Raw genomic sequence first — 50434 nt, 5'->3', positions numbered from 1 at the left:
GTTCCATATTTATAATACCTATTGGGTATCGTGAATTGATAAAATTGATATTTTTCAAATATGATAAAAGGAGTTAGGTTTGACAAATGAAAAATTTAAAATATGAAAACAGAATATTTAAAAAAGGCCACTAACGACGAAATTAAGGCAAGGTTCGATAATGATGTTGAACGCTTTTCAAATCTTGAAGTGGGTCAGCAAACAACCATTGACGCCCCACTTACCATGGAGTTATGTACAGAGGCAGCAAAATACATTAATCCACATGCAAAAGAATTACTGGATATAGGTTGCGGTGCGGGTAATTATACCTTAAAAATGCTAAGCAAAATTCCTGAATTGAATTGTACACTGAATGATTTGAGCATGCCAATGTTAGAACGGGCAAAAGAAAGGGTATCTGCAAAAACTAATGGTAAGGTAAATGTGATACAAGATGATATGCGTAATCTTGATTTACCAGATAATCACTTTGATGTGGTGTTGGCTGCCGCCACATTCCATCATTTACGTACTGATGCCGACTGGGAACTTGTTTTTACTAAATTATACATTGCATTGAAACCAGGTGGTAGTATTTGGATTTCTGACTTAATTACCCATGACTGTGAATTGATAAATAAGCTTTTTCAGGATAAGTACAGGGCATACCTTGAAACTTTGGGCGGACCTGAATATGCACAAAAAGTATTTGATTATATTGCTTACGAGGATACACCGCGTTCCTTAAGCTATCAGCTCGCTTTGTTAAGTAAAGTTGGGTTCAAAGAGATTGAAATACTGCATAAGAATTCTTATTTCGCAGCATTTGGAGCAATAAAGTAAGGTCAGTTGAACAATAAATTTCTGGAATTCATTATTTTTATATCACTCCCGAAAGAAAATAATAATTAAAACGTTTGTTATTTTATGACAACCCAGACGAAAATCCCTATTGATGTAGTTCATTTGCTACCTGTTCTTGATAAGAAACTGCTTGATTTACTGAAATCACTTAAACCCGGAGATTGGCAAAAACAGACTATTGCAAAACTTTGGACAGTTAAGGATGTAGCTGCACATTTGCTAGACGGTAATATTCGCGTGCTTTCCATTCTTCGTGATCATCACTTCGGTGAACATCCAGAAGGAAATTCTTATCAGGACTTGGTTGATTTCCTGAACAGACTTAATGCTGACTGGGTAAAGGCTATGAAAAGAGTAAGTCCGGAAATGCTTATTTTTCTTCTTGAAATAACCGGTCAGCAATTTTGTGACTATCTTAAATCTTTGAATCCTTTGGATAAATCTGTCTTAGCAGTTGGCTGGACTGGTGAATCAGAAAGTAAAAACTGGACAGAAATATCGCGTCAGTATACAGAAAAGTGGCTACATCAACAGCAAATAAGAGCTGCTGTAAATAAACCAGATCTAATGACGCCTGAGCTTTATTATCCCTTTATTGATATTTTTATGCTTGCTCTTCCACACACATACAGATCAATAACCGCAGATGACGGGTCAATTGTAAAGGTTACTGTTACAACGGACGTTGGTGGTTCGTGGTATTTGCTTCGTACTGAGAATAAATGGATATTGACAAAAAAACAAACAGAAACACCAACAACTGAAATTATTATTGATCCTGAAACCTCATGGAAGCTATTTTCAAAAAGCTTGCGACCAGAACAAGTAAAAGACAAAGTGAAAATTAGTGGTAATCAGGAGCTTGGGCTAATTGCGCTGACAATGCTTTCTGTTATGGCTTAAGAATTTATTTTAAGTATCAGATATTAAGGCAATTATTTTGTCTGTAAAAAACAGAAGTACACTTAGATATGATTACTCCGGGTGCAATTCCCGAAAACGGAATATGCTTAAATCCATTTTCAATTAAAAAGGAAACCCCCTCTGCATATTGATCTCTTTCTGAATCATCTAATACCACCACGCCTTCTTCTGTTAAAGATTCGAGAGCCTGTTTACAGCAGTTTACCCTATCTCTTCCATCCACAATGATTACGTCAAATTTCTTTCCGGTATTAGCTGCACTCCTGCAGTAATCTCCGTTGGGAACAAGCTCACAAAAAATCAGATGGACATTATTTAGGTTGGAGGCTTTATTTGTTTTAAACCATATTTTATCATGTTCAACAGAATAAACCTCTCCGGCTAAATTGGCGTAAAAGAATGTCGAATTACCAGAACCAAATTCAAATACGCGTTGCTGTTTATTCAGGCGTTCTTTAATAAAATCGATGAAAGAATAGGTTACCCAGGCAATAGGTTTTCCGGTCTCGTCGATAGCAGATTTTGTTTTATATGCATCAAACCATCCTCTATCAGCAAGATAGCCTTTGAAACCCAGGGACAATAATACCTTTAGTTTGTTAGGCTGGAATAGGGTTAACGGAGATATTTTATTTTTCATATGGGGATAATCGTAGTATATTAAATTGTATATGTGTAATATACATAAATTGTAACGACTTCAATTATCCTTTATTGCTATATCATATGTAGAGCGAGGTTCATGTGTGGATGTTTAAAATTACGCAGGCAGAAAGATTAAGGCACTTAACATAAGTATAGTGTATGAAATTATTCCTGCCAGCAAGAAATACTTGTTGGCGCGTAAAATTCCAATTATTAAGCTGATAATGCAAAGAGCTGTTGCCGATAAGGTGTGGCTGTAATCTCCTTTTGCCAGTAAATAAATGAGGTGGACAAGGGCTATATTTCCAGCTATTAACGCTGTGGGGATCAGTTTGTGCTGGATTAAAGAAAAAGCTTTCATGTTCATATGATGCTGGCTTTTGGTTTCATTTTTTTAAGGATATAATTTGTAATGGCATAAATGATGAATATGGCCAGTGTACCATTTACAATGATTGCAGCAATAAAGGAAGCCTGACGGTAACCGATAAACATGCTGATCATAGCAATGATAATAAGAATTAACAAAATCAGGATAGAATAAATGAAAGTAGTTTTTAAAGGACTAATGGCTCTTTTTTTCATCTTATCCGTGCGGTGTAAATACACTACAAAACCACTGATCGACAAAAAGGCACTTGTAAGGCCAAGAACGGCATATAATATTTTTAAACCTAAACCGCCAAAATCACCAAAATGAAGAGCCTCTTGTACCGAATAAAATTTATCTCTGAATGATGCTTTGCTGATGTCGCATTTGAATAAGGGTTTGTAAGTAGTCTTGGAAATAACAAGCGAGTTTATGTTTCTTTCGTATATCTGGCCGTCTATGCTGCCATGAATTTCGATAGTAGCTGTTCCGTCCTCAGAGGCACGCATATAACCTGGCTTAAGACCGGGAAATTCTTGTTTTGCTACTTTAAATACTTTATTCCAATGTACCGCAATGTTTGCATCCTCTTTCTTATCTATGATTACCTCAGCCTTAAAATCATTAGGGGCTTTAATGTCAAACCATTGCATCAGTTTAGGTTGCAAGCCTAACCAGGCACCGGAACACGCGATTACAAAATTGAAAGCCAGCGCGCTTATACCCAATATTTTATGCCAATCAGCCATTAAAATGCGCACATTCTTCTTGCGGATTTTTGGATAAGGCTGTTTTTTCATAAAGTTCCCATAGATCAGAAAACCGGTAATGGTTACTACTACAAAGGCCACTCCAGCTAAACCTACAAGCTGTCGACCCCAAAAACCTTCGTACAAACGTACGTGCATTTGCCTTAGGTAATTAGCCAGCGAGTTTTGTCGGTCGCGATTGCCCAGGATTTTATCATGCACCGGATCAACAAACAGAGAATAGGACTGATTTGACGCTTTGTCTTTGCCTTTTACAACAAAACTGAAGGTGGCTATGCCTTCCGGCCTGTCGGGCATATCGATCAGTAAACTAGCCATCTTGGGATACTGCTTTTTAGCTTCGGTAAACGCATTATCAATTTTGGGTAGTGCAGGCGCCGAAAGAGGGGTAGTATAAACCGAATAATAACGCCGTTGGATCCAGCCGTCGATCTCAGGGATGAAAACAGCGATTGCGCCAGTTAGGCAAAGAATACCAATCACAATGCCTGTGTACAAGCCCGCCCAATGATGAATTTTCCAGAGCAAATTATGCCCCTTTTTATCGTTATTATTCGGTTTCATTAGAATGTATAACCAATTCCAATCATGAAATTTCTTGGTGCACCCGGATACAATCTATTAAAATCATATCCACCAACCCAATGGGTTTTGTTGAATACGTTGTTCAGGTTACCCGAAATTTTGAACTTATCAATACTATAATATAGCGCTGCACTGAATAGTGTATATTCAGGAAGTTCCAATATCGTATTCAGAGTGTTTCTTTTGCCGGTGTAATTTACACCAGCACCTATACCAAGACCTTTTAGGTCAGGGTTCAGGAATGTGTATTTTGCCCATAAACCGCCTTGCGCTTTTGGAGCATTGGCATTCAACAGGCCTACATTTTCAGGTTTGTCGCTTTTTGTGGTTTCAGCCCTGCTGATTGCAAAGTTTGCTGTAACACTGAAATTTGGCATAATGGCACCATTGATGTCGATCTCAATACCCTTAGCGCGTTGCTGGCCTTCTTGTCTGAGTTCTTCGGTATTTCCAGGGTTGCCAGCGTTGATTAATACATTTTTCTGCTCTATTCGATAAAACGAAAGGTTGGCAGAAAGTCGTTTTTCAAAGAATTCAGTTTTTGCACCCACTTCATACATGTTACTGATTAGGGGATCAAATGGACCGCCGAATCGGACTGGATCTCCAATCTGAGCAACACTTTGTGGCTGATAACCTTCAGCATAAGTACCATAGAAGCTTACCTGATCTAAAGGCGTATAAACCAAACCAAGTCTAGGTATGAGTGCTTTTTGTTCTACCTTTTTCTCATCCGGTTTTTTATATCTGTTGATATCTGTATAGTATTCTTGTCTTAGGGCCAGTAAAGCCTGAAATTTGCCAAAGCTGATCTGATCCTGGATGTAAATCCCATGAACATAATATTTGGCAGGATCAGTTTGTGAAGAGGTATTGATGTAGCCGGAAATTTCAGAAATGGAATAATCAGGATTTACGAGGTCAAAATGAGGAACATTTGGCACCGGATTGCCGTCTTTCATCACAAAAAGTCCAGGTGTGTTTTTGTTATAATTACCCACTGTACCATCCAGTTTACGATATCCTGTTGCATTATAATTGGAATTACCTATAGGTGATTCATTTTGGATATAATCGTATCCTGTAACTACTTTATGTTTTAAAGGCCCTGTTTCGAAGTCTGTAACAAAATATGCGGTAATGTTATCGCTATAATTTTTTCCTTGTCTGCGGATGGTCTGCATTTCCATCTTTGTAGGAATTGAAACTCCGGCAGCATCTACTGCGTACCTGTTTGAAGTACGGTGCTCAAGTAAGTCCTCATCATACATAAACTTCATATAAGAGGCATTGAAAGTCACATTTTTGGTGATTTTTCTTTGTAGTGATGTGGTAACGTACAAATTTGTTTCATTCTCGAAATCATTTCTTTTTCCAAGAGCAAAAGAAATAGGGGTGGAGTTAAGGTCAGTTCCGGCAGTAGCGCCAAATATTGGCTGACCGCGGTCTAAGCGACTTTTGGTTTTAGAATATACAAAGTCAAAGTTCACTTGTGTTTTGTCATCAGGGATGAATGAAATGGACGGTGCAATAACAATATCCTCACCACCTTGTAGTACCCGGAATGACTCTGCATTTTGGTAAGCAAGGTTCAGGCGGTAAAGTAAAGTCTTGGTATCGTTCATAGGGCCCGTGAAATCTGCCATCAGCCTGTTGGTATTGTAACTTCCTGTAGAGAAATTGATTGATTTCCTGGCCTCGTCTAGCGGTTTCTTCGTCACGGTGTTCACTGTACCTCCCGGGTCTGTGTTTGCGAATAAGGCAGATGCCGGGCCTTTTATTACCTCTATACGCTCTACGTTTGGAAGCAAGGGTTGGCTCCAGCTGCTAGTAGGGGTTCTCAGACCGTTAATTAATGCATTGCTGGATCTGAATCCTCTCAGAGAGATGTCATTATTGTAGTAAGAAAAGTGAGTAGCACCGCTGATGTTTTTAATTACATCACTTGCTTTAAAAGCCTGCTGATCGTCTATAACCTCTTTGGTTACATAACTGATTGCCTGTGGTACATACCGCAGGGGAGTTTCCGTTTTTGTTCCGGAAAAGGATTTGGTATTCTTATATGCCTGTTCTTTCCTTCCGGTTATCTCTACACCTTGCAATTCGTTGTCTTTATTCTCCAATTGGATGGTTAATTGTGTTTTCCCATTTTGAACGTTAAACTTTGTGCTCTGTGTTTCATAACCAATATAAGAAGCAATAAAGCTATAAGAGCTGGGCGTAAGATCGGAAAACTCGAAAAGACCATCCTGATCAGTGATCTGAATCAAATTCTTTTCTACCAATTTGACGGTGGCTCCAGGAATGGGTTTGTTGGATTTGTCTGTTATTTTGCCATTTATGCTTAGCTGGGCTGATGCTACCTGAGCAACTAGAGACAAACAAATAAAAGAGAGCGCAGCGTAAAGTATCTTCATGTAAGGCTTATTTAGATTAATTAAAAATAATAGCCAAATATAAGAAGAGTTTTAATATTAGCAACATTGAATGTGTTACATTTTAAACAGTTTTAGAGTGGCTTAGTCCTTAAGGAATTATAGATTTATACTTGCCGTAATAGATTTTACCTATTGAATTATAGAATTAAATGATTGTGATTATTAGTCCTAATATCATAAATTTATAAATAGTCAGAACACGACTTGCAAACAGTTCAATACCATAAATTGATAAAAATGGAAAAAGAATCAAACGATATCAGTAAATGCCCATTTCATAATGGTAGCATGAAACACAATGTTGGCGGTGGCGGCACCAGAAACCGTGACTGGTGGCCCAACCAATTAAAGTTAAGCATCCTGCGTCAGCATTCCTCGTTGTCGAACCCACTGGGCGAAGATTTTAACTATACAGAGGCTTTTAAAAGCCTTGATCTGGAAGCCGTAAAAAAAGATCTTCATGCACTTATGACTGACTCCCAGGACTGGTGGCCGGCAGACTTTGGACATTATGGTGGTTTGTTTATCCGCATGGCATGGCATAGTGCCGGTACGTATCGTGTGGGTGATGGCCGAGGTGGAGCAGGCGCAGGGCAGCAACGTTTTGCCCCGCTTAATAGTTGGCCAGATAATGTGAGCCTTGATAAAGCCCGCAGGCTACTTTGGCCTATTAAACAAAAATACGGTAATAAGATTTCATGGGCCGATTTGATGATTCTTACCGGAAATATCGCACTCGAATCAATGGGCTTTAAAACTTTTGGTTTTGCCGGTGGGCGTCCAGACGTTTGGGAACCGGATGAGGATGTGTATTGGGGTTCTGAGACCACATGGCTTGGTGGTGACCTGCGTTATACGCACGGATCAGAAGGTGTTGAAGAGAACCACGGAGTAGTGGTGTCTGACGACAATGCAGACGGTAAAATCCACTCGCGCAATCTGGAGAAACCATTGGCTGCCGTACAGATGGGACTTATTTATGTAAATCCTGAAKGACCTGATGGTAATCCAGATCCTATTGCCGCAGCTAAAGACATCCGCGATACTTTTGGTCGTATGGCAATGAACGATGAAGAAACGGTTGCTTTAATTGCAGGAGGTCATAGTTTTGGTAAGACTCATGGAGCTGCACCAGCTACTAATGTAGGCAAAGAGCCTGAAGCCGTTGACCTGGATATGCAGGGTCTTGGCTGGAGCAACAGTTATGGCTCAGGTAAAGGTGCTGATGCTATTACAAGTGGGCTTGAAGTAATCTGGACAACAACACCAACCCAATGGAGCAATAATTTCTTTGAAAACCTGCTTGGTTTTGAATGGCAACTTACTAAAAGTCCGGCTGGTGCACACCAGTGGGTAGCTAAAGATGCAGGAGATATTATTCCGGATGCATTTGATAGTTCAAAAAAACATGCACCTAGTATGCTTACAACTGATCTTGCCTTGAGGTTTGATCCTGCCTACGAAAAAATATCGAGACGTTTTCTGGAAAACCCGGATGAATTTGCAGATGCTTTTGCCCGTGCTTGGTTCAAATTAACACACCGTGATATGGGACCACGTGCGCGGTACCTTGGGCCGGATGTGCCTACAGAAGAATTGATTTGGCAAGATCCGATTCCTGCAGTTGACCATAAGCTAATAGACGAGAATGATATTACCGCATTGAAGGCAAAAGTATTGGAATCGGGATTGAGTGTATCAGAACTGGTTTCTACAGCATGGGCATCAGCTTCCACTTTCCGTGGTTCAGACAAAAGGGGTGGGGCTAATGGTGCTCGTATTCGCCTGGCCCCTCAAAAATACTGGCAGGTGAATAATCCATCGCAGTTACAAAAGGTGCTCGATAAGTTAGAAAGTATTCAGAAAGATTTTAATAGTGTACAGTCTGACGGTAAAAAAGTTTCTTTAGCAGATTTGATCGTACTGGCAGGTGGTGCAGGTATTGAAAAAGCAGCGAAGGATGCAGGACATACCGTTACGGTGCCTTTTGCATCTGGCCGTGCAGATGCTTCGCAGGAACAAACCGATGTGGAATCTGTGGGTTATCTGGAGCCAATTGCTGATGGTTTCCGCAATTATCGTAAATCAAAAATTCCTGTATCTACTGAAGAGTTATTGATAGATAAAGCGCATTTGCTGACTCTTTCTGCGCCTGAGTTAACAGTCTTAGTAGGAGGGCTGCGTGCATTGAATACAAATTTTGATGGTTCAAAACATGGTATTTTCACTTCTCGTTCGGGACAGCTTACTAACGATTTCTTTGTAAATCTGCTGGATATGAGAACCTCATGGAAAGCCGTATCTCAAGATAGAGAACTATATGAAGGCAGTGATCGTACTACTGGTGAGATAAAGTGGACCGCAACTCGTGCAGATCTTGTGTTTGGCTCTAACTCAGAATTGAGAGCTATTGCGGAAGTATATGGAAGCGCCGATGCCCAAAGTAAGTTTGTGAAAGACTTTGTAGCGGCCTGGAGTAAAGTAATGAATTTAGATAGGTTTGATTTATTGTAATTAGATCACTCTTTCTAGATAAGATTTTGATGGGCACCACTTATAACAAGATTACTGTTATAAGTGGTGCTTTTCTTATAGTTGTTGAGGAAAAATGGTAATCAATAAAAAAAATATTTTTTGGATAGCTGAAAATTTGTGTATTATTGCAGCATGAAAACAACATCAATACAAAGCTTTATACCGCAGCCGATTTATCGGAGGGGATAGCTATGTATTGAATAAAAATATTTAAAACAAAGAGTCCTCTTAGGTAAGCCTGAGAGGACTCTTTGTTTTAGCAAGAAATTTTATACCATTTAATATGAAAACTACATCAATACAAAACTTTATACCACAACCGATTTATCGAAGGGGATAGCTATGTATTGAATGAAATATTTAAAACAAAAGAGTCCTCTTAGATAACCTAAGGGGACTCTTTTGTTTTAACAAGAATTTTTAGAGTAATATATCAATTGGTCAGATTACCTGCTTTGGGAGCAGGAGGTTCCCGGTTCGAATCCGGGTTACTCTACATAAAATGGAAATATAGCTCAATGGTTAGAGCAGTACTCTTATACGGTACCGGTTAAAGGTTCGAGTCCTTTTATTTCCACTTATTTTCCTGTGGTGCAATGGTAGCACGTCTGATTTTGGTTCAGAAGATTGTGGTTCGAGTCCATACAGGAAAACTTAAAGGAAATATTTATTGGCAGCCTTTGGATAAAAGGTCTACATTTAAATAATAATACGATTTTCTTATTTGTTACTTTTCAAGGAAGGCGAAACCTTTTTTTCTGGTGGTAAAGCCTTAAATTCTTTATATGCGGCCATTAGGTAAAACTTCATATCCTCCTCATTCATCCTGTCTAGTTTTTTTATTGTTGGCCTGTACAATACCATAAAATAATCCAGTTCAGCTCCAGTGAGCGGAGTGTATGTTTTAACTACCTTTTCATTAAATCGCTGATCGATCTTGCGCTCGGTTTTCTCACGTTCCAGTTTCCTTTTAAACCGTCTGGCAAACTTTCCCTCCCGACTAAAATACCTGGAAGGAGAGAAAATGAATGGTTGGTTCTTTGCCAGTTTAATTGCCTGTGCTTTTCGATATACATCTGCATATTGTATTTCAGGATTAAATGCCTCAGCTTTGATTTCTACAGTATTAAGAAATCTATTGTTTAGTGTCATATACTTGCGTATAGGCTTTGCATTTATCAAAAACAGGGTGTCGGAAAAGTAACCAGGCTGATTAAAAATTAATATTTGATTAGGAATAGCCCTAATATTAAACTCGCCTTTGGCATTAGTGATTGCCTTTTCTTTGGAAGTACCATTCGTTACTTCTACGTTTTCTAACTTGAGGCGTGAATCTCTGTCAACCACTGTACCAGTAACAACTTGAGATGAAACCTGTAGGACCAGAAAGAATTGTAAAACTAAAAGAAGAGCTGTTAAACGCATATCTAAAGTTATGTAATTATGATGGTTTACTTTTCGAATCCATTGAGCGCCAGGTGTTAAATAGTGTTAAAGTCGATTGATATAATCGGTAACTTCAAAAACTATTAACAACATTGTCTAAATCAACCCCTAAGAAAGTCTATTATACACCTCTTATCGATCTGTGTTTGTCTGTAATTTTGAATTAGAAAGCATCTGGCAAATGGATGCAGGAATATATTTTTTAAATAATAATTCTTACGACTATGAAAAATGAAGATTTCACAACAACGATTTTAGTTGATGCCACAGCATCGGATGTTTTTAGTGCTATTAATAATGTACGTGGCTGGTGGTCTGAAAATATTGACGGAGACACAGACAAACTTAATAGTGAGTTTTTATATCATTACCAGGATGTCCATCGCGCCAAAATGCGGATTACTGAGCTTGTGCCAAACAAAAAAGTGGCTTGGCATGTGCTTGATAACTATTTCAAATTTACTAAAGATGAGTCTGAGTGGAAAGATACTAATGTAGTCTTTGAGATCTCTGAAAAAGATGGTAAAACGCAATTGAAATTTACACACCAGGGGTTGGTGCCAGATTATGAGTGTTTTAATGTCTGCCACGATGCATGGACACATTATATACAAGATAGTTTGAAAGATCTTATTTTAACAGGTAAAGGTGATGCAACACCTAAGGATGTAGAAGAAGGGACTCTTAAAACGCAGTTGCCAGAGAATGAGCTTTCAAGAGAACAAACAAAAAGTATTTATCACAAACTACTTATTGAAGCACCGGTAGAAAAGGTTTATAGTGCCCTAACCACCCAAAAAGGCTTAGGGGGCTGGTGGACTCCTGATACAGTTGCAAAACCTGAAGTAGGGAGTATTGCCAGGTTTGCTTTTGGACCGAGCTACTTTAAAGAAATGGAGATAACCGAACTTAAACCATACAGTAGCGTAAAATGGCTTTGCCTTAAAGCATATGAAGAGTGGGTAGGCACTACGATTACTTTTGAATTGGAGCCACATCGCAAAGGATCTACGCTATCTTTTCATCATGATGGATGGGCAGCATATACATCAGAATTTGCAGGCTGTAGTTTTGACTGGGCGCTCTTTTTAAGGAGCTTGAAATTGCTTTGTGAAACAGGCAAAGGGATTCCGTATCCGGATTTTAATAAGTAAAAATCATAGAAAATCCTGTGCCAGTAATGACACAGGATTTCAACAAAAGCCGATTTATTTTCCTTTCAGTTTGTCTGAAAAAAGTTTCATATAGAATCCACCAACTACACTTCTTGCTTTAAAGTTGTCGCGGATACCGGTATTGGAATCATAAAAATCGTTCAAAGGAACGCGTGATTCCGTTTCGATGGCATGTCTGTAAACAGGTTTTACCAGCGCTTCAAATTCCTTTTCGGTTGGAGCAAAAGTCGCCGTCCACAAGATCCAGTCATTTTTAGTATATGCCTTTCTGCTGTCCAAAGGTAAACCGAATTTGTTTTGCTTCGTCAGGTAATACTTAATTTCGGTATCATAAATCTTCTGAGGAAATAAGCTCAGATCCAAAACTTTATCCCAAACCAGGTTATACTTCTGGCTCCAGGTATTTTTGTTGTCAAAAGTCAGCGCATAATGATCGCCTGCATCAGCCATTTCTATCCATTTAGGAACCATGCTTTCGGCAATGGCTCTGTATTTGGTAGCCGTTTCTGTATAGCCTAGTGTTTCAGCCATTTGTGCATAGCTGGCAATACCTACAATTGCTTTTACTGATAAGTTTGCATTTCTTGCCAGGTGGCCTGCAAAATCATCAGTGCACAACTGTGTTTTGGGGTCCAATCCTTCCTTGGTCAGGTAATCTGCCCAAGTGGTCAGGGTTTTCCAATGCTTTTTTGCATAATTTGCATTGCCCTGTGCCTTCGCAATCGCTGCTGTAAGGATAATCATATTGCCCGATTCTTCAACTGGCATCGGTTCTCCATAAGTCTGGCCGTTAGCCAATGGGTATGTACCCAAATCGTGTGCGGCCCATGGGTGGGGATATTTTCCGCTTTCGCTGAAATAAAATATACCGTTTAACATACCTTGCAACAAAGCAGGATTGTAAATCAGGTAGAGCGGGGCAGAAGGGTAAGTTACATCAACAGTATTGATGAATCCACCACTATTATTTTCTTTAGATAACCATAAGATTTCGCCCTCAGGACTTTTTACCAAGGTATGCGCTGCAATACTCTGACGATAGCCAAGAATGCACAAGTGTGCATATTCCTTACCACCAGATTTAAGTGCATCAGCATATACTTCTTTGTTAAAAGTCTTACATTTTTGCATTACCTCTTTGTACTGATTAGCTGCATCGGTCAGTTGACCTTCCATCGTTTCCTTTCCAGAAGTGTTCCACCAAGGTCTCAGGTTTCTCTTGAAATACTGAATTGCATAAACCTCGTCGTAACCCAGCTCAACAAAGCGCTCTACCTCTGTTTGGCCAACAGTTCCAAAAGGAACGACAGTGTTTAGGGCAAGAGATTTGCCACGGGATGCAGTAGAAGCTGAGGATCCGTTTCTGAATGCATCAGCTGCAGAACTACTGTTGGTGATAAACTGTACCGCATTGCTGGACTTAGGAGCAGCCACGTAGAAATAACCCCAGTCGATGCGCATATCATCAGCACCCTTTTGCAGAACTGGTTGTTCTACCGTACCCACTTTTAGGATTGATAATTTAGCTGTTGAGTATTTTTTAGCAGTTACTTCCTGTGAAGGTCTATATACCGCTATGTTTGAAGAAGCACTTAGCAAAACCTTTACCGTGTGAGTTTTTTTGTCGTTGGCCTGTACATTGTATGTGATGTAAGAAACCGGACGCGCCAGTAATCCCAAATCATTCATAAGTAGGGGCGAAGTAAAGGTAACTTTAAGATCAACTTTGCCACAAGTAAAATCATAGATCGTTTGCGTAGCAGTAACCTCTACATTTTTCTGTTTCGCCAGTTGAATCTTGGCCGCATTGTCCTTCAGTTTATCAGCCAAACCAAAGTCCAGATATCTGCCTCCGGCCGAGTTGGCCAGGTGGATGGCGATCACATTCTGGCCGGCCTTTAGGTCGCTTTTATCTAGTGGGAAATATTGGAACGTATTGGTCCATCCTTCTTTTTGATAAACCTTTTTACCGTTTAGATATACTTCAATGTTGTCATCATGGTTCATTTTTAACAACAGCTCATTGATGCTGGCAGGATTGGCAATATTAAACGACCTTCTTACCCAGATGTCATTAGATTTCCAAAGTGTTTTTACTTGTTTGGCGTCATCTCCAATAGGAGCCGAACCGGTTTTCCAATCAGCAGCAGCGTATGCAGCCGACTTCCAGTCGCCTTGCGGTGCCGTTTCCGTATACTTTACTGTATAAGGAGTTTCGTCAGAAGTACCGAGTATTGTTTTATAGTTTGTCTCTTCCTTACCAAGAAAGCGGTAGATATTACCGTCTACATTGATCAGACCCAGTAGTGAGTGATCTGCGCCTGTCCAGTGAGTTGTAGTAGATGCATTGAGTTGATCGGTATTTGACCAGATACTGAAATTGGGATTGTGCGTGATTAACGGGTAGGAAGGTGCCTTCCTATCCTGAGCTTGGGTTTGGCATATTGCGAAAAAGCAAGCCAGCAAGCCCAGGACCTTTAATTTGTTGGATTTGTTCATTTTTGTGTATATAGTTGATTTGTATTATTAGTTTGGATTGTAAAATTAAGTGATTGAAGTTTGTTAAGACCGCGCATCTGTATCAAGTTTTCGCGTATGCGTCTCAATCTTGGTAAAATAGAACATAATTGACTCCTAGCTGGTACATTGATAAATGTGGTTGCAAGGAATCACTATTTCCTGTAGCTTCGCCAATTATAATTTACTCTAAAATAAATGTCGGTATACAATTCATCGAGCGATCTTCAGCTGGTCGATCTTTTAAAAAAGGATGATGAAGCCGCTTTTACCGAAATTTATTACCGTTATGCGGACAAGTTAGCCGGGTTTGCCAGTTCTAAATTATATAGCCTTGAAGATTCACGCGACATCATTCACGACCTATTCGTGAAATTTTGGGAGGAAAGGAAATCCCTAAAAATAGATCGGAATTTAGAGGCTTATTTATTTACAATGGTTCGTTATCGCATCATTGATAAGATCAGAAAGAACATTACTCATGAAGATTACATGGGAATGGTGCTAACTTTACAGACAAGTTTAGGATCAGAAACTGAACAGCAAATAGCGTTAAAAGAATTAAAACAGACTATTGGTAAATCTTTGGAAAAATTATCTCCAAGAGTTCAAGAGATCTACCATTTAAGCCGAGAGGAAAACTTAAGCATTCCTGAAATAGCAAATAAATTACAGCTTTCTGAGCAAACCGTAAAAAATCAACTAACGTCTGCTTTGAAGCATTTGCGCCGGTCATTAACAATTAGTTCTGTTTCTGCACTAGTATTTTGGTATCTATATTAGCGGTTCTATAATACGCTAAAAAAAAAAATTTTATTTTCTCATAGTACCAAACGGGGGTTCATACGACTATTGTCAAAATCCGATAAAATGAACCGCGATAATATCGAAGCTTTATTAGACCGTTACCAAAAAAGAGAGACTTCTATTGAAGAAGATCACCTGATTGAAAAATGGCTGGCAGAAAATGGAAATGCTGATCCCGAGTGGCAACAATTAGATCGTTCTGGTAAAGATCAATGGCTTTCTGATGTGTTTATGGAGATTAAGGATACTATTAAGGCAAATGAGCCTAAAGTAGTGCTAATAGAATCAAGAAGATACTTATGGTACAAAATTGCAGGTGTGGCGGCCGTGTTAATTATGGTTTTTGGCCTCTACTTAAGCTGGCCACTATTAGAAAAGCGCATGCTGTCGCAAGATTTAACCTCACTGTCCATTCCTGATCATGAAAAAAAACAGATTACCCTTGCTGATGGTACCCAGGTTTGGTTAAATGCCGGTTCTGAATTAAAATATCCTAAAGAATTTAATGGAAAAACAAGAGAGATTTATCTTTCGGGTGAAGCCTATTTTGATGTTAAACATGATGCCGCGAAACCTTTTCTCATTCACACAGGAAAAGTACTTACCACAGTACTGGGAACTGCCTTTAATATTAAAGAAGATCAAAACAAGCATACGCTGGAAGTTACGGTAACCAGGGGTAAAGTGAGTGTAGCAGACGACGGTAAGGTTTTAAGCATTCTTACCAGCAATCAGCAGGTAAGCCTTGATATGATAAGCAGAAAACCAATCGAAAAAACAATAGATGCTCAAACGGTTATAGCCTGGAGGGATGAGAATATACTTTTTGATGATATTACGCTTGCAGATGCAGCAATACAGCTTGAACAGCATTTTCATGTGAAGATTACTTTTAATAATGACAAATTAAAAAGATGTCGATTTAGCGGCGCAACACTGAAAGGAGATCAACTGAACAAAATTTTAGACGTGATCACTGACTTTAATAACGCAACCTGGGAAACCAAATCAAGTGGACACATCGTCATCTATGGCGAAGGTTGTAATTAATATTATCTGCAAAATTTATTTAGATGAATAACGACTAAGCTTTATATACGCTGAATATGCCTCAAGGAAGTAGTGTCAGCAAAATAACCTGTAAACCGACGGCCATCGGTCTACAGGAATCCCGGAGTATCCGGGGCTTTAAATAATTGGAATCACTTAAAACATTTTAAAATTATGAAAAATTCTGCAACAATGTGGAATATGGGGATGGCATGTGCTTATCTCATTGGTATAATAATATTAAATAAACAATTTATAGTCTGGTTGATGCGTGTAAGTACTATCATATTTCTTTTCCTCTTAACTTCATTGCAGTTCCTCATGGCTGTACCGGTAAACGGTCAGAAAATGAGCGATTGCAAAGTTACTATTAAACTGGAAGATGAAAGTTTACTAGCTGGTTTAAAAAAAATTGAGGCACAAACGAATTTCCGATTCTATTATAGGAAATCGGAAATAAAGGAAATTACAGACCTCAATATCGCATTTAGTACAAGAACGGTAGAAAACACATTATATGAACTGTTAAAAAACACGGATTTTTCTTTCCGACAGGTCAACAATAATATTCTACTGGAAAGGCGCAGACAAGAAACCGGGTATACTGTAAGGGGGAGGGTAATAGGTTCTGACCACAAACCAGTTGAATTGGCTACTATCCAAATTATGAAGGTTACTAATCAAAGTATTGTTTCTACGGCACTAGCAGACACCGGTGGCCGATTTAGCCTAAAGGTTTATGAGCAGGGCGACTACTTGCTTAAGGTATCGTCAGTGGAAACAGACAGCTTAATACAGAAAGTTATCGTAGGGAATGCAGAGGTACTTGAAGTGCCTGATATTGTTCTTAATAAATCAGCTATACAATTAAAAGATGTTACTATTACTACTACAAGGCAGCTAATCAGTCGCTCTCTCGATAAATTGATCCTAAATATAGAGGGTAGTATCTATGAAAAAGGTGAAGATGCCCTAAAATTATTTAACGTAATACCTGGTGTTTATGTGAGTGGAAAAGAAATTGTGTTCAGGGGCTCTCAAGGTGTGACTGTATATATTGACAACAGGAAAGTCTTGCTGTCGGGAGATCAGTTGTTATCTTATCTGCGGTCTATTCCTTCTGAATCCATCAAATCTTACGAGCTGAAAGCAGTTCCTGGGGCCGAAAATGATGCGCAAAATGGCGGGGTAATTATAAATATTGTTTTAAAATCTGAGTACAAATACGGGCTTAGCGGTAATGTAAGCAGCGGATACTGGTATAATAAATACGACAACACAAAAGCTACAACGTTTTTGAATTACCGTGCAGGTAAATTTAATTTTCAGGGAAGTTTTAATTATTTCTGGACACCGGCTTTTTATGAAGATAACATTAGTCAGCAGTTCAAATCAACAGGCATTATTAGCAAGCAAACTGAAAAGTACGACGAACGTTACCACAGCATAGGCTATAATGCTAGTGTGGATTATAAACTGAATTCTCAACAAACGGTTGGCGTCAGTTACAATATGTTTACCAATCCTGGTAGTGTCAGTAGTACATATAAAACAGATATTGATTATCTGGCCAATATAAAGGCAAGTACTGTCGACTCTTCTTTGCACACAAAAAAAAGCACTACATTTCGTTATGTTAACCAAATGGCTAACGCATTTTACCGKAATAAACTTGATACAATTGGTAGTAAACTGGATATTGGGTATAGCTATATTTCCTATGGCTTGAGAGACCCTTCTGCTTTAGAAACTGAATTTTTAAACGGAAATGGGGCAGAATCCCATTCTCGTGATAGCTTATTCACCAAGACGATCGGCAAATCTATGGTGCATGTAGCCAATATAGATTTAGAAAAACATCTTTTTAAATCACTTGTATTTAATACAGGAAGTAAATTTACTGCATCCAATACGGATTATTCAATGGATTATCGAAATGGCCTGAATGAGCAGTCTCCATTAGATCCCTTAAAGTCCAACAGGTTTTTGTATAGTGAATATATTCTGGCCTTCTACGGCACGGTCGCCAAGTCTTTTAAACAATGGGATTTCAAAGTTGGAATAAGGGCTGAACAAACTAATTACCATGGTAAATCAGTTACTACAGAACAAACTATCGGACGTAACCAGTGGAACTTTTTTCCATCTGCTTTTTTAAATAGGAAATTTGGAGAAAATCATTCACTTACGCTCTCATATAACAGAACAATAGATCGCCCTGGATTCAGACAATTGAATCCTTTTGTTACCTATGTAAGTCTTAATAGCATCCAGGAAGGAAATCCTAACTTACGATCTTACTTCAGCAATAATTTGCAATTGGAATATTTGTTAAAAAGGAAATACAGTTTTACTGTTGGGTATCAAAATACCAATAATGCCATTACTGAGAATCTCACTAATATTGGGGATGTCATTATTTCAAGGGACGAAAATATCACTGACAATAATAATGTTTTCACCTCTTTGTACATTCCAATAAAGTTAACCAATTGGTGGGAAATTAATACGAGTGCCACACTGAGATATCGGACGATAGATATTCATGGCACTGAAGCCTTAAACAGGTCTAAATTTACACAATACCTTAGGACTGCCAGTAAGTTTAATTTGCGGAGAAAGTACTTTGTTGAGGTTTCAGGATTTTATAAAACCAGTGATTTCTATGGTATTTATGACCAACAAAGAGTTGRCAAACTGGACATAAACATAAAGAAGAGCTTTCTTAATGATCGACTAACTTCGAGTTTTGAATTGCAGGACCCTTTTCATTTATACAAACCTCGATATGAAATCAATACTGCGGAATTTACCAGAAACGTTTTAAGGAACAGACTTGATTTTGTGAGGTATATTGGCGTTTTCTTCACCTATAATTTCTCAAGTGGGAAAAAGCAAGACAATAAGGAAAACGTGGACGCTGCAGGAAATGAAGCGAGGGGACGTTTGTAGCCTCACCTGGTCATCCTCTCTTTACCTCGAGAGGATGACCTTACCTTTTAGAGGACACCCTCTTTATTGTGGATGCAATAGGTATTGCCCCATTCGTTTAGCAATTCAATAATCGGAACCAGGGTTAAGCCCAATTCAGTTAACTTATATTCTACTCTTGGTGGTGATTCTGCATAAACCGTTCGTAAAATAATACCATCACGCTCAAGCTCGCGCAATTGTGTAGTAAGCGTAGCCTGGGTAATATCAGGCATCTTCTTTTTAAGTGCCCCAAAACGCTTCGGACATTCCAATAAAATAGCATTCAGGATCAGCAGCTTCCATTTGCCACCAATAATACGAAGCACTTTTGTCATCGGGCAGTTATATTCTCCGGTTTCCTCTTTTACAAATGGCTGTAAATCAATATTCGTATCTTTTTTCATACCTGGTATCTTTTTTAAAACTACTTGTGCACCTGTCTCAAAGACTTCAATTTTGCTGGCTAATTTAACCAAAAATGAGCAGACAAATTTCAAAATGGTTTCTATTGACAATTATCTCATCTTCTATTTTTTTAGCAGTTATTGATATTTTTATTGTTAACGTAGCCTTACCCTCAATACGTAAAGGCATTAATGGTTCTGATGGTGATATCCAACTCGTTATTGCTTTATACCTGCTTGGTTATGCAGCCTTTCTGATTACCGGAGGGAGGGCTGGTGACCAGTTCGGGAAGAAAAGGGTTTTTCTGATTGGAATGATTGCTTTTACCGTTGCCTCTGCCTTTTGTGGCATTTCTCAAACTGCTTTTCAGTTAAATCTAGCCCGTTTGCTACAGGGCATCAGTGCAGGTTTTATGATTCCCCAAGGTATTTCCTATATCCAGGTGCTTTTTCCAAATCCTGTGGAACGTATAAAAGCTATTAGTATTTATGGAAGTATTGCCGGCTCAGCGTCTGTTATCGGACAATTTTTAGGTGGTCTATTGCCCGATCTGCATTTCATTGTGGCAGGCTGGCGCCTTATTTTCCTAATCAATGTTCCTTTGGGGCTAGCTTCAGTTTTCCTTGCAGTAAAATTCCTGCCCAGCCAGAGCAGTCAGGCCAAAGAGAAATTCGATTACTCAGGTGTGCTACTTCTTACATTAACTTTAATGGCTTTAATTTATCCCTTGATCCGCGGCAGGGAGTTAGGGTGGCCACTTTGGAGCCTGATTTGTGTCGGAGGATCTGTGCCGTTGCTACTTTGGTTTGTCTATGATCAGAAACAAAAACTCAACCGAGGAGGATACCCCCTCATCGACATGAAACTGTTCGCCTTCAAAGATTTTAACATAGCACTTTGGGCTGTATTGTTTTATTTTATGGTACAGGATTCTTATTTTCTGCTCAATGTGATCCTGTTACAAATAGGATTTGGAATTAGTTCTACAGAGGCAGGTTTGTTCTTTGTATTGCAGGGACTTGGTTTTGTGGTCGCATCGCTGGTCTCAATCCGTTTGGTACCCCGGTATGGGAAAAAAGTATTGCAGGGTGGAATACTGATCATGATTATTGCCAGCGCATTGCATATCGTTGTATTCAATTCAGTCGACATTAACCGGTTTATTGCTTATCCTGTTCTGTTTATATATGGATTTGGTTGTGGTTCGGTGCTTCCATCATTGATGACAATGGCATTAAAAAGCATACCAACAAAGTTTGCCGGCGCGGCTTCTGGCACTTACGCTACGTTTCAGCAAACTGCCATTGCTCTTGGTATTGGAATTATTGGCGGCCTGTTCTTTTCTCTGGCTGGCGAAAATCCTTCAACTATTACTTATTTAAAAGCTTACCAGACCGCCATGTCCGTTAATATGTTCTTGCTTGTTTTAGTAGGTTTGTTTTTAGTATTACTCCCCGAAAAGAAAGCCGTGGCTGCAAGTGCAAACTTCTCCCATTAATCGTTGATGATTAATTTATAACCCACTCCACGAATATTTACAATTTCAATATTTGTATCGTGCTTTAAATGTTTACGTAATTTGGTAATAAATACATCCATACTTCTGGCAGCAAAAAAATTGTCCTCTCCCCAAAGATAATCTAAAGCTAATTTTCTGGCTAGCACCTGATTCTTATTCTCAATCAGCATCTTTAATAAGGATGCTTCGCGAAAAGACAGCTTTACACTTTCGTTACCTAATGTTAATTCCTGTATGGTGTTGTTAAATTCATAATTGCCAATACTAAAGTTTTCAATTGACAGGTTTGTTTTGTGTTTCTCTGAACGACCTAATAGCGACTTAACCCTTACTATAAGTTCTTCCATGCTAAAAGGCTTTTTCAAATAATCATTGCACCCCATTTCAAATCCTTTGATTACATCCTCGGTTAACGACCTCGCCGTAAGAAAAAGAATTGGCACAGCGGTATCAATCTTTCGGATATCTTCCGTTACTGAAAAACCATCTTTTTCGGGCATCATCACATCCAGAATGCAGATGTCAGGCTGAAAACTTCTAAATACTGAATAGGCCTTAATTCCGTTTTGAACCCATGATACCTCAAAATCTCTTGTTTCGAAACTTTCTTTTATGATCTTTCCTAAAAAGGGTTCATCTTCTGCTAATAATATCTTCAATTTAACCATTTTGATGTTTCATTGTTATACAGGTACTGTAATGATGAAAAAAGTTCCTTTGCCTATACTACTTTTTAATTCAATGGTGCCATTATGTTTTTTTACAATGCCAGCAACGTAATTTAATCCAAGACCAAATCCCTTTACTTTATGGAGATTGCCTGTAGGAACGCGGAAAAAGCTATCAAATACCTTATCATGATAAGCCTCAGGTATGCCGATACCATTATCGCCGATAACTATCTCCAGTAGGTTTTCGCCAGCATTTATTCCATATGTGATCTCGATCTCAGGAGGTTCATCCGTATATTTTAGACTATTGTCGATTAGGTTATAKATTACGTTTGAAAAATGATCAGCATCTATCATGGCCTCAGTTTTTCCTGTAATGGGTTTAATCGATAAGCTTGCATTTCTTTGCTCAAGCTGGGGCCGCATATTGGTTGCTACATCATTTATGAGTTTACCTATGTTCTTTTTTTGCAGGGAAAGTTTAATCTCACTTCGTTCAAATGCTGCCATCCTCAACACTTTTTCTATCATAACCGAAATTCGCTTAAGTTCGTGTTCGCATATGTCCAGATACTCTTTCGCTTGTTCGGGCTTTTTCATCACATCAAAACTTTTCATTGCTTCTACCGCAAGCGATACCGTTGATATCGGAGTTTTAAATTCATGAGTCATGTTGTTGATGAAATCAGTTTTTATTTCCGATAGTTTCTTCTGCTGAAAAATGGTGCGTAGCATATATACAAACGCCAATATAGTTATGCCAATCATCAATACAGAAGCCAACAAAACCCATTGCATTTGTTTAAACACATACTGAAAATGGTTGCTCACGGTAATTTGCAACAAATACGGTTTTGATAAGCCTATAAATACTTGAAATTTCTTTTTAGTGCTGTTTGCAAATAAAGTGCTGTCGCTAATAAAATTATCGCCTTTAGCACTGGCGTTTGATAATTTAAAGGCAAAGGTCGAGTAGATTCCCTGATTCTTTAAAAGGGCATCTAATTCAGTTCTTAAATGCTGCTCCAGAGCTGCAAATTCATTTTTCTTATAATTGTAGCCGGTACTTATGGTTAGCTTCTTTCCTTTAAATTGAATTTTATTTCTTAGGCCAGCATTTGGTTTTTCTGGTAGTGTATCTACAAAAGAATAAAAGATTGAACGAGACCTGGAAGTAGCGCTATCAGTTGGAAATTGATCGGGCATGTATTGAAGGACCCTGGTAAGCATAGAAATTTTTGCTTTGCTTGATTCGGTATTTGATCCTGTAATGTTTCCCTCTGCTTTTAATTCTGATACTACATGTGCGGTCTGCAGTTTTTGTAATACCTCCTGAACATCATTTTCAAATTGCTTTGTCGAAAGAAGGTAGGAGTTGTATAACCAGTAACATTGGAATAGAAAGATTCCGGCAAGCGAGCAGGCAACAATGAGTACAATAAACCGAATTCTTTTTGATAACATTTCGAAATCTATAAGGTAGTAGCAAAGATATGATAATCATGCTTTTATAAGCGATCTGATAACACTCATTAACACTGGTTAACACTATTTAACACTACCGTCTTTAGTTAACGTTATTTAACACTCATTTTCCTGCTAAAGCTGTTGTCTCGCCATAGTTTTGATATACAGACCTTAAAAAAGAAGACAATGAAAACAAAAGAAATGTTAATTGCATTTGCGCTGCTTACGCCAATAATCTTTACAAATTCGAGTGCCTTTGCCCAAGTCAAAGATCCTGTTCTGGCCGAAATCAGATATGACTTTGCTCATGTAACAGACACTAATCATCGGGATAAACCCAAAAAAGAAGAAATGGTTCTTTATATCGCCAAAAACTCAAGCTTATATAAAAGCCAGAGTCTGGCTACTAAAACCGAAGAAGCTTTAAAACAAATGAAGGAGTTTAGCAGTGGAAATGAAGGAGGGCATCAGATGCTTGCTTTTAGTTCACCAAATCTTACAAACGAAGAGATTTATAATTTTCATCAGGACAAGAAAATGCTGCTGATAGATAAGGTTGGACTTACTGCATATAGTATACCTCAGCAATATCCCTCAATTGATTGGCAGATCAGCAATGAAACAAAAGAAATTGGAGGTTATAAATGTCAAAAAGCGATAGCCGCATTTCGGGGACGAAATTATACTGCATGGTTTACGGCAGAACTTCCATTTCCATATGGTCCCTGGAAATTGAATGGTTTGCCCGGGTTAATTCTGCAAGCAGAAGATGATAAGAAAGAAGTGGTATTTAATTACGCCGGATTTGATAAAAAAGAAGAAGGATTGGTAAATATTGAACTTCAGAAAGGGATAACTGAAACAACTTCAGCTGATCTTGCGAGAGCAAAAAAAGTTTTTGAGAAGAATCCAGGTGGTAATATGTTAAGGAATATGCCAATTCCGGCTGGTGCAAATGTGCAAACAAAAATGGTTTTTAAAGATGAAACAGGCAAGGAGATGACCAAAGAAGAGATGGATGCTAAAATGAGCATGTCAAATAAAATGAATGGAAAGCCTGTATTTAATAATCCATTAGAATTATCCAATAAATAATGAATAGTATCAGATTGCTAATTAGTGTTTTGTTGTGTTGCCTGACCTTTTCCGCATATTCACAGCAGCGCCAAATAAAAGGTATATTAAAAACAAATACAGGCAAACCTGTGGCTTATGCAACGGTGACAGTTAAGTCGCAGAATCAAAGTATTTTAACCTTTAAAGCTAGCGATGTTGAAGGGAACTTTTCACTGCTGCTACCTGATACAGTTAAAATAACGGAGTTGTTTATTGAAGTCAATTATCTTGGTTATAAAAAGTCCGTCACGCCAATAGCACAGGGAAAAGTAAGCTATGAAATATTGATGGAGGAACAAGTAATAGACCTATCAGAGATTGAAATAAAAAGCAGGCCCAGAACCCGTTCCAGTGGAGATACATTGAGTTATGATGTTGGATCTTTTGCCAAAGGAGAAGACCGTACTATTGGTGACGTGATAAAGCGAATGCCCGGTATGGAGGTAAACGAAAGCGGCCAGATAAAGTTTAATGGTAAGGACATATCTAACTTATATGTTGATGGAGATGACCTTCTGGATGATCGTTATGGAGTGGGTACCAAAACCATTCCGAATGGAATGGTTCAGGATGTAGAGGTAATGCAAAACCACCAACCTAACAAAGTGCTTAAGGGTAAGGCGCTGAGCGAGGATGTTGCCCTTAATCTTAAAATTAAAGATACTGCCAGACTAAAGCTGGCCGGACAAATAAAGGTAGGAGCCGGATTACCTGGGCAATACGACGAGGAAATCAACTCGATTTTATTTAACAAGAAATACAAGATGCTAAATGTGCTTAAGGGAAATAACACCGGAACTGATCTGGCTCCTGAACTTACCGCATTTAATCAGCCGGGTATGCGATCAAATCTGGGGAACTCCCGTCCATCACCTCTGCTGTCCACCGGAACAGTCGGGGTGCCGGAACTTCCTACAAATCGCTATTATTTCAACAATTCAGGGTCTTTAAATGCTAATAATCTATTTAATATCTGGAATGGCTGGCAATTGAAAACAAATGCGAGCTTACTAGTCGACAAAAATAAAATGGACTATTTAAGTGTCAATGAAACCTATATAGGTCAAGATACGATTAACTATACAGAACAACAGTATATTGAAAAAAGCCCCTTTATTGCTGATCTTTCCGTGCGACTTGAAGCGAATAAGGATAAGTATTATTTCAATAATTCACTAAAGCTTGGATACAATAAACAGATGGGAAGGGGAGCCCTGTTAAATAATAATTTGAACATGGGGCAATATTTTAAAAGCCAGGTTGCCGATTTTTCTAACCGCTTGCAGTATATACCAGCCATTAGTAAAAACAATGTAATTAGTTTGAACTGGTATTTGAATTACTTTAACAATCCACAAACATTAAATATAAACCCTGGAATTAATGCCGATGTTTTCAATGGCGGATTGGCTTACAAAGGAATCAATCAATATGTAGAGACACCTACATGGTTCAGTAATGCATCGATAGGTGTTCGGTTTTCAAAAGGATTAATTAAGCAAAATTATCAGTTTGCTGTCCAAAATGAATGGCAGGAACTTAACTCTGAACTCAGATTTAATCAAATAGATGGGCAGAAAACGCCATATATTGGAAATCCGGACAATCATGTAGAATGGACTCGTCATCAAACATATCTGAATAGCAATTATGAATTGAAAAAGGGGAAATGGGAAACCATATTATCATTGCCACTTTCTCTGCAGTACATTGCCTATCGGGATTCGGCCTTCGGCCTTAGTGAAAAAAAGAACCGCTTTTTGTTTAATCCCAGCTTCAGAACAAAATATTATATTCAGGCTGAAGATTATTTGTCAGCAAATTATGCTTACACTAACCAGACAGGTAATATAAATGGAATTTATCATGGAACCATTTTAACAAACTATCGCAGTTTGGAAGCCAACAATGCTATTTTACAAGAGCAGCACGCGCATAATTTTGGTATGAACTACAATTTTCAGCGAACTATTAGTATGCTTTATATTAATGCAGGTATCTCTTATACCAAAGCTACCTCAAACACCATTGCCTCAAGAGAGATAACCAATAATATATCAAGTACAGTATTGCTACCTTATACAAACGATGTAAGCGCATTTAGTGCAAGTGCGGGGTTTAGTAAATATGTCTTTGCACTAGGGGCAACAACAGGCGTTAAAGCATCATGGGGTACCACACGTTTTAATCAGTTTCTTAATGAAACCTTGTTACCTTACAAGAATATTTCCTTTACCATTCAGCCAAGTATAGAGGCTCGCTTATGGGATCAGATCAGCTTGAAATATGAAGGTTCAGGGTCGTGGATTACAAGCAACCCCTTAAACAGTACTTCTGAGGGTAATCAATATAGCCAGCGGATACGTCAATCTGATCAAACATTTAGCTTGGGTTATTCTCCTGTTAAAAATACATTTTTGCGCTTCAGCGGCAGACATCAGTATACCAGTCAGCAGCAAACGGAGGATATTCGCTACTTCTTTGCCGATGCTAACATTCGGCATAGGATTCTAAAATGGCGGACAGATATTGAATTGGATATCACAAATCTTGCAAATATTAAGGCATATGATACCTTTAGTTTATCAGCTAATCAGTTTGGGTATAACCATTATAATCTAAGAGGAAGGATGGCAGTACTGAAGTTTCTATTTAATCTTTAGATCGCTGGGAGACTCTGCCACTTTTTTAAGTTCCTGCAGAGCAGCCTCCCAGCCACTAACTGCATCACCAAACTCCGCATCTGTCAATTCCTCTAATAATTCCTCGGTAGCATGGAGTATAGTATGGTCATGTTTAAACATAGTGGTATAGCTGATCACAGAGGACAGTTCCTGCATATCCTTACCCGTAAATAATTCATGTTTAAGATATTCACCTGGCCTGTAGTCTAGCAGCCTGCCGTAAGTGATCTGGGTTCCGGAAAGATTTTGCCATCCAAAAAAAGAGCCCGGATTCCAGTCAGTTTTATATATCCCGCCCAGCTTTCGGGTAATTAATGGATTGGTAAATACCTTCCATACTTTATCAGGAGTAGTGTTGATCAGGACAGATTTTTCTATGCGCATCAGTTTTAAAATAAAGGTAAAATTCTAAATCAAGTTTAGTTATTTTTACAACAAATCAAAACCATGATCATTAGATTTTTTTTATAAAATGTCAAAAGCACCGCTCATTGAAGGAACATTTCTACTGGAGAAAATACCGGGCAAAGGTGGCTGGACTTATTTGAGGCTGCCTGGAGTTAGCTCAGATTATAGAGGTAAATTCGGAACTGTGAAGGTGAGTGGCACTATTGATGATTATGAATTGATCAATTATGGATTGATGCCCATCAGAGATGGCGGACTGTTCCTTCCAATAAAAGCAGAGATCAGGAAAAAGACAGGAAAAAAAGAAGGTGATAAAGTATCCGTGCTATTATACGCAGATGCTGAAGATATACCTATGGCAATGCCTGAAGATCTTTTAGTATGCTTACAGGATGAACCTGAAGCTTATCAAACTTACCAGAGCTACACTGAAACTGAACGCAAAGCTTTTCTGGATTGGATTGGGGAGGCAAACCAGGACGAAGTACGGGTACGGCGCATTGCTCAAACCATCGATTTGCTGCTAAGCAAACAAAAAAGGTAATTTAATAGAGATATGAAAGACTATATTTTTGAAATTCAACTGAAAGTAAGGGACTATGAATGTGATATACAAGGCGTAGTAAATAACGCAGTTTACCAGAATTATTTGGAGCATGCAAGGCATGAGTATCTTCATTCGAAGGCAATTTCGTTTAAGGAGCTTACAGAACAAGGCATTTTGCTAATGGTGTCCAGAATAGAAATGGATTTTAAGAATTCATTGACTTCAGGAGATGTTTTTTCTGTGAAGCTGTGGATTGAAAGACAAGGGGTAAAAATGGTGTTTTTTGAAGATATCTACCGGCTGTCAGACAATGCGCTTTGTCTTAAGGCTAGAGTAGAGGCAATAGCAAAAATAGATGGTAAGCTAACACGAGGTGAGGTCTTTGAAACTTTAAATCTATAAAAAACAGGGAATAATGAATAAACATCAGGCTTTGACCGCTTGGGCCGCTGCTTGTGCTGAACGTGTGCTATTTGTTTTTGAAGAGGCCAGTCCTTTTGACAAAAGACCACGTGAGGCAGTCGCTGCTGCCCGTTCATGGATTCGCGGAGAACTCAAAATGACTGAAGCAAGAAAATTCGCTTTTGCTGCACATGCGGCAGCGCGAGAGGTGATTGATATCCAGGCTATCGCTGCTGCCAGATCTGCTGGGCATGCAGCCGCTACCGCTCATGTGCCTGCTCATGCTAAATATGCTGCATCATATGCACTTAAGGCAGTAAAAGATATTGAGGATGAAAAGGAATGGCAACAGAAATATTTTCCTGATAACCATTAAATGATTTTCTTAACCCCTGGAATCAGTAAAATAAATGATCCAAGTACAAAGCTGCCTAAAACTACTAATGGTGCTACAACCAGCAGTTTTATTGCAGGTTCAATGGCCCAATTTCTTGCCGCCAGCGTAAAACCAACTACTACTAGCGGATGAAAAATATACACAGCAAAACTACTCCGTGATAGTTTAGCGAGCATTGCAGAAGAAGTGTTCCAACTCCTTTTCCCTTTAATTAATAATGCAGTTAGGATAGAAACACCAATCCATTGTTCCCACACAGCGTATAATAATGCCTGCCAATGAAGACCCCCGGAAAACCAGGGAGAAGGTGTATCTAGTTTAAATTTAATAATAAAAAACACTGGATAAAACAATAAACATAGCCAGGCAGATGTTTTGAGTTGTTTGCCTGTTTTATCAGAAARTCCATCAAGCCAGTTGTTTTTGGCCGCTAACAATCCAATAATAAATAATGCAATATATTGCGAAAAGTGCCCTAATTGAAATCCGATTGGTTCAAGAACCCATCCAACAGGAAATATGATTCTGACCAAAAAACTAATTATTCCTAATGTTGCAGCAAACAATAATATGCTACGTGAGTTTGGCGCTGCCAGGTTTTTTTTGAAACTAATTATAAATGCTTTTTTTGTCGCCACATAAATTAGGGTAAAAAGGAGTAATGCTGCCACAAACCATGTAACGCCTAATTCGATCCAGTGATCATATCCGCTCAGATATTCAAAATAGTTAATATGATGCTCGTTTGCAAAATAGTAGACAAGATAGCTGACGAATGGTGAAAGAATAAAGGAATAGAATAATATAGGGATTCCTAACCTGACCAGACGGTCTTTAATAAATTTTGCTGTCCCTTTTTTAGAATAAGAAKAGTAGGTAAAATAGGCTGCCAACATGAAGAAATAACCCATAAAAAAGGACTGATTTAAGCTTACGAACATTATCATAGGAATACGTGCTCCTATAACAGTAGTTTGTTCATTATAATACCAGCCATCAGAAGAACTATAAGCAATAAAAGTGTGATGAAGCACAACTAATATTGTTAATAGAACTTTAATATTCTCTATGTATAATAATTTGTTTGATGAACCAGAATCCTGATTCAAGGTGACAGGTACAGTTGACATAATAAATTGGCTTAATGTTATTGATGACAAACGTACAACAAGAAGAAACAGTTACATGTGGTTATGTTACAAGTAACTAGCTTTTGTGATGAACAACAAGCTTAAGCGATATATTTGTTGCGAAGCTGCTGATAATAGTTATTGAAACTTTCGATCTGTTTTCTGGAAACAGGAACCTTTATAGTAGTTTCATGAAAAGACAATAGGTAACCCTGTGAGTTTCCGGATACTTTTTCAACCTTAAACATGTTTACTAAATAGGTTCTGTGACACCTGAAAAAGTTCGGATAATCTGTTATTTGAGCTTCAAATTGAGTTAAAGAAATCCGCTTTACTTCTGTAGTAATTTGATTGCCGTTTGTTTTCGTCAATTCAATATAATTGCCATCTGCTTTCACAAATAGCAATTGGTCTATATCCAGGCTAAAGTTATCTTGTTTAACCTGAGTGTTCACATACAGTTTTGACGCAGCATCTGTTGTTTTTGATTTAATATTTAGCTGAATAAATTGCAACACAAACGGTGAGCCTTTTTTCGATTCAAAATAGAAGCTGGATAATCTTAGGAAGAAATAGAAAAAAATACCCGCAACAAAACAGTTTCTGATTTCTTCCCATAGATAATGCCACGACCAGTTGTTTGTATTGTTGTATATCAGGTCACGCATAAAGAAACTTGATAACCCTGCTAAAAGAAGGATGACTCCAATCTGTAAATATTCCTCAAACAAAGTCCAGTTTTCGGATTGATATTTTCTTTTTCTAATATAATTGAGCCCTCCAAAATAAACCAATAGGATTAATGCAGGTGATAATGCGTGGAGAAAACAAATAAAAAAATAATGCATTCTCAATTCCGGATCATAGACTCCAAAAGGTTTAAATAATAAAAGGAATATCAGAATAATAGCAAAAACAATACCTGCACTTTTAAGCAAATTTTCAGATTGATATCTGGTTGGATAATCAATATTATTAATCAAATGGGCTTTATTGATGTAAAATCTCATTCCTGAAAGTGCTTTAGCTTGGCACTAAAATTACGTAAAATCTGGTGTTTTAGGTTTTTTTGCTCATGTAACCTGAAATACAGATTTAATAGGTCTGGTATGTATAAAAAAAGACTGACTAAATAGAATGAAAAAGGCAAAAAAAAACCTCCAGGACCACTACATTAAAAGTGTAATGCTYTACCAGCTGAGCTACGGAATCATGCTCCTTTTGTTTGATGAGGGTGCAAAGATAGGATTATAAAATTATTCTGCTAAATAAATTGAGAAATATTTTTAATTATTTTGAAGTATTTAGCTAACTCTTTAATTCTCATTACAGTGCGTTTTCCTGCTTTCTGGAAATAACTTTATTTAATCCTTTTCATTACAATAGGATCGGGGATATCTACTATCAAAGGCACCTTTTCTACGGTAACAAAGCTAGAGTCTAATCCAAAGCCTCGCTTCTCAGAGATGCTCAAGAGTTTCAATATTCTATGGTACGACATTGTAACACGCTCAATAAACTTCAAGCTGTTTGAGTTTGAAATGATCTTCTCTAACACAACAAATCTAAAGTCGCCTGGAATCTTTTGGGCTTTTAACGATTCGTATTTACTGGTAATGTCAATTTCTCCGCTCTGCACTAATTCTTCCACCACTTTTCTGAACAATGCATTAACCCTTTGCTCAACCCTAAAACCTAGCCTAAAATCGATTCTAATTAATTTTCCCGGTATCATTTGGTCTACTTCATACTCCAAGGTGTATGGTTCGTCAGTAACGTCTACGTGCAACAACCAGTAAACATCTGCTCTTTTAGGATGTTTCTGGATAATAGAGTAAATAACTGACGATTCAATCTCGCTGTTAAAATTAGCGCTGGTAAGATATACCAGGTTAGACGAGTATTTGGCAATAGAAGCATCAGCACTTATGTTTTTAATCAGCTGATAGAAATCCTGAATGTCAACAAACTTCATGTATCTGTTTCTAATTCTACGCCCGTTGTGCCAAGTCCACATAACCGAGAACAATGTTATACCCAGAATTAATGTAAACCATCCGCCATGCAGAATTTTTGCTGCATTACCTGCCAAAAATGTCAATTCAATAACACCATAGATCAACAAAAATATTCCTATTAAATACCTTGGAACCTTTTTCCTTAAAAGGAATACAGAAACCAAAATAGTAGTCATTAGCATGGCAACTGTAATAGATAAACCATAAGCTGCTTCCATATTAACAGATTTCTGGAAAATCAGTACAACAATTATACAACCAACCATTAATATCCAGTTCATAGAAGGAACATACAACTGGCCTTTCTGCTCACTCGGATAATTAATTTTAACCTTTGGCCAAAGGTTAAGCCTAACAGCCTCAGCAATCAGTGTAAATGAGCCTGAAATAAGGGCCTGACTGGCAATAGCCGCCGCAACAGTTGCAATCGCAATACCGTATATCAGGAACCAATCCGGCATTAAATGGTAGAACGGATTTACGTCACCCAGATGTTGGCCTTGTAAATTCCATAACCAAACGCCTTGTCCCATATAATTTAATATCAAACATATTTTCACATAGATCCAGCTGATCCTGATGTTTGAGCGCCCACAGTGACCTAAATCTGAATACAGGGCCTCAGCTCCCGTAGTACATAAAAATACCGCTCCAATGATTAAAAAGGCCTCAGGATTGGTAGTAAGAATATGATACGCATAATAAGGATTAATTGCCTTTAATATCACAGGCAACTCCATAATATGTACAAAACCTAAAACAGCGATCATGGTAAACCAAAGCCACATAATAGGACCAAAAGCCTTACCAACAAGCGAGGTTCCGAATTGCTGCAAACCAAACAGAAAAATAATGATGGCCAGCACAATGGGAACAGTAGGCAAGTCATGATAGATAAGTCCCAACCCTTCAATGGCGGCCGAAACGGTAACCGCAGGGGTCATTATGCCATCGGCAAGCAAGGCTGCCCCACCAACCATAGCCGGTATGATCAGCCATTTGGCTTTTCGCTTAACTAAAGAAAAAAGAGAGAAAATCCCACCTTCACCTTTATTATCAGCCTGTAAAGTAATAATAACGTATTTGATGGTGGTTTGTAAGGTAAGTGTCCAAACTATACAGGATAAACCTCCTAAAATAAGATCTTGTGTAATCAGTCGATCTCCAATAATTGCTTTAAATACATATAGGGGAGAAGTACCAATATCTCCATAGATAATACCTAAACTGATTAGTAATCCTGCAGCACTTAGCTTTTGAATGTGTTTATGATGGCCCATGGCTTTTTAAAAAATATTGCGGCAAATGTATGAATAATCTATAACGAAAAAACCCCGGAAGAAAATTAGCCGTAAAGCCAAGATTCTTACCGGGGTTAGGTGAAATAATCACCTCTCCGTACAAATCGTTTTTTTATGGATTCATCTTAACAAGATCAGCATTGTAAAGTTTGTCTGTAACCCCTTTTAATTTGGCTGCAGGCACTTTAATCACTTTTCTGTCGTAAGTCATTAACCCATTAGTTTCTTGCTCAACATCAGTAGTTTGGGTATATACAGCTKCCGAAAGTCCTTTTTTAATTAATCCTTCCATTTCAGTCATAAATGAAGCATATTTATCAAATAATTCATCTGCGGTCTTAAATGTCTGATATCCCCAGTTATCTTTTTCTTTCCAGGTATGCCCCGGTACAGGTAAACCTAACCCACCATATTCACCTAAAACAATGGCATGAGTTGGGCCAAAAAGGTCAGGTCTAGGCATTCTAGGATTAGGATAATGGTGTAAATCAACAATATCGCCAGTTACAACATGGTTACCACCACTTGCGCTGTTTACCAGACGAGAAGGATCTTTTTCTTTAGTCCATTCCGCAATCTCTTTGGTCTTAAACTGACCCCAGGCTTCATTAAACGGAGTCCATACAACAATACTAGGGAAGTTATGCAAGTCATCCATGATCTTGTTCCATTCCTTGCGGTATATCGCTTCAGATTCTGCAGAGCGGTCTTTATCTGTACCACCCATTGTACCTAAATTAGGTTCCCATTGGTTACCCAAATCTCCACTTGGCATATCCTGCCATACTAAAATACCTTGTTTATCACATTCATAATACCAGCGTGCAGGCTCCACTTTAATGTGCTTACGGATCATATTAAAGCCCATTTCTTTGGTTTTAATAATATCGAATTTCAAAGCCTCGTCGGTAGGGGCAGTATATAAACCATCTGGCCACCATCCCTGATCTAATGGTCCATATTKAAATACAAACTTGTCATTCAGCAACATTCTTTGGATGCCGTTAGCATCCGGACCCATTGATGATTTACGCATAGCGAAGTAACTCTTAACCTCATCAACTGGTTTTCCATTACGCACCAACGCAACTTTTAAGTCGTATAAGAATGGGCTTGCTGGCGACCATAGTTTCGGATTCGCAATAACTAATGTAGCTGCCTCCGTGGCATCTACCTCTTGCTCAGAAACCTTCGATGCACCATCAAAGGCAGTAATCCTTAATTTATCACCAGCTTGTGCAGCTTGCACATCTGCAGAAACAGTTAAAGATTTAGCATCAATATCCGGCGTTTGTTTGGTCGAAGCGATATAGCTGTTAGCAACACTTTCTAACCATACTGTTTGCCATATTCCGGTAACTGGTGTATACCAAATACCTTCTGGTTTTATTTGTTGTTTTCCTCTAGGTTGTGGCCCATTATCCGTTGGATCCCAAACACTAACAGTTAGTTCTTGTTTGCCGCCTTTTTTTAAGAAAGGGGTGATGTCAAAAGAAAATGGATCAAATCCACCTTCATGTGTACCAACTTTTTTCCCGTTTAAGTAGATTTCCGATTTCCAGTCCACCGCACCAAAATGCAATAAAATGGTATTTTTCATGTTAGAAGGCACCGCAAAGCTGGTTTGGTACCATAGCAAGCTATCTTTACCAACAGTTTTACCTACACCAGATAAAGATGATTCAACTGCAAAAGGAACTAATATTTTACCTTGATAGGCTTTAGGCTCGCTTTCGTTTTTGTGGTTGATAGCGTAGTTCCATAAACCATTTAAATTTTTCCAGTTATTACTGCGTACCAATTGTGGTCGCGGGTACTCAGGAAGGGGGTTTGCAGGATTTAATTTTTCCGCCCATGGAGTAGAGATCTTTCCGGGCACCGGTTTCCAGTTTTGTGCTTGTGCTGATGCGATCAGCGACTGGGAAAGGCATAGCCCGATTAAGTAAGAAAATAATTTCATAAATGAATACTTGGTTTAATGATTTGTGTGTTCCTCCCTGCTTAACAGGCCGAACGAATATTCAAATAAAGCAATTATGTTTTGACAAATCGGCTCAAAATTTATTCAAATCGTCGCAATTTGATTTGAAATTAATTAATTTGGCCCATTCAAGAACCCCCTGGTAATTGTAACGTTAACCATTTACAAACTAAACTTGAAAAAGCTAACCACAACTGCTCTTTTCCTATTTGTTTTTTTAAACCTTTTAAAGGCACAGCCGTATTATTTCAGGCATTATCAGGTAGAACAAGGTTTGTCCTACAACTCCGTATTTAGCATTGTACAAGATTCAAAAGGCTTTTTGTGGTTTGGAACAAAAGATGGCTTAAACAGGTTTGATGGATATAGTTTTAAAGTATTCCGTAGCAAACCAGGCGATACTACCAGCCTCAGAAATAATGTGATCAGGGCAATTTTTGAAGATGCAAGAAAGCAACTTTGGGTAGGCACCTCAAATGGCTTGTATTGTTATAACGATACCACACAACAATTTAAGCTAGTACCAATAACACTTAACAAAGGCGTTTGGGATATGAAAAGCCACGGTAATGGCGATATATGCTTTATTGCCGATCGTAAACTCTACAAGTATAACAGGAGTAGGCGCACCTTCGAAGAGTTTAGTAAACATCAGGATTTTGAAGCTACGGCAACTACATTTTCAAGTGATGGAACACTATGGGTATCATCACCCGAGGGGTTAATCAGAAAGTATAATAAGGCAGAGGATAGCTTTACATCATTTAACCTTTTTAAAGATTCACCACCCGTTATCTCCCATTGGATAGATAAAATATATGCTACTGCCTCTAATTCTATTTTAATAGGAACTTCACATCAGGGCGTAAAATTGTTTGATCTTGCTACTTTGAGCTATAAAGATATTTTAACCTTTAATAAGGATAAGACAAGTATTTATGCCAAGAACTTTATTCACAATAGTGGAGATGAATATTGGGTAGCAACAGAGTCAGGTGTATTTGTTTACAATTTAAAAACAGGGAAATATACCAACCTGCGTAAAAATCCAAACGACCGATATGCCATATCAGATAATGCGGTTTATACCTTTGCTAAGGATAAAGAAGGTGGTATTTGGATAGGTACTTATTTTGGCGGGGTTAATTATTATCCAAAACCATTTACCTTCTTTGATAAGTTTTTCCCACAAAACAATAAGCGGTCACTTAGTGGAAGTGCCATACGCGAGATCTGTAACGATAAATTCGGGAACTTATGGGTGGGTACAGAAGATGCCGGAGTAAACAAGATTTCGCCCAATGGAGATTTCACAGCCTTTATTCCTGATGGATCTAAAACCAGTATTGCTCATACGAATATCCATGGTTTAAAAGCCATCGGCGACGAATTATGGATAGGGACCTACGAACAGGGCTTGGACATATTAGATATAAAATCGGGCAAAGTAATCAGGCATTACGACAAAGGAGATGCCCCAAATGCGCTTAAAAGTAACTTTGTTGATTGCTTTTATCAAACCCGTTCCGGAAATATTCTGGTTGGTACTGCCGATGGGTTGCATCGTTATAATAAAACCACACGGGATTTTACCCTAATTAAAGAGGTTCCGCAAAATTTCCATTATACAGCGATTACAGAAGATGCTGATGGCACGATCTGGACAGCAACAATAAGCGGTGGCCTTTTGTATTTTAACCCTAAAACGAATAAACATGGTTTTTATAGAAATGTTGCGCAAAACGAAAACAGCTTAAGTGATAACTTTGTAAACGGGGTATTCATCTCTGCTGATAAAACACTGTGGGTGACCACGGAAAATGGTTTAAACCAATTCAATCCTGTAGATAAAACATTTAAACGATACGGCACTAAGGATGGCTTCCCAAGCGATGTTTTCTATAAAACAGAAGAGGATAAGGTAGGTAATTTATGGATCAGTTCCTCTAAAGGACTAATCTGCTATAATCCCAAAACAAAGAAAATAAGGGTATACACCACAGCCAACGGATTGTTGAGCGATCAGTTCAATTATAACTCGTCATTTCAGGATGCCAGCGGCCAGATCTATTTTGGTAGTGTAAATGGTTTGGTAAGCTTTAACCCTTCACAATTCAAACAGAACACTATTGTACCTCAGGTTTACATTACAGGCTTCCAGGTATTTAATCAGGAATTGTTGATCAATGCAGAAGGCTCTCCGCTTAAAAAATCAATATCCTATACAGATCAAATCAACCTTAATTATGATCAGTCTACCTTTAGTATTGATTTTGCAGCACTTGCGTATACCGATCATGAAACTGCAGAATATGCATATAAGCTAGAAGGGGTTGATAAAGATTTTACCTATCTAAAAAAGAACAGAAGGGTGTTCTATACTAAGCTTAGCCCGGGTAAATATACCTTTCTTGTTAAGGGTGCTAACAGCAGTGGCGTATGGAATGAAACCCCAAGGGAACTGATCATAGAAATATCTCCTCCATTCTGGTTAAGTGGTTGGGCTTATTTGTTTTATCTATTGTTATTTATTGCTGCAGTTTATGCTTTGGTGGTGTACACCACCAATAAAATTAAATTTAGAAACAAGAGGCGGATAGAGCAGCTGGAGAACCAAAAAGAAAGGGAAATTTATGAGGCTAAAATTGAATTCTTTACGCAAATCACACATGAGATAAGAACACCACTTACCTTAATAAAAGGACCATTAGAAACAGTCATAAAAAAATATGCCCCGGTTCCAGAGGTGCTTAACTATCTGCTTACGATGGAAAAAAATGCAGACAGGCTATTACATCTAACTAACCAACTGCTCGATTTCAGAAAGATAGAGTCTAAGGAATATAGCCTTAACCTCATGAAAAGCAACATCAGCGAAATCTTAAGAGAGCATTACCTAAGGTTCAAAAATGCAGCTGAAGAAAAGCAGATCCACTTTCAACTCAATTTACCACACACAGAGTTTTATAGCAAAGCAGATGCCGAAGCACTTAATAAAATTTTAAGCAATTTACTAAGCAATGCCATTAAGTATTCCGATAAAAGAGTAGATATATTGCTGCTTAGTACTGATCCTGACTCTAACCAGTACGCTATAGTGGTTAAAAATGATGGTTTTTTAATCCCGGAAGAAATGAGGGAAAGAATCTTTGATTCTTTTGTCAGGTTAAAGGAAACATCCAATCAAATCGGTACAGGTATAGGCTTGGCACTTGCACGCTCTTTATCCAGGTTACATGGTGGCACTTTAACATTTCATGCCGATGAAAATGAAATGAATGTGTTTGAAGTAAAATTGCCCTATTACCCAACTAACGAACCCATTGAAGAAAAGTCAGTTCAACAGGAAATTATTACCGTCCCGGTTTATCAGGAAGTAAGCCCGGAAATTGAAAATACAATTCAAGAAGCTAAACCACTGATTTTGCTGGTTGATGATAATGCTGATATTCTCCAGTTCATTGCTAAAGAACTCAGCTCTACGTACAATTGCATTACTGCGGCTAATGGTCAGATAGCGCTTGACATGATAAAAGAGCACTCTGTGCAACTGATCGTTAGCGATGTAATGATGCCGGTTATGGATGGCTATGAACTCTGCAGGCAGATAAAAACCAATCTTGATTATAGCCATATTCCCCTTATTTTGCTTACAGCAAAAAGTGCATTTCAATCAAAGATAGAAGGCTTGGAAATAGGCGCCGACGCATATATAGAGAAACCCTTCTCACCACAGCATTTACAAGTGCAAATTCAAAACCTGTTATTCAACAGAAATCAGTTAAAAGACTACTTCGTAAGGTCGCCTTTAATTCATATAAAAAGCATTGCCCATACTAAGCCTGATGAGATTCTTTTAGAGAAACTGAACGATTTTATCCTTAAAAACATTGCAAACCGTGATCTGGATGTAGATAAGCTTGCCGAAACATTAAACATGAGTCGGGCCACGTTTTATCGCAAAATAAAGTCCATCTCTAACCTGTCGCCAAACGAGCTCATCAATATCACACGACTTAAAAAAGCGGCAGAACTACTTGTAGAAACAAATTATAAAATCCAGCAAATAGCTGATTTAACGGGTTTTACCTCTCAATCTCAATTAGGTAGGGCATTTACAAAGCAGTTTGGGGTAACACCGTCAGAGTATGCTAATAATTTCATCAGGAAAAATGAATAAATTAGAGCATGAACCGCAGAACACAATATAAGTTAAGGCAGCTTGGAATAATTATAATTGCATGGCTCATTATTGGCTTTATAATGGCCGTTTACGATCATATGATATTATATACCAATAATTCATTGGGGCCATCTTCCGACTATACTTTTCTTTCATCGGTTATTAGAAACATGTTTGCTGCGCTGGTCGGCGCTCTTTTAGGCGGAAGTTTGCTCGTATTCTTTGTAAACGTAAAGTACCAGGACAAGTCTTACGGCTATACCGTACTTGCGGTAATGATATCTTTTGTACTTATTATTTTGTTCATCAACGTCTTGTTCCGTATTTTTTCTGTTCAGGATACGCACCGGCTTTTTAAAAATGGTCTTGCCTGGGGTATAGTAGTGGCTGTTACCCAATTGCTTCTGCAAATCAATAGCAAATTTGGCCATGGCACGTTCTGGAACATTGTACGCGGAAAATACAATACTCCTAGAGAGGAACAGCGCATTTTTATGTTTCTCGATATCAATTCATCCACAACAATAGCCGAACAATTGGGTGATCAAAAGTACCATGAATTTCTTAAGGACTTCTTTACAGATATTACCAACCCCATACTGGACAACAAGGGAGAGATATACCAGTATGCAGGCGACGAAGTTATTGTGGCCTGGAAGTATGAGGACGGGATTGAAAACAGCATGTGTGTACGGTGTTTTTTCGATATTAAGACCTACATTAACAATATAAAAAATAAATACCTGAAGCGTTACGGTGTGGTGCCTACCTTTAAAGCCGGAATCCACTGCGGTAAAGTTGTTGCAGGCGAAGTAGGAATAATTAAGCGGGATATAACCTATTCTGGTGATGTATTAAATACAACTTCCAGGATACAGGGAATGTGTAAACAGTATGACGAGGAGGTAATTGCATCTTCAGAACTCATAAATAAGCTTCAGTTAACCAGCAGTTATATAGTAGAGACCCTTGGGTCAATAAAATTAAAAGGCAAAGAGCACGAAATGTTATTAAGCTCTGTTAAACCAATTATTTGTTCATAAAAATATCTCTTAATATGTCATTACATGCGTTGCCAATACTATCATCAATATTAGATAACGACTTTTATAAAATTACCATGCAGCAGGGGGTAACCCGTTTATTTCCTTCTGCAAAAGCACGGTATGCATTTATAAATCGGGGCAAACATTCATTTCCTGATGGTTTTGCAAAAGCATTAAGAGAGGCAGTAAATGAAATGGCCACATTACAAATAAGCAGAGAAGAAAAACACTTTTTGCAGGTAAATTGCCCGTATCTTGATCCTGTATATCTTGATTTTCTGGAAGGATACCGTTACAATCCTGAAGAAGTACACATTGCACAAAACGGAGATCAGCTTGAGGTACATGTAGAAGGCCTGTGGTACCGAACCATTTTATGGGAAGTACCATTAATGTCGCTCATTTGTGAGCTCTTCTATGTCCTTAATGATTCCCAAAGAATCTCTAACGACGAGGTAATTAACCATACTAAAGAAAAGATCGAAAACTACCGTCGTTTAGGCGTTACAGTAGCAGAATTTGGTACCCGTCGTCGGTACTCTTATCAGGTCCATAGATTGGTACTCCAGGCACTTAGCCAATACGGAGATGGTTCGTTTATAGGCACCAGCAATGTACATATGGCCATGATCCACAAAACAAAACCTATTGGAACCCATGCCCATGAATGGTTTATGTTTCATGCCGCACGTTATGGCTTTAAAATGGCCAATGCAACAGGATTGGAGCATTGGGTAGCCGTTTATCGTGGCGATTTGGGCATTGCATTATCTGATACTTATACTACCGAAGTGTTCTTTAAACAGTTCGATAAAATGTTTTCGAAGCTGTTCGATGGCGTTAGGCACGATAGCGGTGATGCACTGCTTTTTGCCGATAAAGTAATTTCGCATTACAACAGCATGGGTATCGATCCCAGAACCAAAACCATAATTTTTTCTGATGGATTGAACTATGAAAAAGTCGCACGCATTGCTGATCATTGCCGTGATAAAATCGGAATGTCATTTGGAATAGGTACAAACCTTACCAACGATGCCGGGCCTACAGCAATGAATATTGTGATTAAAATGACTGAGGCACAGCCAAAGGATGGAGAGTGGACTGAGGTTGTAAAGCTTTCTGACGAACATGGAAAGTACACAGGAACCGAACGCATGATCAATCTGGCTAAAACCATTCTGGAGATAGATTAGAAAAGAACAGTTTTACGCAACGAATTTGTTGTTATTTCTTTAAGTCGCAGGAAATTATCTAGTTTTAGTACTTAAAATAAACTAAACACATGAAATCAAAAACTTTGTTTAACTGCTGTATGGCCGTTATTATCTTTATCATTGGCAGCACATTGCAATCGATTGCCGCTGCCCCTCCAAAACAATTTTATCAAATAACGGTATATCACCTTAAAAGCAAAGCTCAGGAAGAAAGGGTTGATAAATACCTTTCAGAAGCTTATGTGCCAGCTGCACACCGACTAGGTGTTAAAACAGTAGGCGTATTTAAAGCTGCGGATATAGACACGGCTAGCGATAAAAAGATCTATGTATTTCTTGCTTTTCAATCACTAAAACAGTTTAGCGAGGTATCCCAATTGCTTTTAAAGGATAAAGAACTGGCAATTAAGGGAGCTGATTATGTAAACGCAGCTTACAATGATGCCGCTTTTGTAAGAAAGGAAAACATCATTTTAGAGGCATTTACAGGAATGCCAACATTAAAGAAACCCGTATTCAGTAATGCCAAAAGCGAGCGTATATATGAATTACGTAGCTACGAAAGTGCTTCCGAAAAGCAGCATGTCAATAAAGTTCAAATGTTTAACAATGAAGAAGTTGAAATATTTGATCGTATAGGTAGCCAGGCCGTATTCTACGGTGAAGTATTAGCTGGTAGCCGTATGCCAAACCTAATGTATTTAACCACTTACAGTGATAAAAAATCGAGAGACGAACATTGGAAAGTTTTTGGTGCCGATCCGAAATGGAAACGCGTATCAGCTTTACCTGAATATCAGAATAATGTTTCAAGAAACGATACTCAATTCATCGTTCCAACTGAATACTCTGATTTTTAAATTTTATGAATATAAAACATACAGTTTTACTGATTGTGTTACTTTGTGCAAACAGTGTATTTGCACAAAGTAAACACAGTAAAACATCGCGGTTTAAAAGCTATAAGGGTTTAATTATGGCTGGCTATCAGGGCTGGCATAACGCAGCCGAAGATGGTGCTGGCCGAGGCTGGTATCACTACCAATCTAAAGGAAAATTCGAACCTGGAAGTACAAATGTCGATTTATGGCCCGAAACAAGTGAGCTAAAAAAGGTATATCAAACATCTTTTGTACATGCTGATGGCAGTGCAGCTTATCTGCCAAGCGCCCACGATGCATCAACTGTCGAAATTCATTTTAAATGGATGAAAGATTACGGACTAGACGGCGTATTTATGCAGCGCTTTGTAGCAGAGATCAAGGGAAAGTCTGGTCGCAATCATTTCAATACAGTGCTTGGAAATGCACTAAAGTCCTCACAAAAATATGGAAGGGCAATCTCTGTTATGTACGATCTGTCGGGTACCACAGACAGAGTTGACGTGCCGGTGCTCATTAACGATTGGAAAAACCTGGTCGACAGTATGAAAATAACCAGCCAGGGAAACAATCAAACCTATTTATACCACAACGGAAAACCTCTTGTGGTTTTGTGGGGAGTTGGATTTGGAGATAACCGGAAGTATACCCTAAAGGATGTTGCTAAAATGGTCGATTTTTTAAAGAATGATCCGGTTTATGGCGGCTGTTCAGTAATGTTAGGCGTACCCACTTACTGGCGTGAATTTGGAAACGATACAGAAAAGAACCCATTGCTTCATGAGATCATAAAAAAAGCAGATATCATTCATCCATGGACCATTGGCAGATATGGCAATGAAACTGCATATAATAAATACGCAGAGGTTCAAAAAGGAGACATCGCCTGGTGTAAGCGAAATAAGCTCGATTATGTTGGAGTTGTTTTTCCGGGCTTTAGCTGGCACAATATGAATCCAAAATCGCCGTCTAACCAAATTCCAAGAAACAGGGGCAAGTTCTTTTGGAAACAGCTCTCTACGGCCGTAAAAAACGGCGCAGAGATGCTTTATGTAGCCATGTTTGATGAGGTAGACGAGGGAACCGCTATTTTTAAAATATCTAAAAACCCACCCGTTGGCGCAAGCACTTTTGTGAAATTTGAAGAAGATATTCCTTCTGATTACTACTTATATCTTTCAGGATACGCCGGTAAAATGCTTAGAAAACAAGTTCCTTTCACAGAAGATGTTCCTTTGCCGCCAAAGCAAAAATAATTTTCCTAATTTTCCATGGATAATTAATCAAATCATTAAATGAAGGTTGCGTTAAACAGAAAAGGTTTTACATTGTGTTTTTTGTTGCTGGCTACTAGCGTATGTTTTGCTCAGAAAAAGGTTAAAAAGCAGATGGTCAGCGATAGGGCCTTTTGGCTGCAACAAATGGATAAGATGGTAAGACCCGTGCTATACGACCTCTCTAACGATAGTCTGAGGATAAAAATGCCACAGGTAACCTCTAATACCACCGATAATAAGGCACAACGAATACAAGTGCAATATCTTGAAGTTTTAGGCAGGGTTTTGAGTGGCATCGMGCCTTGGTTGCAATTAGAGGATGGTGATGCTGCGGAAAAGGATTTGCGCCAGCAGTACCGTAATATGGTGTTGAAAGGACTTGCTAATGCGCTAGATTCGAATAAAAAGGACTTTATGCGCTTTGATTTGGCAGGTCAGCAATTGGTAGATGCCTCATTTTTGTCTTTTGCTTTTATAAGGGCTCCCTGGCTTTGGGAAAATCTTGGTAAACAGGAAAAAGACCGACTGGTGAKCTCTATAAAAACCACCAGGAAATTTAAACCTGGTTTTTCAAACTGGTTGCTTTTTTCGGCAATGAACGAGGCATTTTTGTGTAAGTACGGGTTCCAGTGGGATCCAATGAGGGTCGATTATGCCATGCAACAGCTAGAACAATGGTATGTTGGAGATGGGCTTTATTCTGATGGACCCGTCTTTGCATTCGACTACTATAATAGCTTTGTAATTCACCCTTATCTGGCAGCAATAACTGAAACTGTCAATAAAAAGACCAATGGGTATAACGCATTATCCGAAAAAATAAAGAAACGTAATGAACGCTTTGCGGTAATTCAGGAAAGGATGATTAATACGGATGGAACCTATCCCGCAACCGGTCGATCTCTCATTTATCGTGGAGCAGCATTTCATCACCTGGCCGATATGGCATGGCGTAAAGCACTGCCAAAGCAACTAACGGCTGCTCAGGTACGTTGTGCACTTACTGCTGTAATTAAAAAAACATTAGAAAGCCCATCCACTTATAAAAATGGATGGCTTTCTCTTGGCGTTTATGGTCAGCAACCGGCTATAGCAGACACTTACAACAATCAGGGAAGTCCTTATTTGAGCACCAGTATATTCCTGCCGCTTGGCTTACCTTCAACAGATCCCTTCTGGGCAAATCTACCAGAAAAATGGAGTGCTCAAAAGATTTGGAGTGGCGAAGATTTTCCAAACGACCATGGGGTAGATCTTAGATAATGTCAAAGCTAATCTGCAGCCTTAAAAACATAATTACCAGAACCAATTTCTAGTAAAGCGAAACCCTTTTTAATGCCCTTAAATACAACTTCCTTATTGTTTTTTATAAGCATTTCTCCTTCGTAGATCTTTGTATTTTCTGATGCAGGTATATAGATTGTGGCTTTGGAGTTTACAGGCACCTCAACCTTCAGTTCAAAGTTGTTCTCAGTTTTATTCCAATCAGAAACAATGTTTCCGTAAGGGGTTTTATAGCTGGCTCTTGCATGGGTAATATTACCAACCTGTTCAGGTTTTATTTCCAGTTTATTATAAGCTATTGCATCAGCAGAAGCTTTTATCCCACCCAGGCCACTGTACAACCATTCCATCAAATGACCCAGCATAAAATGATTGTTAGATACAAAACCATAAGCCTGCCAAGATTCGGTTAGCGCCGTTGCACCATGTTCCAGCTGCCAGCCATAGCCTGGTACGTCAGATTTGCTGTTCATATCGTAAATTACATCCGAACGACCGGCATCGTCCAACACCTTAAGTACATAGCGGTAGCCAATATCGCCGGCAGTAAGGCTGTTTTTTCTTCCTTTAATCTCCTTCACCAGATTAGCTATAATTGCTTCCTTATATTCAGGTTCAACTAAATTCATATAAGCTGCCATCGCATAGGCAGTCTGACTGCCGGTTGAATATTGTTTGGTTTCTTTGTTAAAGAAAGTAGTGTTAAAGGCATTTTTAACCGCTAAAGCCAAATCGCTATATTTCCTGGAATCTTCTGTTTTACCGAGCAGCGCGGCAACTTTACTAATAATTTCAATGTCGTAATAATAAATAGCGGTAGCCGTAAATTTCTTTGGAGTAAGCTGCGCCTCACCCGGCGAATTAGGCCCAATATCAAACCAGTCGCCCAAACCATGATCAAGCATATGGTTAGTCGCTTTGGTACCCAGATAAGCAATGTATTTCTGCATCATCGGATAGCTTTCTTCAAGCGCATCCTTATCGCCATACCATTTGTAAACATACCAGGGTAAGATCACCCCGCTGCTTCCCCATTCAGGAGAGTCACGGAAGCCACCATCAAAATGTGTGTACTCAGGTGCAATATCCGGAATCAATCCGTCAGCTGTTTGTGCCGCCATCATATCTCTGATTATCTTTCTGCACAGAGATGCTACGTTATAGTTGTACTGTACCGATCCACCCATAAGGTGAGCCTCTTCCAACCAGCCTAGTTTTTCCCGGTGCGGACAATCGGTAAAAACGCTCACCATATTACTTTTAATTGCCCAGTCTATTAACTTAAAAGTCTTGTTAAACAATTCATTTGATGAATTGAAACTGCCAATATTTTCTGCAGCATTTCTAAGGTGTAGGCTTTTTAAAGAGGTTAATACAGGTAAATTGTTTGGGTTTTCTTCTTTTTCAGGAACGGCCCCTTCAACCTGCAAATATCTAAAGCCATAGTAAGTAAAGCGTGGCTGCCATTTCTCGTTACCTTCTCCTTTCAAAGTATAATCGTAATAATGCGGCACACCGGATGCAGATTGGTTAACAGTTCCATCTGGATTTAACAGTTCTGCAGGAGTAATCCGTACTACCGCACCCTTTTTGCCATTTGTCTCTATTGCCGGGATTGCGGAAGCATTCTGACCCATGTCGTAAACCCATATGCCTGGCTTAGGGCTCGATATTTTAACAGGAGTAAAGGTTTCAAATAGCCTTACAGGTTCTGCCGTTTGCGAGTTTAAAACAGGAGAGCCAGTTACAATAACGGCCTTTCTCCATTTCGAATCATCAAATCCTGGCTTATCCCAGTTATTCTGTTCAAGCGTTGCATTGTAATCCTCGCCACCATAAATACTGGTAGTGGTTATTGGTGATGGAGAAGTTTTCCATTGCTCATCACTGATAATATTTTCGGTACTGCCATCACTATACTCCAATAAAACCCTGCAAATTAATTTTGGGAATCCATAAGCGCCCGTTAGTTTTCTGTATCGATCATCTCTTGGTATAAAATAAAAACCATTACCAAGTATAACACCTATAGTATTATCGCCTTTTTTGAGCTGATCTGTTATGTCAAACGTTACATATAAAGCATGTTTATCATATTGCGTCCACCCGGCATCCAAAATATGGTCACCTACTTTTGAACCATTAATGCTAAGATCGAAATGACCCAATCCTGAGATAAATGCTGTTGCGTTTTTAAGTTTTCTTTTTATTGAAAAATCTCTTCTAAAGAGTGGGAGGATGTCATTTTGTGGAGCAAAATCACCCCGTAAGTGTATTGCCGGTACAATACGTTCAGCGGCGGGTAATTCTTCATAAGCAATCCATTTTGCCCCAAGCCAGTCGCCGCTGTTCAATAAGCCCATTCGCCACATCGCTGTCTTGCTCCATGACGATATATTTCCATGATTGTCCCATATCTTAACTTTCCAATAATAGGTTTTTGCAGACAGTAAATGCCTTCCCTTGTAAGGGACCTGTATGGACTGATTGGAGTTTATCTTTTTAGAATTCCAGATGTTACCAATATTTTTACTCAAATCAGTCAGGTTATCTGCAACGAGTACCTGCCATGCGGCTTGCTGTGTATTTCTGAGTGATGAGGCGATGAACCAGCTTAATTTAGGCGTTTGGGATGTAATACCCAGCGGATTACTCGCGTATTCACAGGTTAATGAATTTGGCTGCAGAACATCCCTGGCAGATGTTAAAAACGGGAAGAAGGACAATATCAAGCAGAAAAGAAGAATTAATGGTTTAGGTTTCATATAAATAAAAATGCATGTTCTTTTATTCATATCAAAATCATAAAATAAACTGTGTTAAAACTATCATAACTTTTAGTATGTTTGTCTAGATAATTTAAAATTTATTTAGACAACGTAAAATGTATTCTATATCTGAGCTCGAACAACTTTCTGGTGTACAGACCCATACCATTAGAATATGGGAACGTAGATACAAGGCACTTACCCCGATGCGTTCGGCTGGAAATACACGGTTTTATGATGATCATCAACTTCGTAAATTATTAAACATCGTGAGTCTTAGCCAGTCTGGTTTAAAAATATCTCAGGTATGTGCACTTTCCGAGCAGGAAATCGACAACTTGTTAAAAAAGGAAATCGACAGCACTGTTTCCCCAGATGCAAATTGCGAATTCTATATATCACAGTTGCTTGGGTTTGGACTTGCATACAACGAAAGGGAATTTGATGAGTTAATCTCAAAATGTATTGCCGATTTCGGTTTACCATTTGCTTACAAGAATGTTATCTATCCATTATTGGTCAGACTCGGACTGATGTGGCGCAGGGACAACATTTGTCCGGCTCAGGAACATTTTTTATCCAATATTATCAGGCAGAAAATATTTGCTGCTATTAATCAGATTCCATTAAAGTCTAAAACAAAATCTACCTGGCTATTATTTTTACCTGAGGATGAAGACCATGACATTGGTTTGCTGTTTGCGAATTATATGCTTAGAAGTTACGGTCAAAAGGTGATCTTTCTTGGTGGAAGAGTTCCGTTTGAATCTCTTATAGATGCAATGCTTCACAATAGGATTGATCATATGCTGCTTTTTTTGGTACGATCGAGACCCGTTGCTAACGCAAACCAGTACCTAAATCAGCTGGCCGAACACTTTCAACAAACCAAAATATATATCGCTGGAAACAATAAGCTTATTCCTGAATTAGCGCTGAAGGGGAATGTTAGCGCTCTTCAATCAATAGAAGCATTCGAGGAAACAATTAAAACTATAAAACATGGCAGCTAAACCGAATGGTCATATTTCCAGAATTGCTGTTATAGGCTCAGGCTTTGCAGGTTTAAGTGCCGCGGCTTATATGGGCAAGGCTGGATATCATGTCGATGTTTATGAAAAGAACCAACAGTTAGGAGGGCGCGCCAGGCAGTTGATTACTGAGAATGGTTATTTATTTGATATGGGGCCAAGCTGGTATTGGATGCCCGATGTATTTGAACGGTTTTTTAATGATTTTGGCTATACATCCGGCGATTTTTATGAGCTCGAAGCCCTTGACCCTGGTTTTTCTATCGTTTATAGCGAAAATGAGGTGCTAGATGTTCCTTCGGATTACCAAGGTATAAGGAATTTGTTTGAGTCAATTGAGTCTGGTAGTGCCCTAAGGCTGGATCAGTTTTTAAAAGAAGCAGAATTTAAATACAAGGTAGGAATGGAAAAACTAGTATATAAACCAGGTTTATCCTTAACCGAATTTGCGGATGTTGACCTGATGAAAGGAGTGTTTAAGCTTCAGGTGTTTACTTCCTTCAGTAAACATGTAAAAAAGTTTTTTAAGCACCCTAAACTGGTTGCCTTGATGGAGTTTCCCGTACTTTTTTTAGGTGCAATGCCGCAGGATACCCCGGCGCTGTATAGCCTGATGAACTATGCAGGTCTAAAATTGGGGACATGGTACCCTAAGGGAGGTTTTTCCAGTGTTATAAAGGCGATGAAAACTGTGGCTGAAAGGCAGGGTGTTAATTTTTATTTCGATAAACCAATAATCGATTTCACTATTCACAACAGATTGGTTAGTGAAATAGGTCTTAAAAATGAAAGAAAGCCGTATGACGGTATTATTGCCGCAGCCGATTATCATCATATCGAAGAAAAGCTCCTTGGTAACCAATACCGGAATTACAGTAACGCATATTGGGATAAACGTGTTCTAGCCCCCTCATGCCTGATATTTTATATAGGTGTAAATCGCCGGATAGATAAATTAAAGCACCATACTTTATTTTTTGATCAGGACCTGAAACAGCATGCTTTAGAAATCTATAAACAACCTGCATGGCCTTCAAAACCTCTTTTTTATGTTTGTTGCCCTTCAAAAACAGAAACCGGACTGGCGCCAGAGGGACATGAAAATTTGTTCATACTGATGCCCCTTGCGCCCGGATTGGAAGATGGAGAAATTTTAAGGGAGAAATACTTTGAATTGATCCTCGGCCGTCTTGAAAAATATACCGGTAATCCCATAAGGAAGCATCTTGATTACAAAAAAAGTTATTGTGTTTCTGATTTTATAGCCGATTACAATTCCTATAGAGGGAATGCATACGGATTGGCAAATACCTTAATGCAGACTGCTAATTTAAAACCCTCACTTAAAAATAATAAAATAGACAACCTTTTTTATGCTGGACAGCTAACCGTTCCCGGTCCTGGTGTTCCACCGTCAATTATTTCTGGTAATGTAGCCGCCCAACAACTTGTTAAGTACTTTAATCACTGATTATGAAAGAGATATTTGATAAACTATCAGCAGAGTGCAGTAAAATAACTACTCAGAGATATAGTACAAGTTTTTCACTTGGTATTTATTTTTTAAGTAAAAAACTAAGGAGACACATTTATGCTATTTATGGCTTTGTTCGCCTGGCC

General features: G+C 38.6%; 36 protein-coding genes and 2 tRNA genes. 23 read left to right on the top strand and 15 right to left on the bottom strand.

Annotated elements, in window-relative coordinates; genetic code table 11:
• Positions 1 to 102 precede the first annotated feature (102 nt).
• Together AC1DDK_RS25710 and AC1DDK_RS25705 are read left to right on the top strand one after the other, a co-directional pair.
• A complete protein-coding gene (locus tag AC1DDK_RS25710) occupies positions 103 to 825 on the top strand; it encodes a class I SAM-dependent methyltransferase (RefSeq protein WP_288879439.1) in 723 nt (240 codons plus the stop codon).
• A gap of 84 nt (positions 826 to 909) precedes the next feature.
• Entirely contained in the window at positions 910 to 1749 is an 840-nt protein-coding gene (locus tag AC1DDK_RS25705; protein ID WP_288879438.1) for a maleylpyruvate isomerase N-terminal domain-containing protein, read from the top strand.
• A gap of 16 nt (positions 1750 to 1765) precedes the next feature.
• Here AC1DDK_RS25705 and AC1DDK_RS25700 read toward each other — a convergent pair whose 3' ends face one another.
• The 4 genes from AC1DDK_RS25700 to AC1DDK_RS25685 all read right to left on the bottom strand — a co-directional run bounded on the left by AC1DDK_RS25700 (position 1766) and on the right by AC1DDK_RS25685 (position 6557).
• Positions 1766 to 2410: a class I SAM-dependent methyltransferase gene (locus tag AC1DDK_RS25700; RefSeq protein ID WP_288879437.1), complete on the bottom strand. Its 645-nt coding sequence runs from the start codon at positions 2408 to 2410 to the stop codon at positions 1766 to 1768.
• Between the two features lie 120 nt (positions 2411 to 2530).
• Positions 2531 to 2782 carry a hypothetical protein gene (locus tag AC1DDK_RS25695; RefSeq protein WP_288879436.1) on the bottom strand — a complete coding sequence of 84 codons (252 nt, stop codon included), beginning with the start codon at positions 2780 to 2782 and terminating at the stop codon, positions 2531 to 2533.
• Positions 2779 to 4119, bottom strand: coding sequence for a PepSY-associated TM helix domain-containing protein (locus AC1DDK_RS25690; RefSeq protein ID WP_288879435.1), 1341 nt, complete (start codon positions 4117 to 4119; stop codon positions 2779 to 2781). The genes AC1DDK_RS25695 and AC1DDK_RS25690 overlap by 4 nt, the downstream gene beginning before the upstream one ends.
• Complete coding sequence (locus tag AC1DDK_RS25685) at positions 4119 to 6557, bottom strand: TonB-dependent receptor (protein ID WP_172663100.1); 2439 nt, start codon at positions 6555 to 6557, stop codon at positions 4119 to 4121. Before AC1DDK_RS25685 ends, AC1DDK_RS25690 begins: the two co-directional genes overlap by 1 nt.
• Before the next feature lie 258 nt (positions 6558 to 6815).
• On the opposite strand from AC1DDK_RS25685, the gene katG reads away from it, so the two are divergent.
• From katG to AC1DDK_RS25670, 3 genes are all read left to right on the top strand, one after another.
• Positions 6816 to 9092, top strand: a complete 2277-nt coding sequence (gene katG, locus AC1DDK_RS25680) for a catalase/peroxidase HPI (RefSeq protein ID WP_477634181.1) — start codon at positions 6816 to 6818, stop codon at positions 9090 to 9092.
• A gap of 443 nt (positions 9093 to 9535) precedes the next feature.
• Positions 9536 to 9609: transfer RNA gene (locus tag AC1DDK_RS25675), tRNA-Pro, on the top strand.
• An 8-nt stretch (positions 9610 to 9617) separates the two neighbouring features.
• Positions 9618 to 9690, top strand: a tRNA-Ile gene (locus AC1DDK_RS25670).
• A gap of 143 nt (positions 9691 to 9833) precedes the next feature.
• Here AC1DDK_RS25670 and AC1DDK_RS25665 read toward each other — a convergent pair.
• On the bottom strand, positions 9834 to 10538 hold the full coding sequence (locus AC1DDK_RS25665; RefSeq protein ID WP_337716337.1) for a peptidase associated/transthyretin-like domain-containing protein: 705 nt from the start codon (positions 10536 to 10538) through the stop codon (positions 9834 to 9836).
• 245 nt (positions 10539 to 10783) lie between these two features.
• Between AC1DDK_RS25665 and AC1DDK_RS25660 the strand changes: the two genes are divergently transcribed.
• Positions 10784 to 11713, top strand: a complete 930-nt coding sequence (locus AC1DDK_RS25660; protein ID WP_288879433.1) for an SRPBCC family protein — start codon at positions 10784 to 10786, stop codon at positions 11711 to 11713.
• 54 nt (positions 11714 to 11767) lie between these two features.
• Here AC1DDK_RS25660 and AC1DDK_RS25655 read toward each other — a convergent pair whose 3' ends face one another.
• Positions 11768 to 14233 (bottom strand): glutaminase family protein, encoded by a 2466-nt coding sequence (locus tag AC1DDK_RS25655; protein ID WP_288879432.1) that lies wholly within the window; start codon positions 14231 to 14233, stop codon positions 11768 to 11770.
• A gap of 216 nt (positions 14234 to 14449) precedes the next feature.
• On the opposite strand from AC1DDK_RS25655, the gene AC1DDK_RS25650 reads away from it, so the two are divergent.
• The 3 genes from AC1DDK_RS25650 to AC1DDK_RS25640 all read left to right on the top strand — a co-directional run bounded on the left by AC1DDK_RS25650 (position 14450) and on the right by AC1DDK_RS25640 (position 19060).
• Complete coding sequence (locus tag AC1DDK_RS25650) at positions 14450 to 15034, top strand: RNA polymerase sigma factor (RefSeq protein ID WP_288879431.1); 585 nt, start codon at positions 14450 to 14452, stop codon at positions 15032 to 15034.
• A gap of 87 nt (positions 15035 to 15121) precedes the next feature.
• A complete protein-coding gene (locus AC1DDK_RS25645) occupies positions 15122 to 16108 on the top strand; it encodes a FecR family protein (protein WP_337716335.1) in 987 nt (328 codons plus the stop codon).
• A 174-nt stretch (positions 16109 to 16282) separates the two neighbouring features.
• The gene (locus tag AC1DDK_RS25640; protein ID WP_477634180.1) at positions 16283 to 19060 is read left to right on the top strand and encodes an outer membrane beta-barrel family protein; all 2778 of its coding nucleotides are present in this window, start codon (positions 16283 to 16285) and stop codon (positions 19058 to 19060) included.
• A 47-nt stretch (positions 19061 to 19107) separates the two neighbouring features.
• Here the strand turns inward: AC1DDK_RS25640 and AC1DDK_RS25635 are convergent, their stop codons facing one another.
• Positions 19108 to 19485 (bottom strand): winged helix-turn-helix transcriptional regulator, encoded by a 378-nt coding sequence (locus AC1DDK_RS25635; protein WP_430709558.1) that lies wholly within the window; start codon positions 19483 to 19485, stop codon positions 19108 to 19110.
• A 74-nt stretch (positions 19486 to 19559) separates the two neighbouring features.
• On the opposite strand from AC1DDK_RS25635, the gene AC1DDK_RS25630 reads away from it, so the two are divergent.
• Positions 19560 to 20984 (top strand): MFS transporter, encoded by a 1425-nt coding sequence (locus tag AC1DDK_RS25630; protein WP_288879428.1) that lies wholly within the window; start codon positions 19560 to 19562, stop codon positions 20982 to 20984.
• On the opposite strand, the gene AC1DDK_RS25625 is transcribed toward AC1DDK_RS25630, so the two are convergent.
• Together AC1DDK_RS25625 and AC1DDK_RS25620 are read right to left on the bottom strand one after the other, a co-directional pair.
• The gene (locus tag AC1DDK_RS25625; protein ID WP_288879427.1) at positions 20981 to 21673 is read right to left on the bottom strand and encodes a response regulator transcription factor; all 693 of its coding nucleotides are present in this window, start codon (positions 21671 to 21673) and stop codon (positions 20981 to 20983) included. The two genes, AC1DDK_RS25630 and AC1DDK_RS25625, sit on opposite strands and share 4 nt — an antisense overlap.
• A gap of 15 nt (positions 21674 to 21688) precedes the next feature.
• Positions 21689 to 23140, bottom strand: a complete 1452-nt coding sequence (locus AC1DDK_RS25620) for a sensor histidine kinase (protein ID WP_288879426.1) — start codon at positions 23138 to 23140, stop codon at positions 21689 to 21691.
• A gap of 189 nt (positions 23141 to 23329) precedes the next feature.
• On the opposite strand from AC1DDK_RS25620, the gene AC1DDK_RS25615 reads away from it, so the two are divergent.
• Together AC1DDK_RS25615 and AC1DDK_RS25610 are read left to right on the top strand one after the other, a co-directional pair.
• A complete protein-coding gene (locus tag AC1DDK_RS25615) occupies positions 23330 to 24238 on the top strand; it encodes a GLPGLI family protein (protein WP_288879425.1) in 909 nt (302 codons plus the stop codon).
• Positions 24238 to 26922: a peptidase associated/transthyretin-like domain-containing protein gene (locus tag AC1DDK_RS25610; RefSeq protein ID WP_288879424.1), complete on the top strand. Its 2685-nt coding sequence runs from the start codon at positions 24238 to 24240 to the stop codon at positions 26920 to 26922. The genes AC1DDK_RS25615 and AC1DDK_RS25610 overlap by 1 nt, the downstream gene beginning before the upstream one ends.
• Here AC1DDK_RS25610 and AC1DDK_RS25605 read toward each other — a convergent pair.
• Positions 26908 to 27327 carry an SRPBCC family protein gene (locus AC1DDK_RS25605; protein WP_172663086.1) on the bottom strand — a complete coding sequence of 140 codons (420 nt, stop codon included), beginning with the start codon at positions 27325 to 27327 and terminating at the stop codon, positions 26908 to 26910. The two genes, AC1DDK_RS25610 and AC1DDK_RS25605, sit on opposite strands and share 15 nt — an antisense overlap.
• An 88-nt stretch (positions 27328 to 27415) precedes the next feature.
• Between AC1DDK_RS25605 and AC1DDK_RS25600 the strand changes: the two genes are divergently transcribed.
• The 3 genes from AC1DDK_RS25600 to AC1DDK_RS25590 are packed head-to-tail and all read left to right on the top strand — an operon-like array spanning position 27416 to position 28676.
• Positions 27416 to 27895 (top strand): YdeI/OmpD-associated family protein, encoded by a 480-nt coding sequence (locus AC1DDK_RS25600; protein WP_172663085.1) that lies wholly within the window; start codon positions 27416 to 27418, stop codon positions 27893 to 27895.
• 12 nt (positions 27896 to 27907) lie between these two features.
• A complete protein-coding gene (locus AC1DDK_RS25595; RefSeq protein ID WP_288879423.1) occupies positions 27908 to 28300 on the top strand; it encodes an acyl-CoA thioesterase in 393 nt (130 codons plus the stop codon).
• Positions 28301 to 28313: 13 nt separating this feature from the next.
• Positions 28314 to 28676, top strand: coding sequence for a putative immunity protein (locus tag AC1DDK_RS25590; protein WP_172663083.1), 363 nt, complete (start codon positions 28314 to 28316; stop codon positions 28674 to 28676).
• Here AC1DDK_RS25590 and AC1DDK_RS25585 read toward each other — a convergent pair.
• From AC1DDK_RS25585 to AC1DDK_RS25570, 4 genes are all read right to left on the bottom strand, one after another.
• Complete coding sequence (locus AC1DDK_RS25585; protein WP_477634179.1) at positions 28673 to 29827, bottom strand: acyltransferase family protein; 1155 nt, start codon at positions 29825 to 29827, stop codon at positions 28673 to 28675. The two genes, AC1DDK_RS25590 and AC1DDK_RS25585, sit on opposite strands and share 4 nt — an antisense overlap.
• A 101-nt stretch (positions 29828 to 29928) precedes the next feature.
• A complete protein-coding gene (locus AC1DDK_RS25580; RefSeq protein ID WP_172663081.1) occupies positions 29929 to 30837 on the bottom strand; it encodes a LytR/AlgR family response regulator transcription factor in 909 nt (302 codons plus the stop codon).
• Between the two features lie 350 nt (positions 30838 to 31187).
• Positions 31188 to 33125 carry a KUP/HAK/KT family potassium transporter gene (locus AC1DDK_RS25575; protein ID WP_337716331.1) on the bottom strand — a complete coding sequence of 646 codons (1938 nt, stop codon included), beginning with the start codon at positions 33123 to 33125 and terminating at the stop codon, positions 31188 to 31190.
• Between the two features lie 133 nt (positions 33126 to 33258).
• Positions 33259 to 35106, bottom strand: a complete 1848-nt coding sequence (locus AC1DDK_RS25570; RefSeq protein WP_477634178.1) for a glycoside hydrolase family 2 protein — start codon at positions 35104 to 35106, stop codon at positions 33259 to 33261.
• A 196-nt stretch (positions 35107 to 35302) separates the two neighbouring features.
• Here AC1DDK_RS25570 and AC1DDK_RS25565 point away from each other — a divergent pair, with 196 nt between their 5' ends.
• The 6 genes from AC1DDK_RS25565 to AC1DDK_RS25540 all read left to right on the top strand — a co-directional run bounded on the left by AC1DDK_RS25565 (position 35303) and on the right by AC1DDK_RS25540 (position 44994).
• Positions 35303 to 39307: a two-component regulator propeller domain-containing protein gene (locus tag AC1DDK_RS25565; RefSeq protein WP_337716327.1), complete on the top strand. Its 4005-nt coding sequence runs from the start codon at positions 35303 to 35305 to the stop codon at positions 39305 to 39307.
• Positions 39308 to 39315: 8 nt separating this feature from the next.
• Complete coding sequence (locus tag AC1DDK_RS25560; protein WP_288879419.1) at positions 39316 to 40353, top strand: adenylate/guanylate cyclase domain-containing protein; 1038 nt, start codon at positions 39316 to 39318, stop codon at positions 40351 to 40353.
• 14 nt (positions 40354 to 40367) lie between these two features.
• Positions 40368 to 41552, top strand: coding sequence for a nicotinate phosphoribosyltransferase (pncB, locus tag AC1DDK_RS25555; RefSeq protein ID WP_288879418.1), 1185 nt, complete (start codon positions 40368 to 40370; stop codon positions 41550 to 41552).
• An 89-nt stretch (positions 41553 to 41641) separates the two neighbouring features.
• Complete coding sequence (locus tag AC1DDK_RS25550; RefSeq protein ID WP_337716325.1) at positions 41642 to 42433, top strand: NIPSNAP family protein; 792 nt, start codon at positions 41642 to 41644, stop codon at positions 42431 to 42433.
• Between the two features lie 5 nt (positions 42434 to 42438).
• Positions 42439 to 43710, top strand: coding sequence for a glycoside hydrolase family 99 protein (locus tag AC1DDK_RS25545; RefSeq protein WP_288879416.1), 1272 nt, complete (start codon positions 42439 to 42441; stop codon positions 43708 to 43710).
• A gap of 39 nt (positions 43711 to 43749) precedes the next feature.
• Entirely contained in the window at positions 43750 to 44994 is a 1245-nt protein-coding gene (locus AC1DDK_RS25540) for a DUF2264 domain-containing protein (RefSeq protein ID WP_477634177.1), read from the top strand.
• An 8-nt stretch (positions 44995 to 45002) separates the two neighbouring features.
• On the opposite strand, the gene AC1DDK_RS25535 is transcribed toward AC1DDK_RS25540, so the two are convergent.
• Complete coding sequence (locus AC1DDK_RS25535; protein WP_288879414.1) at positions 45003 to 47780, bottom strand: family 78 glycoside hydrolase catalytic domain; 2778 nt, start codon at positions 47778 to 47780, stop codon at positions 45003 to 45005.
• Between the two features lie 119 nt (positions 47781 to 47899).
• Here AC1DDK_RS25535 and AC1DDK_RS25530 point away from each other — a divergent pair, with 119 nt between their 5' ends.
• Positions 47900 to 48796: a MerR family transcriptional regulator gene (locus AC1DDK_RS25530; protein ID WP_337716322.1), complete on the top strand. Its 897-nt coding sequence runs from the start codon at positions 47900 to 47902 to the stop codon at positions 48794 to 48796.
• On the top strand, positions 48786 to 50285 hold the full coding sequence (locus AC1DDK_RS25525; RefSeq protein WP_337716320.1) for a phytoene desaturase family protein: 1500 nt from the start codon (positions 48786 to 48788) through the stop codon (positions 50283 to 50285). The genes AC1DDK_RS25530 and AC1DDK_RS25525 overlap by 11 nt, the downstream gene beginning before the upstream one ends.
• Positions 50286 to 50434: the final 149 nt, after the last annotated feature.

The sequence above is a fragment of the Pedobacter sp. 05T44 genome (assembly GCF_056395985.1).
This window is presented reverse-complemented; position numbering and strand designations above follow the sequence as displayed.

Excerpts from the sequence above, each read along its gene's own strand:
- AC1DDK_RS25630 (WP_288879428.1), top strand. The coding sequence starts at position 19,560 with ATGAGCAGACAAATTTCAAAATGGTTTCTATTGACAATTATCTCATCT.
- AC1DDK_RS25525 (WP_337716320.1), top strand. The coding sequence starts at position 48,786 with ATGGCAGCTAAACCGAATGGTCATATTTCCAGAATTGCTGTTATAGGC.
- AC1DDK_RS25705 (WP_288879438.1), top strand. The coding sequence starts at position 910 with ATGACAACCCAGACGAAAATCCCTATTGATGTAGTTCATTTGCTACCT.
- AC1DDK_RS25590 (WP_172663083.1), top strand. The coding sequence starts at position 28,314 with ATGAATAAACATCAGGCTTTGACCGCTTGGGCCGCTGCTTGTGCTGAA.
- AC1DDK_RS25595 (WP_288879423.1), top strand. The coding sequence starts at position 27,908 with ATGAAAGACTATATTTTTGAAATTCAACTGAAAGTAAGGGACTATGAA.
- AC1DDK_RS25625 (WP_288879427.1), bottom strand. The coding sequence starts at position 21,673 with ATGGTTAAATTGAAGATATTATTAGCAGAAGATGAACCCTTTTTAGGA.
- AC1DDK_RS25665 (WP_337716337.1), bottom strand. The coding sequence starts at position 10,538 with ATGCGTTTAACAGCTCTTCTTTTAGTTTTACAATTCTTTCTGGTCCTA.
- AC1DDK_RS25685 (WP_172663100.1), bottom strand. The coding sequence starts at position 6,557 with ATGAAGATACTTTACGCTGCGCTCTCTTTTATTTGTTTGTCTCTAGTT.
- AC1DDK_RS25660 (WP_288879433.1), top strand. The coding sequence starts at position 10,784 with ATGAAAAATGAAGATTTCACAACAACGATTTTAGTTGATGCCACAGCA.
- AC1DDK_RS25615 (WP_288879425.1), top strand. The coding sequence starts at position 23,330 with ATGAAAACAAAAGAAATGTTAATTGCATTTGCGCTGCTTACGCCAATA.
- AC1DDK_RS25695 (WP_288879436.1), bottom strand. The coding sequence starts at position 2,782 with ATGAACATGAAAGCTTTTTCTTTAATCCAGCACAAACTGATCCCCACA.
- AC1DDK_RS25530 (WP_337716322.1), top strand. The coding sequence starts at position 47,900 with ATGTATTCTATATCTGAGCTCGAACAACTTTCTGGTGTACAGACCCAT.
- AC1DDK_RS25545 (WP_288879416.1), top strand. The coding sequence starts at position 42,439 with ATGAATATAAAACATACAGTTTTACTGATTGTGTTACTTTGTGCAAAC.
- AC1DDK_RS25550 (WP_337716325.1), top strand. The coding sequence starts at position 41,642 with ATGAAATCAAAAACTTTGTTTAACTGCTGTATGGCCGTTATTATCTTT.
- AC1DDK_RS25610 (WP_288879424.1), top strand. The coding sequence starts at position 24,238 with ATGAATAGTATCAGATTGCTAATTAGTGTTTTGTTGTGTTGCCTGACC.
- pncB (WP_288879418.1), top strand. The coding sequence starts at position 40,368 with ATGTCATTACATGCGTTGCCAATACTATCATCAATATTAGATAACGAC.
- AC1DDK_RS25700 (WP_288879437.1), bottom strand. The coding sequence starts at position 2,410 with ATGAAAAATAAAATATCTCCGTTAACCCTATTCCAGCCTAACAAACTA.
- AC1DDK_RS25560 (WP_288879419.1), top strand. The coding sequence starts at position 39,316 with ATGAACCGCAGAACACAATATAAGTTAAGGCAGCTTGGAATAATTATA.
- AC1DDK_RS25655 (WP_288879432.1), bottom strand. The coding sequence starts at position 14,233 with ATGAACAAATCCAACAAATTAAAGGTCCTGGGCTTGCTGGCTTGCTTT.
- AC1DDK_RS25710 (WP_288879439.1), top strand. The coding sequence starts at position 103 with ATGAAAACAGAATATTTAAAAAAGGCCACTAACGACGAAATTAAGGCA.
- AC1DDK_RS25650 (WP_288879431.1), top strand. The coding sequence starts at position 14,450 with ATGTCGGTATACAATTCATCGAGCGATCTTCAGCTGGTCGATCTTTTA.
- AC1DDK_RS25575 (WP_337716331.1), bottom strand. The coding sequence starts at position 33,125 with ATGGGCCATCATAAACACATTCAAAAGCTAAGTGCTGCAGGATTACTA.
- AC1DDK_RS25605 (WP_172663086.1), bottom strand. The coding sequence starts at position 27,327 with ATGCGCATAGAAAAATCTGTCCTGATCAACACTACTCCTGATAAAGTA.
- AC1DDK_RS25580 (WP_172663081.1), bottom strand. The coding sequence starts at position 30,837 with ATGAGATTTTACATCAATAAAGCCCATTTGATTAATAATATTGATTAT.
- AC1DDK_RS25635 (WP_430709558.1), bottom strand. The coding sequence starts at position 19,485 with ATGAAAAAAGATACGAATATTGATTTACAGCCATTTGTAAAAGAGGAA.
- AC1DDK_RS25645 (WP_337716335.1), top strand. The coding sequence starts at position 15,122 with ATGAACCGCGATAATATCGAAGCTTTATTAGACCGTTACCAAAAAAGA.
- AC1DDK_RS25600 (WP_172663085.1), top strand. The coding sequence starts at position 27,416 with ATGTCAAAAGCACCGCTCATTGAAGGAACATTTCTACTGGAGAAAATA.
- AC1DDK_RS25690 (WP_288879435.1), bottom strand. The coding sequence starts at position 4,119 with ATGAAACCGAATAATAACGATAAAAAGGGGCATAATTTGCTCTGGAAA.
- AC1DDK_RS25535 (WP_288879414.1), bottom strand. The coding sequence starts at position 47,780 with ATGAAACCTAAACCATTAATTCTTCTTTTCTGCTTGATATTGTCCTTC.